We start from the raw sequence: 57,671 nt of genomic DNA on the forward strand, positions 1-57,671 counted from the left end.
TCAGCAGATGATGACTTTGGATCGAATGAGTCTTGGCGTCTGCATGCGATTACGCTATTGCCCCACTCCCAGGCAGTTGGCAAAACCCTGGGTGAACTTGATCTTGAAAATGAGGGTGTCAGTGTTCAGGCTGTCCGTCGTAAAACAGCAAGTGCTGATTATGTGCAGCTGCCACTGACTTCAGAGCTTACGCTCGAGGCAAATGATATTTTGGTGATCTCAGGCAACTCAGAAGCAACTGATTTAGCTGAGGCTAAATTACTCTAATTCTGGATTGATTTCTTTTTCTTACTGACGACGCTCTTACGAGTCAGTAATGGGGCTAAGTAATGACCAGTAAAGCTCGCTGCATTTTTAGCAACATCTTCTGGTGTTCCGGTGGCGATGATTTCTCCACCACCAGCGCCACCTTTAGGCCCTAAATCAATAATCCAGTCAGCAGTCTTGATTACATCTAAGTTGTGCTCAATGATGACAATCGTATTGCCCTGCTTCTTCAATGTTTGAATCACAGTAAGTAATAGCTGGATGTCATGGAAATGTAAGCCCGTAGTCGGCTCATCCAAGATGTACAAGGTTCTACCGGTATCCCGTTTGGATAGCTCAAGAGAAAGCTTTACGCGTTGTGCTTCACCGCCAGATAGAGTGGTGGCACTCTGCCCAAGCTTGACATAACCCAAGCCAACATCAAGGAGTGTTTTGAGTTTACGTTTAACAATAGGTACAGCCTCAAAGAATTCATGTGCTTGCTCGATTGTCATCGACAGAACTTCATGAATGTTCTTGCCCTTGTAACGAATGTCTAAAGTTTCGCGGTTATAACGCTTGCCATGACAAACATCGCAAGGCACATAAACATCAGGCAAGAAGTGCATTTCTACTTTCAGTACGCCATCACCTTCACAAGAGTCGCAGCGACCACCCTTCACGTTAAAAGAGAAGCGACCAGCTTCATAGCCGCGCTCACGTGATGCTGGAACGCCAGCAAATAGTTCACGAATTGGTGTAAACAGACCTGTGTAGGTAGCGGGGTTAGAGCGCGGGGTTCTACCAATCGGTGACTGATCTACGCTAATGACTTTGTCAAAATGCTCTAAGCCTTTCATTGAATCATGGGCTGCTGGTTCCGCAATCGAGCCATAGAGATGCTGAGCCACCGCATGATGCAAGGTGTCATTAATTAATGTAGATTTACCAGATCCTGAAACACCGGTTACGCAAGTGAGTAAGCCCACTGGAATTTTGGCGTGGACTGATTGCAAGTTATTACCACGGGCACCGAGAATTTCTAAGAATCGATCATTGACTGGAATACGCTTTTCGGGAACCGCAATGGCTTCGCGACCAGCAAGGTAGGCGCCAGTTAAAGAGTTTGGGTTTGCTTCAACTTCTGCAGGAGTTCCTTGGGCAACAATCTCTCCACCATGGATACCCGCACCAGGACCAATATCAATTACCCAGTCAGAGGCACGAATCATATCTTCATCATGCTCAACAACTAAGACACTATTACCCAGATCACGTAAGTGCTTGAGTGTGCCAATTAAGCGATCATTATCGCGTTGATGCAGACCAATGGATGGTTCATCAAGAACATACATGACTCCGGTTAGCCCAGAGCCAATCTGGCTTGCAAGACGAATACGCTGCGCTTCTCCACCAGACAGGGTATCTGCACTACGCTCGAGAGAAAGATAGTCAAGACCTACATCATTTAAGAAGCGTAGACGCGCGCTGATCTCCTTAACAATCTTATCGGCAATTTCTCGTTTAGCACCCTTGAGATCCAAAGCTTCGAAATACTCTTTTGCTTCTTTCAGTGGTAATGCACTGATCTCGTAGATAGCGCGCGATTGTTTTTTCTCGCCGACTTTGACAAAGCGTGCCTCTTTGCGCAAGCGACTGCCATTACATTCAGGACAAGTTTGTACATTTTGATAGCGTGATAATTCTTCACGCACTGTCATCGAGTCAGTTTCGCGATAGCGACGCTCAAAGTTGGCAATAATGCCTTCAAAGGCGTGTTCTCGAGTCGTGTTTTTACCGCGCTCGTTGATGTACTCAAAAGGAATGGTTACCTCTCCTGAGCCCAACAGGATCAAGTCTTGCTGTTTCTTAGAGAGCGTTTCAAATGGCTTCTCGACATCAAAGCCGCCATGCTTAGCTAGGGTCTGCAGTAACTTAAAGTAAAACTGATTGCGACGATCCCAGCCTTTAATCGCACCCGAGGCTAGTGATAAATCGGGATGGGCAACGATCCGCTTTGGATCAAAGAAGGATTGATGACCAAGGCCATCGCAAGAGGGGCAAGCACCCATGGGATTATTAAATGAGAACAGGCGCGGCTCTAGCTCTTGTAAAGAGTATGAGCAAACTGGGCAAGCAAACTTACTTGAGAAAATCATTTCTTTACCACTATCCATGTTGACAATCATGGCCTTGCCATCAGCTAGTCGCAGGACTGTCTCAAAAGATTCTGCAAGACGTTGTTGAATATCAGGACGCACTTTAATGCGATCAACTACAACTTCAATAGAGTGCTTATCGTTTTTCTTAAGCGTTGGTAGTTGATCTACTTCAAAGATCTCTGCTTTAGCGGCATTGGCTGTGCCACCCCCAGAGCGGACACGAAAGCGTACGAAGCCTTGTGCCTGCAGGTCTTGAAAGAGATCAACAAACTCACCTTTGCGCTCACTGACAACTGGCGCAAGAATCATTAACTTCGTATCTTCTGGCATTGATAGCACGGTATCTACCATCTGCGAAACGCTTTGTGCTTCTAATGGAAGATCATGATCAGGGCAATGTGGCGTACCTGCGCGTGCAAATAGCAGACGTAAGTAATCATGAATTTCAGTAACGGTGCCGACAGTTGAGCGCGGGTTATGACTAGTTGCTTTTTGTTCAATTGAGATTGCTGGTGAAAGACCCTCGATGGTATCGACATCTGGCTTTTCCATGAGCTGCAAAAACTGTCGCGCATAGGCAGAAAGTGATTCAACATAGCGCCGCTGACCTTCGGCGTAGAGGGTATCGAACGCTAATGAGCTTTTGCCAGAACCAGATAATCCAGTGAGGACGACTAATTTCTCTCTAGGAATATCTAAATTGATGTTTTTGAGGTTGTGGGTGCGGGCACCACGGATCTTAATTTCGTTATTCATGATTTTTTAGCGTAACTTGTTAATATAGCTCTTTCCGATGAATCCTTCTGAACTCCGCTCCGCTCTGGCCTTAGCAGGCATCTTTGGCCTTCGTATGCTGGGCCTTTTCTTGCTTTTGCCCGTCTTTAGTATTCATGCCAAAGACTTACCTGGAGGTGAGCAAGCCCTCTTGATAGGGCTAGCATTGGGAATTTTCAATATTGTTCAGGCCTGCTTCCATATTCCCTTGGGCAGGCTTTCTGACCGAATTGGTAGAAAAACGGTCGTTTTATGGGGGTTGTCCTTGTTTGTTGTGGGAGCCTTAATTTGTGCTGCCAAGGATGATTTGCTATGGATCTCCATTGGTAGGGGGGTGATGGGTGCCGGAGCCATTTCTGCGGCTGTTTCTGCGTGGGTTGCCGATCTGACTCGAGAGCAAGTACGCAGTCAAGCCATGGCCATAGTCGGCGCCAGCATTTCTCTTTCATTTGCTATTTCGCTGGTTGCTGCTGCTCCGCTTTATCGCACGATTACCTTAAGCGGCATGTTCGTGGTATTAGCAATCTTAGGTGTTGTAGCGATGGTAGTGGCCTATTTTGTATTACCAGATAACAAACCTGAAGTTCCTGCGCAACAAGATTCAATCAAAGTGGTGTTTTTGCGTCCAGAGCTTATGCGTCTAAATATAGGCGTATTTGTATTAAATGCTACCCAAGTCGCAATGTTCTTAGTAGTTCCACGTTTACTAGAACAAGCAGGATTTCCGCTTGCTTCACATTGGCAAATTTATCTCTCCGTCGTTTTGCTCTCTTTTGTGTTTATGGTTCCGCTATTAATTTATGGCGAGAAAAAACAGCGCATACGACTTATCCTATTAATTGCCATCATTCTTCTGATTATTGCTGAAACAATCTTCACGCAAGCTTCAACTGTGACGCTCATCACGGTGGCATTACTAATTTACTTTATAGGCTTTAACCTACTAGAGGCCCTACAACCCTCTTTGGTTACTCGCTATGCAAAAGAGTCCAAAGGAACTGCTTTAGGGGTTTACAACACCACGCAATCCATTGGCCTATTTTCTGGTGCATTGTTAGGTGGTTGGCTAATGGATAGCCATGGTGATTTATCGGTCTTTGCAGCCGGTACGGCGCTCTTAGTTTGCTGGCTTATAATTGCTTGGTCGATGGGTGAAATGCCAGTGAGAGCAACAGATTCAAAGGATGTAGCCACAAAGACAGCGCCGTAGCATCATCGATTTAATTAAAGAGAGCAGTTTATTTTTAGCAGCAATAACAGCAGTATTTTTCTTCGGGAGACAACATGGCTTCGGTAAATAAAGTCATCATCGTAGGTAACGTAGGTCGCGATCCAGAAACACGTTACATGCCAAGCGGCGACGCCGTTACAAATATTTCAGTAGCAACATCTGATCGCTATAAAGATAAGCAAACTGGTGAAATGAAAGAAACCACAGAATGGCATCGTGTTGCATTCTTTGGCAAGCTTGCAGAAATCGCTGGACAGTACCTTAAAAAAGGTTCCCAGGTTTACTGTGAAGGCCGTTTACGTACACGCAAATGGACTGATGCTAGTGGTCAAGAAAAATATTCCACTGAAATCGTTGCAGAAACAATGCAAATGCTTGGCGGCAAGCCAGTAAGCGGAAGTGGTGACGGTGGCGAAAGCTATGCTCGCTCAAAGCCGGCTGAGCAGTCTGCTCCAGCAGCATCTAATGCCGCATCACTGGGCGCAATGGATGACGATATTCCGTTTTAAATAGTAGTACCTTAATAGCAAAAACCCCTTCTAGGAATTCCTACAAGGGGTTTTTATTTGCCTAGGTATTTTATTGACGTGCATGCCGAATATTCTCAGGCCACGGTGAGTTGTGATCAGTTCTAAATGGATTGATATCGAGTCCGCCCCGTCTGGTGTAGCGCGCATAGACAGAGAGTTTTTCAGGTTTACATTGGCGCTTGATATCCATAAAGATAGTTTCTACACAATGCTCATGAAATTCGCCAAGCTGTCTAAAGCCAATGAGATAGCGTAATAAACCTTCTTCGAGAATTGGACGTCCTTGATACCGAATCTGCACACTAGCCCAGTCTGGCTGACCTGTAACGGGGCAGTTTGATTTCAGCAAATGAGAGACTAGGCACTGTTCAATTGGACCAAAGGATTCATTTACACCGAGCAAGCTTGGGTCTGCAGGCAGATTCGGATCTATTTCAATATCGAGACGATCCATCAGGATGCCACCCATTTCTTGCATCCCCTTTTTTGAAATGGATTCTGTTGGATTAATCCGAGCGGTGATCTTGCTGCCAGCAACGGCTGATAAATCAGTGATAAGTCTCTCTTTGACTGCGCTCTCATCTTTAAAGCGAACATTATTTAAGCTATTGAGATAGAGCTTGAAGGACTTGGACTCAATCATGTTGGGTGAGTCTGCAGGGATCTGAAATTCAGCTAGTGCAATTTGCGGCTTACCCTTTTGATTAAGCCAACTGAGCTCAAAGGCATTCCAAATATCAATACCTACGAATGGTAAGGCTTGACCTTCTTGAAAGCCGAGCTTTGCACGATTCTGGGACCTTGGAATGGGAAATAGCAAACTGGGATCATATTGATCTGGATATTGCGTAGATTGCCCAAGCGGAAGTATTGCCATGATGCTTATTTTGCTTTGGGTCTGTTTGATACACCAGATACAACATGACCAGTAGGTGCAACAGATGCTGCAGATTGGCAATGACCGGTTTGATCATCGAAGAAGAAGTCCGGTTCGAATTCTCGCAAGAACTCGCTCTTGGATAAGCCGCCTAAGAACATCGCTTCATCAACATCAATACCCCATGCCATCAAAGTGCGAATGGCGCGTTCATGCGCAGGCGCAGAGCGCGCAGTAACTAATGCAGTACGAATACGCATACCATTTTCACTAGTGGAGCGTTGCAGTCTATGCAGTGCCTCAAGCAAGGGTTTAAAGGGCCCAGGTGGTAATGGAATATCAACCTTCTTACTTTCATGATCCACAAAAGCCTCGAGGCCTTTTTTCTGAAAGACTTGCTCTGCTTCATCTGAAAAGAGTACGGCGTCTCCGTCAAATGCAATCCGAATTTCATTTGGATGGGATTCTGCTGTTTTGCTTGATTCTGGATAGACGCGTGCAGCTGGAAAGCCAGCATCAATCGTAGCTCGCACGTCATCTTCATTCGCTGACAAGAAAAGGTTGGCGTGTAATGAGCGTAGGTAATGATATGGAGGGCGACCTCTTGTAAAAACACCGCGCTCGAGATGTAAGCCATGATGTTCTGCAGAACGGAACACCCTTAGGCCGCTGACTGGATCGTTGCGCGAGAGGATTACTACTTCAACGCGTTGCTCACCTTCTTCATTAAAGGCTAAGAGTTTTTTAACTAAGGGAAATGCCACACCTTTTTGAGCTGCCTCACTAAGACGCTCAAGCTGTAATTTCATATAAGCACTGTCATCAGTCGATTCGAAGATGCGATTCTCTTCTTCAAAATCAAACAGGGCGCGCGAAGAAATCGCGACGACAAGTTTTCCGGTGAGTGTGTATGACATGGATGTATTACGTCTTACGTATTTAATTTTATTTCAGGAAAAGGTGATAAGCAGGATTATTACTTTCATCCCAATGCGGATAAGCTAATTTCTCTAAAAATACTTGGAATTTTTTTTGTTCATTCTTGGGAACTTGGATGCCCACCAGGATACGGCCGTAGTCCGCACCATGGTTACGGTAGTGGAACAAGCTGATATTCCAGTTAGGTGCCATGCTGGTTAAGAACTTCATCAACGCCCCTGGACGCTCTGGGAACTCAAAGCGGTAGAGTAATTCATCTTTAGCTAGTGCAGAGTGACCGCCCACCATATGGCGGAGGTGAGACTTTGCCAGTTCGTCATGCGTTAAGTCGATGGTTGCAAACTTGGCTTTGCGGAAGTGCTTTGCAATTGCCTCACTGTCACCTGCTTTTTGAGTACTCACACCAACAAAGATATGCGCTTCGCTTTGATCGCCAATGCGATAGTTAAATTCTGTCACGTTACGCTTGCCAAGTAATTGGCAGAAACGCTTGAAGGATCCGCGCTCTTCAGGAATGGTAACTGCAAATACAGCCTCACGGAACTCACCAACGTCTGCACGTTCTGCTACAAAGCGCAGGCGGCTAAAGTTCATATTTGCGCCACAGGCAACCGCCACTAAAGTTTTCTTTTGGATCCGTTTTTTCTCAACATATTTCTTCATACCCGCAATAGCTAAGGCGCCAGCAGGTTCAAGGATACTGCGGGTATCGGTAAAGACATCGTTAATTGCCGCACAGATTTCATCGGTATCAACGGTCACGATTTCGTCAACCACTTTTTGACAAATACGGAAAGTCTCTTTGCCAACTAATTTGACAGCAGTACCATCAGAGAAAAGGCCAACATCTTTCATCTCAATCCGTTTGCCTGCTTTAAGTGATTGATTCATGGCATCGGAATCGGAAGACTGAACGCCGATGACTTTCGTCTTTGGGCTCACCGCTTTGATATATTCACCAATACCAGCAATCAAGCCACCGCCACCAATTGCTACAAACACTGCATCGATAGGCTTTTCATACTGAGTAAAAATTTCATGAGCAATAGTTCCTTGACCAGCGATCACATCGGGATCATCAAATGGATGGACAAAAGTTAGACCCCTTTTTTTACCTAAAAGCTCTGAGTGCAAGAAGGCATCGCTATAGGACTCACCATGCAGAATGATTTCTACCCAAGAACCACCCCTGGCCTTTACTGCATCAATTTTGACGCTCGGTGTGGTCACAGGCATCACGATGACTGCCTTACATTTCATTTTGGCTGCTGACAGGGCTACCCCTTGGGCATGGTTTCCTGCAGAAGCTGCAATCACACCGCGCTTTAAGGCCTCTGGGGATAGATGGGCCATCTTGTTATAGGCACCTCGGAGTTTGAATGAGAAAACTGGCTGGTTATCCTCTCTTTTGAGGAGGACCTGATTACCCAAACGTTTAGTGAGTTCGGGGGCGAGCTGTAGCTCAGTTTCTCTGGCTACGTCATAGACGCGAGCCGATAAAATTTTCTTTAAATAGTTCGTTGCCATCCAATGAGCGTACCACGGATGGCCCCTAAGCCCTTAGATTTGCAAGGGTTTATCGCTTTAGGGAGCAACTTTCCCGGTTTCCTGCCACTATCAGGTTCGCTCTATTAAAATGCTTATTTATCAAATATGTCGCTATGAATGCCCCATTAGCTTTGAACCAGTTGTTGGACGCTGAGGCAGACTCTCCCCGTCTTCGTGAAATTCCCTACAACTACACCTCCTTTTCAGATCGAGAGATTGTTATTCGCTTGCTGGGCGAGGAGTCATGGCGTGTTCTCAATGACTTGCGTGGCGTCCGTCGTACTGGCCGCTCTGCGCGAATGTTATTTGAAATCTTGGGTGATATTTGGGTAGTACAACGCAATCCATTTTTGCAGGACGATTTATTAGATAGCCCTGATCGTCGTAAACAATTGATCGACGCTTTATGGCATCGCTTGGGCGAAGTCAAAAAACGGAACAGTGGCGATTCTGCTGATCAAGTAGAAGTTTTATTAAACGCCGCTGACCGCGCTATTGAAAGTTTTGAAAAAGGCTTTAAAGAAGTTGAGCAAATCCGCAAGCGCGCGAACAAGGAGTTAGGTCGTCATACCGCTAGTGACAATATTTGTTTTGATGGCGTATCTCGTGCAGCACACGTAACAGATGCAACTGACTGGCGTGTTGAATTCCCATTGGTTGTTCTGAAGCCTGATTACGAATCTGAGATTCCTGGTTTGGTTAAAGCTTGTGTTGAATTAGGTCTCACGATCATTCCTCGTGGAGGCGGTACTGGCTATACCGGTGGCGCTATTCCTCTGTATGCCATGTCTGCGGTGATTAATACTGAGAAGCTTGAGCAAATTGATGGCGTGAAGAGCAAACGCTTACCGGGCCTTGATCATGAAGTGCCTACAATTTTTACTGGTGCTGGAGTGGTAACCCGTCGTGTATCCGATGCTGCAGAGCATGCTGGACTGGTGTTTGCAGTTGATCCTACTTCTGCTGATGCAAGCTGTATTGGTGGCAATATCGCCATGAATGCTGGTGGCAAGAAAGCTGTTTTATGGGGTACCGCCCTCGATAATCTTGCAAGCTGGCGCATGGTTGATCCGCAAGGTAATTGGTTGGATGTGGAGCGTCTTGAGCACAACCTTGGCAAGATTCATGATGTTGCTACTGTCCGCTTTCAGCTGACATGGTCTGATGGAAATAGTGAGCCTGGCCAACGTATTTTAAAAACAGAATTATTAGAAGTTGAAGGCAAACGTTTCCGCAAAGAAGGTTTAGGTAAAGACGTCACGGATAAATTTTTATCTGGTTTGCCTGGCGTTCAAAAAGAAGGTTGTGACGGACTCATTACCAGCGCCACTTGGATATTGCATCGCATGCCCAAGTTTATGCGTACTGTTTGCCTCGAGTTTTTTGGTCAAGCACGCGAAGCTATTCCGAGTATTGTGGAGATCAAAGCCTATTTAGACGGCTTAAGCAAACAGGGCGGCCCGATTTTGGCCGGTCTTGAGCATTTGGACGACCGTTACTTAAAGGCAGTTGGTTACTCCACAAAATCCAAGCGCAATAGTTTGCCTAAGATGGTGTTGATTGGGGATATTGCTGGCGATAATGAAGAAGCAGTTGCAGCAGCCACTAGCGAAGTTGTCCGCATGGCAAACTTACGTGTTGGCGAAGGCTTTGTTGCAGTCAGTGCAGAGGCTCGTAAAAAGTTTTGGTTAGATCGTGCCCGCACAGCAGCTATTGCTCGGCATACCAATGCATTCAAAATTAATGAAGACGTGGTCATTCCCTTGCCGCGGATGGGCGAGTATACCGATGGCATTGAGCGCATCAATATTGAGCTATCTCTAAAAAATAAATTACAAGTACTCGATGGTCTAGAGTTATTTCTGAAAAAGAGTGCTCTGCCATTAGGTAAGAGCGATGAAGAGTATGAGATTCCAACTGCAGAAATCTTAGGAGATCGCGTTCAGCAGGCTCTAGAGCTCATTACTAAGGTACGAACTCGCTGGGCTGATTGGCTTACGCAGATGGATGCCTATTTCCCGCAACTACAAAATTACAGTTTGCGTGCCTCATGGAAAGAAGAAGTCCGCTCTGAATTGCGCATTATCTTTGGGGGTTTAGCATTCGAACCCATTCTTACTAAGCTTGAAGCGATTCATAAAAATATTTTGCGCAAACGGGTATTTATCGCTTTGCATATGCATGCTGGTGACGGTAATGTTCATACAAATATTCCAGTGAACTCTGATGACTATGAGATGTTGCAAGACGCCCATCACTCAGTCGATCGCATCATGAAGTTGGCCCGCTCTTTAGATGGTGTAATTTCTGGAGAGCACGGTATTGGTATTACCAAGCTTGAGTATTTAACTGAAGCGGAACTCAAAGATTTCCGCAGTTATAAGAATCGTGTAGACCCTGAGGGGCGCTTCAACAAAGGTAAGCTCATGCCGCATGCGGATCTGAGCATGGCCTATACGCCGAGCTTTGGCTTGATGGGGCACGAGTCCATCATCATGCAGCAAAGTGATATTGGAGCGATTGCCGATAGCGTGAAAGATTGCTTACGTTGCGGTAAGTGCAAACCAGTTTGTGCGACCCATGTACCTCGCGCTAATTTGCTATATAGCCCACGCGACAAAATTTTGGCTACCTCATTATTAATAGAAGCCTTCCTGTACGAAGAGCAAACCCGCCGCGGTGTTTCTATTCGCCATTGGGAAATGTTTGATGACGTGGCAGCACACTGTACTGTGTGCCATAAGTGCTTGACGCCTTGTCCAGTCAATATTGACTTTGGCGATGTGACAATGAATATGCGTAACCTCATGCGTAAGATGGGTCAGCAACGTTTTAACCCAGGCACAGCAGCATCAATGCTTTTCTTGAATGCAACCAGTCCAGAGACCATTAATTTGGTTCGTAAGGCCATGATTGGTTGGGGTTATAAGCTACAACGTCTGGGCAATGACGTTCTGCGTAAATTTGCTAAAAAGCAAACTGCTCATCCCCCTGCAACCGTTGGTAAGCCGACCATCACTGAGCAGGTAATTTTCTTTGTAAACAAAAAAATGCCCGGTAATTTACCTAAAAAAACTGCCCGTGCTTTGTTGGATATTGAAGATGCAAACTATGTGCCGATTATTCGCGATCCGAAAACAACTTCTGCTGATACCGAAGCGGTATTTTATTTCCCGGGCTGTGGATCTGAGCGCCTTTTCTCACAAGTGGGTTTAGCAACCCAAGCAATGCTGTGGAATGTTGGCGTGCAAACAGTGCTACCCCCAGGTTATTTATGCTGCGGTTATCCACAGCGGGGTAATGGTGATTTTGATAAAGCTGAGAAGATGATTACGGATAACCGCGTGTTATTTCACCGGGTTGCCAATACTCTGAATTACTTGGATATCAAGACCGTAGTAGTTTCTTGCGGAACTTGCTATGACCAGTTAGCTGGCTACCAGTTTGAACAGATTTTCCCAGGTTGCCGCATTATTGATATTCACGAGTACTTAGCAGAAAAAGGCGTTAAGCTCTCTGGAGTTACGGGTGTGAAGTATATGTATCACGACCCTTGTCATTCTCCAATGAAACTGCAGGATCCTTTGAAAACCGTAAATGAATTGATTCAATTGGAAGATGGTAAAGCGATTTTAAAGAATGATCGTTGCTGCGGCGAGTCTGGAACCTTAGCGGTTACTAGGCCAGATATCTCTACTCAAGTTCGCTTTCGTAAGCAAATTGAGATGGAAAAAGCTGCGAATGATTTACGCAAGGACAGCTTTAATGGTGATGTCAAAGTATTAACAAGTTGCCCATCTTGCTTGCAAGGTCTAACCCGTTTCGATGCAGATAGTGCTACTACTGCTGATTACATTGTGGTTGAGATGGCCCAAAAATTACTTGGTGAAAACTGGATGCAAGATTATGTTGCTAAAGCAAATCAGGGTGGCATTGAAAGGGTTCTCGTCTAATGATTCCTAACAATATCGTGGTACATCAGCAATCTAAGGTGCTTGAGCTCTCATATGAGAACGGTAATACCTATCGGCTGCCCTTTGAGCTTTTGAGAGTGCTCTCACCTTCCGCAGAAGTTCAAGGTCATGGTCCAGGGCAAGAGACTTTACAAACTGGAAAGCGTGATGTTTTGATTGCTAATCTTGAGCCTGTTGGCCATTACGCATTAAAGCCTAGCTTTTCTGACGGCCATGATTCAGGCTTATATTCTTGGGATTACTTGCAGTACCTGTGCGAGAACCAAGAGCAGTTGTGGAAAGAGCATTTAGATAGGTTGACAGCTGCAGGCCTTGATCGTGATGCACCGATGGTAGTTGCTGGCCATTCTTGTGGAAGTCACTAATGAGTAAAACTCATTTTGGTTATCAAAGTGTTGATGAGGCTGAAAAAGCTGGCAAGGTTGCCGAGATATTTCATTCAGTAGCAAGTAAATATGATGTGATGAATGACTTAATGTCATTTGGCTTGCATCGCATGTGGAAAAAAATCACTATTGCGCGTGCAAATGTTCGGCCAGGGCAAAAGGTTTTAGATATCGCTGGAGGCACTGGGGATCTTGCGGCAGCATTTGCTAAAGCAACAGATTGGGGTCACAATCCTGATGCGCAAGTTTGGTTAAGTGATATTAATGCCTCGATGTTGGGTGTTGGTCGCGATCGTTTATTGGATCGTGGTATGGCTTTACCTTGTGTGCAGTTTGATGCTGAAAAAATTCCGTTTCCGAATCAGCATTTTGATGTTGTCACTGTGGCATTTGGCTTACGCAATATGACTCATAAAGATGTAGCATTGGGCGAAATGTGTCGTGTGATTAAGCCAGGTGGCCGGGTATTGGTTTTGGAGTTTTCTAAACCCGATGCATTTTTACAGCCCATTTACGATACTTATTCATTCAAGGTCTTGCCTTGGTTGGGTGAGAAGATTGCACAAGATTCAGAAAGTTATCGTTATTTAGCGGAATCTATCCGTATGCACCCAGATGCCCAAACCCTCAAAGAAATGATGTTAGGAGTAGGTTTTGATGAAGTGGAAACCCATAGGATAACTGGGGGTATCGTTGCCTTACATATTGGTATTAAATACTGATAGTTGTATAGTTTTTAAGCTATTAAAAACTAATGCAGTTCGAAAGTTATAACAAGGGATAAATAAAAATGAATCAGCATTTTTTTAAAGCAGTTCTTTTAAGTCTCACATTAATGTTTGCATCTGTAGCTCATGTTGATGCTGCGCGTTTGGGTGGCGGTAAAAGTATTGGACGCGCGCCTAGTGCACCAATGCAAAAGCAAGCTGCTCCAGTGCAAAAGCCAGCACAACAAGCGCAACCTGCTGCGCCAGCTCCAGCCCCTCAAGCCCCTGCGCCTAGTCGTTTTGGCGGCATGGGTGGCCTCTTAGGTGGCTTAGCTGCCGGTTTGGGTATTGGCTATCTTTTATCCCATTTTGGCATGGGTGAAGCAGCATCCTCCATGATTACTGGACTCTTAATTGCTGTGTTGGCAGGCTTTGCCATCATGTTTGTGATTCGTAGATTGCTGCCAGCGATGTCTGGTGCAGGTGCTAATGCTCCAAAAGGTCTGCAGAGAACTAATATCGAGCAAGCTCCTAGACAAGAACCTGCCTTTACTCCCGCAGCAAATGCCTTCGGTGGTATGAGTACTGAGTCTGAAGTGTTTCAATCGACATTGCCCCCCGGTTTTGATGAGCGCTCTTTCCTTGAGAATGCAAAGCAGTACTTTGCTACTTTGCAAAAAGCCTGGGATCAAGGCGATCTTGTTGCTTTGCGTGAATTTACGACGCCTGACATGTTTGCCACAATTCAGCAGGATTTAGCAGGCAGGACCGATACCACCAATCAAACAGATGTCGTCACTATCAATGCCAAGCTTATTGGCATTGAGACTATAGATGCGCATTATTTCTGTAGCATTCAGTTTAGCGGCATGATTCGGGAACAAGTAGGCGCTCCAGCAAGCGACTTCTCCGAAATCTGGAATTTAAGTAAGCCGGTAGAGGGCCCTGGAGGCTGGGTACTAGCAGGTATCTCGCAGTTGGTTTAAGCTTTAGGTACTTTCCATTGGAAAACCCGCACTAGTGCGGGTTTTTTACACTCATGAATACGCATTTATCTTCTACCCATACGATAGCCGCCGGCGCCACTTGCCGCGGGATCAACCATGTATTGGGTAGTGAGCCATGGGCATCTACAGCACTAGCTAAGCATGCTGGCAAAACTATTTTGCTTGAACTGCCCTTGGGCAATCTTTGCTTTGAGATTTCTTCTGCTGGTTTATTAAATGTTTTAAAAGAAGCGCAGAACCCCTCTTTGACTTTAGAGGTATCAAGCAAAGCATTAGGCGAATTAGCGGCGAGCTCAGGTAGTTTGCGTGAGCAAGCCTTTAAAGCGGTGAAGCTCACTGGCGATGCAGACTTAGCTCAATTAATAGGCCGCTTAGCAGGACAGCTGCGCTGGGAATATGAAGAAGATTTGGCCCGTTTAGTTGGTGATGCACCTGCAAATTTTGCTGTGAGACAAGGTAAGAAATTTATTTCTGCCTCTCGTTCTGCAGCATCTGATTTGCTGGACAATGTCGTGGAGTATGTCAGTGAAGAAAGAAAAGTCCTTTTGAACAAGCGAGACTTTATAGCGCATAAATCCGAATTAAATGACTTGCGCGAATCTGTGGATCGAATCGAAAAGCGCATTCAACTCTTAGAGCAAAAGGTTAGATAAATCGTGCGTCGAATTGCTCGTCTCTGTTTTATTTTCTTCACTGCTTGGCGTTATGGCTTGTTACCGCTCTTACGCGATATTCTGAAGCCAGGAGTTGGTAGGGGCATTCTCACTGTTATCTGCTGGAGCTCGCCTGGCCTCAACTTACCTAGGGGCGAGCGTATTCGTTTGACACTAGAGGCGCTCGGCCCCATCTTTGTGAAATTTGGACAAGTACTTTCAACACGACGAGATTTATTGCCAGAAGATATTGCAGATGAGCTGGCAAAGCTACAAGATCAAGTTCCTCCATTTTCGAATGAAGAGTCACGTCGCTTAATTGAGAAAGCACTTGACCAGCCGATCGAAGAAGTATTTATGAGTTTTGATGCCACACCTGTAGCGAGCGCCTCTGTCGCACAAGTCCATTTTGGAGTTTTGCGCGCTACTGAAAAACATCCTGAATGGGATGGTCAAGCAGCTGCTATTAAAGTATTGCGCCCCGGCATTCTGCCAGTGATTGAAGGCGACATCGCCTTGATGTATGACTTAGCAAAGATTATTGAAAAAAGCTCTGAAGACGGACGTCGTTTAAAGCCACGTGAGAACGTTGCTGAGTTCGATACTTATCTACACGATGAATTGGATTTAATGCGTGAAGCTGCTAATGCAAGTCAGTTACGTAGAAATTTTGTTGATTCACAGCAATTAATGATTCCTGAGATGTATTGGGATCTATGCCATACCAACGTAATTGTGATGGAGAGAATGTATGGTATTTCCATTGGGCGAATTGCAGAGCTAGGCGCTGCTGGTGTAGATCTTAAAAAGTTAGCTGCTGATGGTGTGGAGATATTTTTTACTCAAGTGTTTGAGCATGGATTTTTTCACGCAGATATGCACCCTGGAAACATCATGATCAGCCTTGAGCCAGAAACATTTGGCCGCTTTATTTCTTTAGACTTTGGTATTGTTGGCGCACTGAGCGAATCTGATAAAAATTATTTAGCACTTAATTTCTTAGCATTCTTTAATCGTGATTACCGACGCGTTGCAGAATTGCATGTTGAATCTGGCTGGGTACCTGCTGATACGCGGGTTGAAGAATTAGAGGGCGCTGTACGTTCAGTTTGCGAACCCTATTTTGATCGTCCGCTCAAAGAAATTTCTCTTGGACTAGTTTTGTTGCGTTTATTCCAAACATCGCGCCGCTTTAAAGTGGAAATTCAGCCACAGTTAACACTCTTACAAAAAACACTCTTGAATGTCGAAGGTCTGGCACGCCAACTAGACCCCGATCTTGATCTATGGAAAACTGCCAAGCCTATTTTGGAAAAATGGATCAGTAAACAATTGGGTTGGCGCGGCTTAATTGAGGGCTTAAAAGCAGAAGCGCCTTCTTGGGCTAAGATTTTGCCAACTTTGCCCCGTTTGATTGCTGATGCCTTGGTGCAAGGACGCAATCAGACAAAAGACCAAAATGGCGAGCTAGAGGCCCTAAAAGCACTTTTGCTTGAAGAAAGGCGTACTCACCGACTAGTGGCGGGAGGCCTTCTCTTTACGGCTGGCTTTTTAGCTGGAATTTTGATTATCAGCCTAGGCATTTACTAGTCTAAAGCTGCTTACTCTCTAAACCGCTAAAATAGCCGGCTAGGCAGAACACATGAAAAAATACTTTATCGCAGGCATCCTTGTTTGGGTACCACTGGCAGTCACCGTTTGGGTGATTGGGTGGGGCTTGGGTTTGCTCGACGGCGTTTTTGGCTCAGTGATGCATGCCATCATTGTGGTTCTTCCAAGCGATACCGCATTAGATCTCCAGCATTTCCGTGACCTTCCGGGTGTTGGAATATTGATTGTGATTGCAGTCATTATGTTCACTGGATTACTGGCGATTAGTTTTGCTGGTCAATGGTGGTTAAAGATTTGGGATAAGTTTGTCAATCGCATTCCGATTGTGCGTTCGATCTACTCGAGTGTTCAGCAGGTTTCATCTACTCTATTTTCTGGAAGTGGTCAGGCCTTTAGCAAAGCCTTATTGATTCGTTATCCACATGCTGATTCTTGGGTAATTGCATTTCAAACAGGCATTCCCGCAAGAGAGGTAACAGCTAAACTCGGCGAGGACTATGTAAATGTATTCTTGCCAACCACTCCAAATCCTACCTCTGGTTTTTTCATGATTGTGCCGCGTGCACAAACGATTGAACTGGAGATGAGCGTAGAGGAAGCGTTGAAACACATTGTTTCCATGGGCTCTGTACCCCCTAATAGTTCTAGTGGATTGACTGCACCTCAGTCACCACGCCACCTTTGATTTATAGGAAATTGTTATGTCGATGCGAAGCCATACCTGTGGACAGGTAACCGATTCACTGATTGGTAAAGAAGTTACCCTTGCTGGATGGGTTAATCGCCGTCGTGACCACGGGGGTGTGATCTTTATTGACCTACGTGACCGCGAAGGTTTTGTCCAGATAGTCTGCGATCCGGATCGTCCGGAGATGTTTGCTTTGGCTGAGCAAGTACGCAGTGAGTTCTGTATTCAGATTAAAGGGCTCGTGCGTGCACGTCCTGCTGGAACTGAAAATAATGATCTAGTTAGTGGAAAAGTGGAAATCCTTTGTCATAGCCTGGTGATTTTGAATGCATCTGTGACTCCACCGTTTCAGATTGATGATGAGAATTTATCCGAGACAACTCGTCTTACGCATCGAGTGTTAGATTTACGTCGCCCGCAGATGCAAAAGAACTTACGTTTGCGTTACAACGTTGCAATGGAGTGCCGTCGTTATTTAGATGAAGCTGGCTTTATTGATATCGAAACTCCGATGCTCACCAAGAGTACACCAGAGGGGGCCCGCGATTACTTGGTTCCTTCACGTGTGCATGATGGTCAATTCTTTGCATTGCCACAATCTCCACAATTATTTAAGCAGTTATTGATGGTGGCTGGTTTTGATCGTTATTACCAAATTACCAAATGCTTCCGTGATGAAGATTTGCGCGCAGATCGCCAACCTGAATTTACTCAGATTGACTGTGAAACTGCTTTCTTAAGCGAGCTAGAGATTCGCGAGCTCTTTGAAAACATGATTCGTCATATTTTCAAGAAGACGATGAATGTTGAATTGCCTAATCCATTCCCAACCATGCCTTATTCAGAAGGTATGGCGCGTTTTGGATCTGATAAGCCAGATTTGCGTGTGAACTTCGAGTTCACTGAATTGACTGATTTAATGAAAGATGTTGACTTCAAGGTCTTCTCTGGCGCTGCCAATCAAGAAGGTGGCCGCGTAGTAGGCTTATGTGTCCCTGGTGGGGCTGGAATTAGTCGTAGCGAGATTGATGACTACACCCAGTTTGTCAGCATCTATGGCGCTAAAGGTTTGGCATGGATTAAGGTGAACTCTGTGGCTGAAGGCCGCAATGGCTTGCAATCTCCAATTGTCAAGAATTTGCATGACGCAGCCATCGAAGGTATCTTAAAACGCACTGGCGCTAAAGATGGCGACATTATTTTCTTTGGAGCCGATAAAGAAAAAGTGGCGAATGATGCAATCGGTAATTTACGCCTGCGCATTGGCCATTCTGCTTGGGGTAAAGAGCATGGTCTCTTTACTGAAGGGTGGAAGCCACTGTGGGTAGTTGATTTCCCAATGTTTGATTACGACGAAGGTGAAGCGCGTTGGGTTGCTTGCCATCATCCGTTTACAAGCCCGAAAGACGAGCACATGAAGTATCTGGAGTCTGATCCAGGTAAGTGCTTGGCAAAAGCTTATGACATGGTGCTCAACGGTAGTGAAATTGGTGGTGGTTCAGTCCGCATTCACCAAGAGGCAGTGCAAAGTCAGGTATTTCGTGCTTTGAAGATTGGCCCTGAAGAAGCCCAATCCAAGTTTGGCTTCTTATTGGATGCTCTTCAATATGGTGCACCTCCACACGGTGGCATTGCATTCGGCTTAGATCGCATTGTGACTATGATGACTGGTGCTGAATCAATTCGTGATGTGATTGCCTTCCCTAAAACGCAACGTGCACAGTGCTTATTGACTCAAGCTCCTAGCCCAGTAGATGAGCGTCAACTTCGTGAATTGCACATTCGCTTACGCCAAGCTACTCCAGTTGCTTAAATCAGCAAAGCAGCATCTAATCTATCTTGAAAATCCCTATTTCGGTTTTAGTTGTTATTTATAAATCGAATGGGGAGGTTTTATTAATAGAGCGTGCGGATAGAGAAAATTTCTGGCAATCTGTCACCGGTAGTCTTGATGCTCTAGATGAAGATCTTGCATTAGCGGCTACACGTGAGGTATTTGAAGAAACAGGTATTGCCGTTGATCGGTTGTCTGCTGGCGCATTGCACAATCTGCATCATCAGATTGAGTACGAAATTTACCCAGATTGGCGCTTTCGTTATGCGCCTGGTGTTACTAGAAATACTGAACATTGGTTTGCGTTAGAAGTTCCGGACAACACATCTATCAAACTGTCCCCAAGAGAGCATGTGGCATATGAATGGTTGCCCTTCGCAGAGGCGGCCGAGAAATGCTTCTCTCGCAGCAATGGTGAAGCCATTCTGAAGTTGTTCTCAAAGACTAAGGAATAAGATAGAGCAATGAGACCATCATCTGGGCAGCATCATTCACGAGTAGATTCCAAGCCTTCACAGGGAAGCGATTGGAAGGTCATTCGTGATTTAATTCCCTATCTACTGGAATATAAATTTAGAGTAACGATTGCCCTAGCTTGCTTGGTTGCTGCTAAGGTTACCAATCTAGGCATCCCTATTTTACTAAAGCGTTTAATTGATAATTTAAACGTCAGGGCAGATTCTCCACAAGCCTTGCTCGTGGTTCCAGTGGGGCTCATTTTGGCTTATGGGCTTCTACGAATGTCTGCTTCCTTATTTGCCGAGTTGCGCGAGTTTCTATTTGCTCGTGTGACCCAAAACGCTGTCCGTAAAGTGGCTCTCCAAGTCTTTGAGCATTTGCATTCTTTAGCGCTGAGCTTTCACTTGGCTCGCCAAACCGGAGGTGTCAGTCGCGATATTGAACGCGGCACCCGTGGGATTCAGTCTCTGATTGCTTACTCTTTATATAGCATCCTGCCAACACTTGTTGAGTTCATTTTGGTGTTGGGTTATTTAGCCTACTCATACGATATTTGGTTTGCTGCAATTACCTTATGCGCTTTGGTTTTCTATATTGTTTTTACTGTAGTGGTAACAGAGTGGCGCACTCATTTTCGTAAGACCATGAATGACATGGATTCCAAGGCAAATCAGAAAGCAATTGACTCTTTATTAAACTTTGAGACTGTGAAGTATTTTGGTAACGAAGCTTTTGAAGCAAGTCGTTATGACAAAAATTTAGTGCACTATCAGGCCGCCGCTGTTAAGTCACAAAAATCTTTAGCAATTCTTAATTTTGGTCAGCAAACAATCATTGCAGTTGGCTTAGTCTTAATTTTGTGGCGCGCTACGCTCGGTGTAGTAGACGGCACCATGACTCTTGGCGACCTCGTACTCGTTAATACCCTAATGATTCAGCTGTATATTCCACTCAATTTCCTGGGTGTGATTTACCGCGAGATCAAACAATCCCTAACGGATATGGAGCGCATGTTTTCTTTACTGAACACCGATAAAGAGATTGCAGACTCACCAAATGCTAAGCCGCTACATATTGAAAATTATGGTCATGGGCCTGATGTCCGTTTTGAGAACGTATCATTTCACTATGACGCTAAACGAGAAATCCTCCATGATGTGAGCTTTAAGATTCCAGCGGGAACAATCACTGCCGTGGTTGGACAAAGTGGGGCAGGTAAGAGTACTTTAGCTAGATTATTGTTTCGTTTTTATGATGTGCAGTCTGGAAAGATCTTGATTGATGGACAAAATATTCAAGATGTGACACAGGCCTCTCTGCGTAAAGCGATTGGTATCGTTCCGCAAGATACGGTCTTATTTAATGACACGATTGGCTATAACATTGCTTATGGCGATCCTTCAGCATCCATTGAAGAGGTGCAAGAGGCAGCTAGAGCAGCTCAAATTGATGCCTTTATCAAGCGCTTACCAGATGGCTACGATACCCAGGTAGGTGAGAGGGGTTTGAAGCTTTCTGGTGGCGAGAAACAACGTGTTGCGATTGCGCGAACTTTGTTGAAAAAGCCAGCAATGCTCATTTTTGATGAGGCTACCTCCGCCCTGGATTCCAAAACCGAAAGGGCTTTTCAAGAAGAATTACTGAGTTTGGCTAAAAATCGTACTACGCTCATCATTGCCCATCGGCTATCAACCATTACTCATGCCGATCAAATTTTAGTGATGGAACATGGGCAAATTGTGGAGCGGGGCACCCATCTGGAGCTGCTGGCGGCCCAAGGTAAATATGCCGAGATGTGGCAAATGCAAGAACGTGCTGCTCTTGATTAGAATAGCTTGATGACTCAACAAAATACTCAGCTAACTTCTACGGAAGATATTTTAAAAAATGCCTTTGCCGCAGCTGTTGCTGTGGCCGATCCTCAAGTCATCGTTCCACAATATTTAGCCAAGATATTTCCTGCTGGGCAAGAGCCTAAAGGGAGATGCTTGATAGTGGGCGCTGGTAAGGCTAGTGCTTCCATGGCTAGCGCACTAGAGATATATGCAAAAGCTCACTGGCCCCAAGTAAAACTAGAGGGCGTAGTGTTGACTCGTTACGGGCATGCATCGCCCACTAGTCATATTCAAATTATTGAAGCTGGTCATCCGGTGCCAGATCAAGCCGGCATGAATGGTGCCAAGGCAATATATGCATTAACCCAGCAATTGAAGCCAGGCGATGTATTGATTGCCCTCGTTTCTGGTGGCGGTTCAAGCCTGCTGACATTGCCTCAAGAGGGCATCTCCATTGATGACATACGTCAAACTACTGAAGCACTCTTGCGAAGTGGCGCTCCGATTGAAGAAATGAATATTGTTCGTAAACATTTATCTGCAATTTTGGGTGGTAACTTAGCAAGAGTTGCCATTGCTCATGGGGCACGCGTAGAGGCATTACTTATCTCCGATGTGACTGGTGACTCACCAGCAGATATCGCGAGTGGGCCGTGTGCAGCCGATTATTCAACATATCAAGATGCTTTAGCTATCTTTGAAAAATATCATTTGGGTAAAGATGAGATTCCCGCATCTGTCCTCAGTCATTTAAAGCAAGGCCTTGCAGGAGAAAAGCCAGAGACCTTAAAAGATGCTGATTTAGTCAGTGCTCAAGTAGCCAATCATGTCATTGCAACGGCCTATAAAAGCTTGGAGGCTGCTGCAGATTATGTGCGTAGCCAAGGTTATGAGCCCATTATTCTGGGCGATACGATTACTGGTGAAGCGCAGACTGTCGGCATTAGTCAAGCGCAATTAGCTAAAGAGCATTTATCTAAGAAAGCTGATAAATCGCTTGCGCTGATTTCTGGTGGCGAATGTACCGTTACTATTCCTACTGGTATTAAAGGTCGCGGGGGTCGTTGCAGTGAATACCTACTCTCGCTCTTTGCTGCCTCGAAAGATTTACCTCATTTAGCAGCTTTAGCTGCAGATACTGATGGTATAGATGGTAGTGAAAAAAATGCTGGCGCATGGTTTACGGGCGATATTCGTAAGGGCAGTCTAGCTAAAGGAATTGCTCCTGAGCCATTCTTGGCTGCCCATGATTGCTATGGCTTCTTTGCAGAATTAGGCGCTTTGGTAGAAACTGGCCCTACACTTACGAATGTGAATGATTTCCGCATCATTTTGCTTAATAAATAATTATGTCTAATAGCCCTTTACACATTGAACTGATCCAGCCTGATGACTGGCATTTACATATTCGTGATGGTGAGGTGATGAAAGATGTATTAGCGGATACTGCTCAACAATTTGCACGTGCGATCATCATGCCTAACTTAAAACCGCCAGTTACTACTGCCGACTTAGCTAAAGCCTATCGCACACGTATTGAATCGAACTTAAAGTCTTTAGGTATTAGTAGTTTTACGCCGCTGATGACTTTATATCTCACTGACAATACGTCTGCCGATGAAGTACATAAAGCTAAAGCGGAAGGTATTGTTGCGTTTAAGTTATATCCCGCTGGTGCCACTACCAATAGCGATGCGGGCGTTAGTGATATTAAGCGCTGCTATAAAGTTTTAGAGGCAATGCAGTCAGTAGGCATGCCACTCTTGGTCCACGGAGAGGTCACTACTGCCCAGATTGATATCTTTGATCGTGAAGCAGTATTCATTGATACCGTACTTGAGCCATTGCGTAAAGATTTTCCAGGGCTTAAGATTGTGTTCGAACACATCACTACTAAACAAGCAGCACACTACGTTCGTGATGCTGCAACTCCTAGTAATACTTTGGCGGCCACGATTACCCCCCAGCATTTACTGATGAATCGTAATGCGATTTTTTCTGGCGGTATTCGTCCACATCATTACTGCTTGCCAGTGTTAAAGCGTGAAGAGCATCGTGTTGCTCTCTTAGAGGCGGCTACCAGCGGGAATCCTCGTTTCTTCTTAGGTACGGATAGTGCGCCCCATGCTAAGGGAGATAAAGAGACAGCCTGTGGTTGCGCTGGTTGCTACAGTGCATTCAATGCTTTAGGTTTATATGCTGAAGCATTTGAGAGCGTTGGTAAGTTAGATAAATTGGAAGGATTCGCCAGTTTCTTTGGCCCCGATTTTTATTCTTTGCCGCGTAATACTAAAAAAATTACCCTCGCCAAACAGGCACAAAAGATCCCGGCTGAATTACCGCTGGGTAATGACACGATTGTTCCGCTGCGTGCTGGTGAAACAATCGCCTGGTCACTGATTTAAATACACACCTACCTTTTTACAAGCCAATTTGCCCTGACTGCGTTAGACTGCAGGCGCAGAGTCAATTGGGCAATCGCCGCCTCTTTATTGAGGGGGAGGAAAGTCCGGACTCCATAGGGAAGGGTGATGGCTAACGGCCATCCACGGCGACGTGAGGAATAGGGCCACAGAGACGAGCGTATTTAGTTACGGTGAAACGCGGCAACCTCCACCTGGAGCAATCCCAAGTAAGCAGGCGATGAGGCGTCCCGCTGAGTCTGCGGGTAGGGAGCTTGAGCCGTCAGGTAACTGCCGGCCTAGAGGAATGATTGCCCCTAGATTGAAAAGTCTAGGCGACAGAATCCGGCTTATCGATTGACTCTGCACTTATTCCGAAATGACTTCGATGCTGTAAGTCAGTTCAGCTGTTTTGGCGAGCATGGTAGTGGCTGAACAGTATTTTTCATGTGAAAGTTTGACCGCACGATCTACCTTGGTTTGATCAAGGTCTTTGCCTTTGACCGTGAAATGTAAATTGATCTTAGTAAAGACTTTAGGGTCTTCTGTAGCCCGCTCAGCCTGCAGGGTGACATCACATCCGCTAATGGCTTGACGAGCCTTCTGTAGGATTAAAACCACATCAAATGCAGAGCAGCCCCCTGCACCGGCTAAAAGCAGCTCCATTGGTCTAGGAGCTAGGTTTCTACCCCCAGCCTCAGGAGCGCCGTCCATATTGACGAGGTGGCCGCTGCCTGTTTCGGCTGAAAAGGCCATTCCACTATTGCCCAACCAAGATACTCGGCATTCCATATTAGTGATCCCTAACTTACTAAATTAATCAATATTATCAATAGTTTACCAATATTCACCTATCTTAGCGAGAGACTAGTATTAGTCCGAAAACTTGATTTTGGTCAATTTTCTTGCATCGCACCATAGTTCTCGATACAATAACCATATTGGTAGTCAGTCTTGTATAAGACTGCGACTTACCTCCCAGTGTCTCCTCCACCCAAACAAAGGTGGATTCCAGCCCAGGACTCGTTCCTGGGCTTTTTTTAGGATACAATTCAAGGCTTTACTGAATTACCGAACTAGTCAGCGGTAATTGTTTTACCAGTTCAATTGCAGAATCTGCGAGCTTGCAAACATAAGCAGGGCCAAGGTGGACGTAGTTTGGTTGGAGTAATTTTTTGTTGACTATAACAATTTGAGAAATCATGAAAACTTTTTCTGCAAAATCCCATGAGGTAGTGCATGAATGGTTCGTGATTGACGCTACGGACAAAGTCCTCGGTCGTGTCGCCAGTGAAGTGGCACACCGTCTACGCGGCAAGCACAAGCCTGAATACACACCACACGTTGATACCGGCGACTTTATTGTTGTCATCAATTCTTCTAAGCTGCGTGTCACAGGCACCAAAGGCTTGAATAAGATCTATTACCGTCACAGCGGATACCCAGGTGGTATTAGCTCGACCAACTTCGACAAGATGCAAGATCGTTTTCCAGGTCGTGCTTTGGAGAAGGCTGTGAAGGGTATGTTGCCAAAAGGCCCACTAGGCTATGCCATGATTAAGAAATTAAAAGTCTATGGCGACGCCAATCATCCGCATGCGGCTCAACAGCCAAAAGCGTTAGAGATTTAAGGAAACCAAATGGCTATTAATTACGGAAATTGGAATTACGGTACGGGTCGTCGCAAGAGTTCTGTTGCGCGCGTGTTTATTAAATCTGGCAAGGGCGAAATTATCGTTAACGGTAAGCCTATCGATACGTATTTTGCTCGTGAAACATCGCGCATGATCGCTCGTCAGCCTTTGGCTCTCACAGCCCACTTAACGACCTTTGACATCAAAGTAAACGTTTCTGGTGGCGGTGAAACTGGGCAAGCTGGTGCGGTGCGCCATGGTGTTACTCGTGCCTTGATTGACTATGACAATACCTTGAAACCAACCCTGTCTAAAGCAGGTTTGGTGACTCGTGATGCTCGTGAAGTTGAGCGTAAGAAGGTTGGTCTGCACGGCGCGCGTCGTCGTAAGCAGTTCAGCAAGCGCTAATTTCTTTCGGTCAGTGAAGTTTTTCGAAAGGGTCGCGCAAGCGGCCCTTTTTGTTTCTACAATTGAGGTATTGTGAAGTTTGTTTCAGAACTTCGCTTAGTTGGCATCTTGGAGAAAGACATGATTAAGGTTGGCATCGTTGGTGGCACAGGATATACCGGGGTGGAATTGTTGCGTTTGTTAGCGCAGCACCCTGAGGTAAAGATTGTTGCTATTACATCTCGGACTGAAGCTGGTACGCCAGTTGCTGAGATGTTCCCATCTTTGCGCGGTTATGTTGATCTTAAATTTACGACCCCAGATGAAGCCAAACTTAATGAATGTGATGCAGTGTTCTTTGCAACCCCACATGGTGTTGCTATGGCACAAGCAAAAGAATTGCTTGCTAATAATGTCAAGATTTTGGATTTAGCTGCTGACTTCAGATTGAAGGATGTGAAAGAGTTCGCCAAGTGGTATGGCATGGAACATAGCTGCCCAGAGATTCTGGCAGAAGCGGTGTATGGTTTGCCAGAAATTAACCGTGAAGCTATTAAGAAAGCTCGTGTAGTAGGTTTAGCAGGTTGCTATCCAACCTCTATACAGCTTGGCCTTGCGCCATTACTCTCCCCCAAATCCATTGGTGGTAAGCAGTTAATTGATAGCACTCATATTATTTCTGACTCTAAGTCTGGTACTTCGGGTGCTGGACGTAAGGCTGAGATTAGCACCTTACTAGCTGAAGCAAGCGATAACTTTAAAGCTTATGGCGTTAAAGGCCATCGTCACCTTCCGGAGATTGTGCAGGGCTTAAAAGCCATTGCTGATCACGATCAAATTGGGCTGACATTTGTGCCGCACCTCACGCCAATGGTGAGGGGGATTCATTCGACCTTGTATGTACGTTTGACCGAAGCTGGCAAAGAGGTTGATTATCAAAAGCTGTATGAAAGCTTCTACAAAGATGAACCATTTGTGGATATCATGCCCTCGGGCAGTCATCCAGAGACTCGTTCTGTGCGGGGTAGCAATGGCATTCGAATTGCTATTCATCGTCCTGGCGGCGGCGATACCCTGGTCATTTTGGTGGTGGAAGACAATTTGGTGAAGGGTGCCTCTGGGCAAGGTGTTCAGTGTATGAACCTGATGTTTGGCCTGCCTGAGACGACTGGCCTCACCCAGATTGCGGTTTCCCCGTAACTAAGGGGTACTTTTGTCCATTAATACCCCTTCAGCAAACTAAGCATTAAAAGCCTAGAATATAAGTATTGCCTTTTGAATTAGGAGTAAATCATGACCCAATTAGCCACGCAACCCACACAAGATTTAGCTGAGCCACCAACCCCATTGGTGTTTACGGATAGTGCTGCTGCAAAAGTAGCTGACCTGATTGCTGAAGAAGGCAACCCAGAATTGAAACTGCGTGTATTCGTTCAAGGCGGTGGGTGCTCTGGTTTTCAGTACGGTTTCACATTTGATGATGCTGTAAATGAAGATGACACACTCTTTGAAAAGAATGGCGTTACTTTGTTAGTAGATTCAATGAGCTTCCAATATTTAGTTGGTGCTGAGATTGACTACAAAGAAGACATCAACGGTTCACAGTTTGTAATTAAGAATCCAAATGCAACGACTACTTGTGGTTGCGGATCTTCTTTCTCCGCTTAAATAAATAGAGAATTTAAGCAGCGCCCTTAAGCAGGGTAGTAAGCGCCTAAAATTCTAGGACCCTTCGCTCCCGTAACGGCTGGCAAATTTGCTGGCCGTTTCTCTTTATGAGCCCAAGCAAGCCATGCAAAGGCCAGACCTTCAACGAGTTGTGGGTCAATACCAGCAGCATCACTTGTAATAATTTCCAAAGGCTGTTGAAAGAGGTGCTGCGCTTTAACTTTAAGTAGGTTCATCAATGCATTATTTCTGGCGCCACCGCCACAGACAATGAGCTTCTGGGTTTGCGGGGCATGACTAACTAAAGCCTCTAATGCTGAATGCGCAGTTAAGTGCAGCAGCGTTGCTTGGACATCTTCGGCTTGATGATGATCTTTACCCATTTTTTCTTGCAACCAATTGAGATGAAAGTCATCTCTGCCTGTACTTTTCGGTGGTATTTTTATGAAAAAGGAATCTGACAACATCACCTTTAGAAGCGCTTCATTCACTTTGCCTTGTAGTGCCCAATTGCCACTTTCATCAAAGGTATTGCCTTGATGCTTTGCAATCCAAGCATCCATCAATATATTGCCAGGGCCACAATCAAAACCTGTAACTGCACCACTTGTGGGTAATAGCGTGAGGTTAGCAATGCCGCCAATATTGAGAATCGCTAAATTTTCAGAGGAAGTAAATTGTTGCGCATGAAAAGCGGGTACTAAAGGAGCCCCATGTCCGCCAGCCGCTAGATCGCGACTTCTAAAATCAGCAACGACATCGATACCTGTCTTTTCTGCCAAGAGGGCAGGATTAAGTGTTTGGTGGGAATAGGCCATATCACCAAGGTGTGGTTGATGACGAATAGTCTGACCATGGGCACCGATAGCAGTAATGTCAGATGGTTTTAAATTCTCTTTTTTGAGTAATTGGCTCACTACCTCAGCATAGGCTAGAGCTAAGGCAATTCCAGCCTGCCTTTCTCGGTGAAGCTCATTTGCCCCAGGGGTTTGTAAGTCAAATAGCGTTTGACGTAGTTCTGGCGAGAAAGGGGCACTCACAGCCGCTTGGGCACTCGTTTCGCCATTGGGTCCGATCTTGGCCAAAACAGCATCAATCCCATCTAGGCTGGTGCCAGACATGAGGCCAATATAGAGGGAGTGCGGTTTGTTCATCTGGTTCTCAGGAATGCGACAATTATGCTTAACAATTGAAATACTCAATAACTGTATCAGTAACCGAATCGGTATGACGGCCAAACCAGAACAAAAATATCCATTGACCCCTGAAGTCTTTGCAGCGCTTGAAGTCACTAAACGCGGTTGTGATGAGCTATTGGTTGAGGCGGATTGGGTTCAAAAATTAGCCCGCAGCCAAGCTACCAAGACTCCTTTGCGTATTAAATTGGGTTTAGACCCTACTGCACCCGATATTCATCTGGGACATACCGTTGTTCTGAACAAATTGCGGCAGTTGCAAGATTTAGGGCATACCGTAATTTTCTTGATTGGTGACTTCACCAGCATGATTGGTGATCCATCTGGTCGCAATGCTACACGTCCGCCATTGACCGCAGAAGAGATCGCTGTGAATGCAGAGACCTACTATCGTCAAGCAAGTATGGTGCTAGATCCTGCTAAAACAGAAGTGCGCTACAACAGTGAGTGGTGTGATCCATTGGGTGCACGAGGGATGATTCAACTTGCTGCGAAACATACTGTTGCCAGAATGCTCGAGCGTGATGACTTTACGAAGCGCTATCGTAATGGTGTACCAATCTCCATTCATGAATTTTTATACCCCCTTATGCAGGGTTATGACTCTGTAGCTTTGAAGAGTGACTTAGAGCTTGGTGGCACGGATCAAAAATTCAATCTTTTAGTTGGACGTGAACTCCAGCGTGAATATGGCCAAGAGCCTCAATGTATTTTGACTATGCCTTTGTTGGTTGGTTTAGATGGTGTTGAGAAAATGAGTAAGTCCAAGGGAAATTACATTGGCATTAGCGAGCCTGCTGGCGAGATGTTTGGAAAGCTCCTAAGCATCTCTGATGACTTGATGTGGGATTACTTTACTTTATTGTCATTCCGCCCAATGTCCGAAATTGATTTGATGAAACAAGAAGTTGCTGCTGGGCGCAATCCAAAAGACTGCAAAGTGCTTCTCGCACAAGAAATCGTGGCACGCTTTCATTCGCAAGCTGCTGCTGAAAAAGCCTTAGAAGACTTTAATCATCGGGCCAAGGGTGGCGTACCCGATGAGATTCCAGAGGTCAATCTTTCTGGCGCCCCGATGGTGATCGCCAACCTCCTAAAGGCTGCAGGACTAGCCCCATCTACATCAGAAGCCAACCGCAACATCGAGCAAAACGGTGTGAAGATTAATGGTGAAACTATTGCTGATAAACAGGCAAAGATTGAGGCTGGAACGTATGTTGTGCAAGTAGGCAAGCGCAAGTTTGCGAAAGTAATACTTACTTAAAGCACAGCTGATATGAGCGATAAAAAAAGTATTGAAATAGAGGCCGAAAATTTAGAGCGACTTTCAGTAAAGTTGATTCAAGATAAAAACTGGGAAGCTTTAGAAAAAATGCTTGCCCCGGGTTGCCAGTTTGTCAGTTCCCAAGGCTCATGTGATAAAGAAAGCGCCATGCGCCTCATGAAAGAAATGCACCTTGGACCAGTTCAGTTTAAGGATTTCAAGGTAACGCAGGCCGATGACAATCTGATAGTAAGTTTTTGGATTGCGGCTTTAGAGTATCGCGATGGCAAAGAGTTATCACCAGAGTTTTCCCCGCGCCTGAGTGTTTGGAAAAAACTCGATACCCAGTGGAAATGTATTGCCTACGCTGATCTGATTGCTAGCTAATTTATAAGTCTAAGTTGTTATTGCCGCTTGGTGGCGTCAAACCAAAATGCTCATAGGCTTGACGGGTTGCTATGCGGCCTCTTGAGGTTCTTTGTAAGTAACCCTGTTGAATGAGGTAAGGCTCTATGACATCCTCAATGGTGTCTCGTTCTTCGCCAATGGCAGCAGCCAAGTTATCAATTCCAACCGGGCCACCACCAAATTTGTGCAAGATGGCTTCAAGCAATTTTCTATCCATCACATCAAAGCCACTTGGATCCACATCTAACATCTTCAATGCGGCATCAGCCATGGCTTTGGTAATCGTGCCAGTGCCTTTCACTTCTGCATAGTCACGTACACGACGTAATAAGCGGTTTGCAATCCGCGGGGTGCCACGTGCACGCTTTGCAATTTCTACTGAGCCTTCAGGATCAATATCTGCTTTTAATAGACTTGCCGAGCGATTGATAATTTTGGTGAGCTCTTCAGTGGTGTAGAACTCCAGTCTTGCCACAATACCAAAGCGGTCACGCAATGGATTAGTCAGCATGCCAGCACGCGTTGTTGCGCCAATTAGAGTAAATGGTTTGAGGTCAATCTTGACACTGCGGGCTGCAGGCCCTTCACCAATCATGATGTCAAGACTGTAGTCCTCTAAGGCAGGATAGAGAATTTCTTCTACAACTGGAGAAAGGCGATGGATCTCATCAATGAAGAGCACATCATTAGTCTCTAAATTAGTCAGTAATGCAGCGAGGTCACCGGGCCTATCAAGAACAGGACCGCTAGTTTGACGTAAGTTCACACCAAGCTCTCGCGCAATAATGTGCGCCAGCGTAGTCTTTCCAAGTCCAGGAGGCCCAAAAAGCAGAACATGATCTAGCGCTTCTTGGCGAGCTCTGGTGGCGCTGATGAATATCTCTAGTTGTGCCCTTGCCTTCGTTTGACCAACATACTCATCGAGCTGTTTAGGGCGAAGTGCTCTTTCAAAGATGGCTTCAGAATTACCTGCTCCACCACTCACAATACGGTCATTACCTTCCGGTAAATCTTCAGGAATAGCGCTTAGGTCGTCGGTATGAATTGCCATACTGCAAGTGTAGTGGTGTTTATCTACTTAGGGCTTAGATAGATACTTCAAGCCCATTCGTATGCCATCAGAGACCGAGGTGTCTGGAGGGATTTGTTTGAGTGCCAAGAGTGCCTCTTTTTCTGAATAGCCTAGAGCCAAGAGTGCTTGTAATACCTCACTACTGGCTTCAATAGCTTGAGGCTTGCCCCCGGCAGTAATACCAAGATCCGGGGCTAACTTCCCTTTAAGCTCTAGACAGAGACGCTCAGCAGTTTTCTTACCAATGCCAGGAACTTGGGTCAGGCGACTCGCTTCCTGCAGGGCAATCGCTTGAGCTAGTTCGTTCACACTCATGCCGGATAGAACGGCTAACGCTGTTCGAGAGCCAACACCACTGATCTTAATCAGTTGCCTAAATGCTTCGCGCTCAGTCTCAGTAGCGAAGCCAAAAAGCTGTTGCGCATCCTCGCGCACTTGGAAGTGGGTGAGGAGAGTAATTTTTTCACCTGCTTGGGGTAGTTGGTATAAGGTACTCATTGGAACATCCACCTCATATCCAATGCCTTGGCAATCAACCAAGAGCCTTGGAGGGTGAACTGAAACGAGGATTCCTTGAATGCGACCAATCATATAAAGATCTTAACCTGTGATGTGTATTTTTACTTGCTACGTTTCTTGGGAGCCAATGCTGCAGTGATAGCTTTCGGAACTTGTACATGATGAGCGGCGCAGATAGCGACACCTAAAGCATCTGAGGCATCTGGCCCTGGGGCGCGATTCAGTTTTAGTAAGCGTTTAACCATTTCTTGCACTTGGGGCTTGGCAGCGCGGCCCGTACCCACAATGGCTTGCTTCACCCTTAAAGCACTATATTCGGCAACCGGTAGTTTTGCAGATACTAGTGCAGCAATCACCGCACCCCTAGCTTGACCGAGCATTAAGGTTGAGCGTGGATTGACATTCAAGAACACTTCTTCAATCGCAGCAGACTCTGGTTTGTAGGTATCTAGTACTTCCTTTACGCCGGCATAGAGGGCGCCCAAGCGCTCTGGTAAACCTTTAGCTGGATCTCCACTCTCAATTGTCCCAGAGGCGACGTAAGTGAGTTTTTGGCCATCAACATCAATGACACCAAAGCCAGTAGTACGTAAACCTGGGTCGATTCCAATCCAGCGCATGGGAGCTTAATATTTCCTAATCTTTTTTCTGTTGCTTAGTGACGGAAGTGACGCGTGCCAGTAAAGACCATTGCAATACCATGTTCATTAGCTGCTGCGATGATTTCTTCATCACGCATGCTGCCGCCGGGTTGAATTGCACAGCTTGCACCACCATTGACGACAACATCTAAGCCATCACGAAATGGGAAGAAGGCATCACTTGCAACTGCTGAGCCCTTCAGGCTTAAGCCAGCATTTTCAGCTTTAATGCTAGCCATACGGGCAGAGTCGACTCGACTCATTTGGCCAGCACCAATACCTAAGGTCATACCATTAGCACAATATACGATCGCATTGGATTTCACAAACTTGGCAACACGCCAAGCGAACATCATATCGTTCATTTCGCCAGGAGTAGGCTGTCTTTGACTCACAACACGAATCTCGTTTTGGAGAACATTCTTCGCATCGGGTGACTGCACAAGCAAGCCACCACCAACACGTTTGAAATCAAAAGCATTAAACGCGGTACCTAATGGGATCTCCAAAAGGCGCACATTTTGTTTTGTCGCAAAAATGGCTTTTGCTTCGTCACTAAAGCTAGGAGCAATTAATACTTCCACGAATTGTTTGGAGATCTCTTGGGCAGCAACGCCATCGCACGGTACATTGAAGGCAATGATGCCGCCAAAGGCTGAACTTGGATCGGTTTTGAAAGCCTTCTGGTACGCTTCCAGCGGATTGGCGCCAACAGCTACACCACAAGGGTTAGCATGCTTGATGATGACGCAGGCTGCAGCTCCACCAGTATTGCCAGTAAAACTCTTAACGCATTCCCAAGCAGAGTCAGCATCAGCAATGTTGTTATAGGAGAGCTCTTTACCTTGCAGTTGTTTGTAATTAGCGAGTGCACCATCTACTGGGCAGATGTCTTTGTAGAATGCTGCAGATTGATGTGGATTCTCACCATAACGCATCTCTTGGACTTTTTCAAAGGCAAGGTGCAGAGTCTCTGGATAAACAGAGCGGGTTTTGTGATCCAAGTCATTACCTAATGCAGAGAGATAGTTGGCGATTGCACCATCGTATTGCGCAGTATGTGCAAAAACTTTTTTAGCTAAAGCTAAGTTGGTTTTGTATGAAACAGTATTTTTATTGGCTTTCATTTCCGCCAATACTGGCCCGTAATCATCAGGAGAGATTAACACGGTTACATCTTGATGATTTTTGGCAGCAGCACGCAACATGGCTGGGCCACCGATGTCAATGTTCTCCACCGCATCTTCAAATGAACATTTTTCCTTGGCAACCGTTTCATTAAAAGGGTAAAGATTGATTACCAACATATCGATCGTATCGATGCCATGCTCTTTAAGCGCTGCCATATGTTCAGGGAAGTCTCTGCGCGCCAATAATCCACCATGAACCATCGGGTGAAGTGTCTTCACTCGTCCATCTAACATCTCAGGAAACTTAGTCAAAGAAGAAACTTCTACTACAGGCAGATTATTTTCAGCCAAAAGTTTTGCGGTGCCGCCGGTAGAAATTAACTGAATGCCTTGCTCATGAAGGGCTTTAGCAAACGACACAATGCCATTTTTATCGGAGACGGAGAGTAGGGCTGTACGGATCATAGTTTTACTTATTTAAGTAGTTTGTGTTCTACGAGTTTTTTGTGCAAGGTATTGCGATTAATGCCGAGATATTGAGCCGCCAAAGATTGATTCTGCTTGGCATGTTGCATGACCAGCTCCAGCATGGGTTTCTCAACCACAGCCAATACCATTTGGTAGATATCTGTCGGAGGTGTGCCTTTGAGGTCATTTAGGTAACCTTGCAATTGTGTTTCAATGCATTCAGTAATAGGGTGCTTATTAGTCATAAATGTTCAAATTTAAAAAACAAAATAATTAAGATGCAACTAAGCTGCTTCTAAGAAAAGTAAACGGTCTGAATGAGATTTCATCTCATCAAAATAATCATTGACCATTTGTAATTGAGTTTTGCAATCATCGGCAGTATTCATGCGTTGACGAAATGCATGCGAATCACGTAAACCCTTGCAATACCAGCCAATATGTTTGCGGGCTGTACGTAGGCCAATGTATTCACCATAAAACTCGAAGTGGTCAAGAAGGTGAGCATTCATGATGGCCTGAATCTCATTGATTTCAGGGGTGGGTAACTTACCACCAGTTTCCAGGTAGTGATTAATTTCTCGGAATATCCATGGGCGTCCTTGAGCAGCGCGACCAATCATGATGGCATCAGCACTAGTAATTTTTAGTATGGCTTTTGCTTTTTCTGGGCTGTTGATATCACCATTGGCAACTACTGGTATACGCACACTATTTTTTACGGCAGTAATCGTTTCATATTCAGCTTCGCCGTGATATAGATCAGCTTTAGTGCGGCCATGAACGGTAAGCATGGAGATGCCAGAGTTTTCTGCAAGATGTGCAATTTCGATTGCATTCTTATGTTCTCGATCCCAACCCGTCCGAATTTTCAATGTCACTGGAACAGCATCAGGACCAACCCCTACAGCCTGTACTACCGCCTCGAGAATGCGTTGGACGAGAGGTTCATCGCGTAACAGAGCTGATCCTGCAGCGACGTTACACACTTTTTTCGCTGGGCAGCCCATATTGATATCAATAATTTGCGCACCGTGGTCTACATTCATTTTTGCCGCTGCAGCCATCGTGACAGGATCTGCACCTGCAATTTGCACAGCGATCGGTTTAAATTCACCAACATGGTTGGCGCGACGTTGAGTCTTTTCGCTATTCCAAAGCAAGGCATTGGAGGCCACCATTTCTGAGACGGCATAGCCAGCACCTAATTTCTTGCAAAGTTGCCTAAATGGACGGTCAGTAACTCCAGCCATAGGAGCCACAAATAGTCTATTTGCAAGGAGGTGAGGACCGATCTTCATTTGTTTTGCTTGGTGTAGTCAGAGTCTTGCGGGAAGCATGACACTTTAGCACAAAGAGATCTAAATATGCCTATTTTTTAGGCAGATTATTTACTTCAACCCAAATTACTTGGGCATCAATTGAGGGACTTATTAGAGACCCTTAGCGCCTGCCAAACATCATCTGGCGTGCCAAGGCTGTCTTTATCGGTGGAAACCACTGTAGCGCTGATAAAGCCAATCCACGGGCTACAACAATGGGAGTTAGATTGGAGGTAAATACTCTTGCCATGAAGTCTGTTAGACCAATAGTAGTCGTGCGATCTACTTTACGACTTTGAGCATAACCTTCCAATGCACTTTGAATATTTGCTGTAGTTTGGTTTTCTGGCGCTCCTGAAAATACCCCAACCAATTTTTCAGCAAGTAAGAAAGCATCACGCAATCCTAGGTTCAGTCCTTGCCCCGCCACTGGGTGCAAAGTTTGCGCAGCATTACCAATCCATACTTCATTATCTTTAGTAATTTCTTTTCGATAGTTAAGGCCTAGCTCATATAAGCGACGATCTTGAATTTTCAAAAAGCGCCCGATACGTGAGCCAAACTCACTTTGCAATGATTTTAGAAAATCAGCATCACTTAATTGGAGACGATATTGCGAAGACTCAGGTGATCCACACCACACCATGTTCAAAATATGAGGACCGTAATGACTTGGTAAAACTGCCAATGGCCCTTCAGACGTAAAGCGTTCCCAAGCCTGGTGGGGGGCTGCGTTCTCTACTTCAATTAAACCTACTAAGGCTGATTGTCCATAGTCGCGACCAGATTCAACCCAATCCTGTTTTGTGAATAGACCGCCCTCGGCATGCACGATACATTGAGAATGGCTGCTGATTGGCGCCCCTTCTTTATTGACGTGCTGCCAAACAAAATGAGGACTCTTAGCCTGGATTACTCTTAGCGCTTTGCGTAATGTGACATGAATATCGCGATAGCGAATGATGTGCCCCAAGGCATCTTGCTTGAGCTCTTCCCGTGTCATTAATGCACGACCAAAACGACCGGCTTGTGAAACATGCACACGATGAATATCAGCACAATCTTTTGGCCACGCGTTAATAGTGTCTAGTAAGAGTTTGCTGCCATGAGACAGGGCGATACCCCGACTATCAGCTGCAGCTAGATCAGCATCATCGACAGGATTGCGATCAATCAGTAATAGTTTTGCATCTGGAAACTTTTGGAGAGTCCAGGCAGCGCAAGCAAGGCCAACTGGCCCGCCCCCATGAATCAAGATGTCACAACTAAGTTCACTCATGATTGGAATTTAGGCATTCTTCATAGTTGCTTCGATTTCATCGGCTTTCACTGGCACGCCACGAGAGATTAATTCGCAGCCAGATTCATTAATGACTGCATCATCCTCAATTCGAATGCCAATATTCCAGAAGGCCTCATCAACATCAGCAGCAGGCCTTACATAAAGGCCTGGCTCAACCGTAATAACCATGCCGCTTTTCAAGATTCGCCAAGGCTTTTCTTCTTTCAGGAGGCTTTCACTGTCTTCACGATAAGAGCCAACGTCATGGACATCCATGCCTAACCAGTGTGAAGTGCGGTGCATATAAAAGCGACGATAAGCACCAGTTTCGATGGCATTCTCTAACGAACCCAGCTCAGAAAGTTTGAGTAGTTTTTCATCAAGTAATCCTTGGGTAAGCACTTTGAGCGCCGCATCGTGAGGCTGTATAAAAGTATTACCTGGCTTGGTCATTGCAATTGCTGCCTCTTGGGCAGCCAGAGTGATGTCGTAGAGCGCGCGCTGAGGACCTGTAAATTTTCCATTGACTGGAAAAGTACGTGTGATATCGGATGCATATCCATCTAGCTCGCAACCTGCATCAATTAAGCACAGTTCACCACTGCGTAATTCTGTTGAACCGGCGCGGTAGTGCAAGATGCAAGAGTTGGCACCACCTGCAACAATGCTGTTATAGGCAACACTTTGCGCGCCACTATTGCGGAACTCATGTAGTAATTCTGCTTCAAGTTGATATTCTCGAATACCAGGTTTGCACATATGCATCGCCCGAATATGGGCGCGCGCAGAGATGGCTGCAGCACGACGCATCGTATCAATTTCATTCGTGTCCTTAAAGAGACGCATCTCATGAATGAGTGTTTCAACATCATGGAGTTCTGATGGTGGGTTAATACCAGAACGTGCCTGAACTCGGACTTGCTTCATCCAATGACGTAAGCGACGATCTGCTTCTGCACTCTCAGCCAAGCGGATATAAATAGCATCTTGATCAGCTAGTAGCTCGCCTAGTTTGCGATCAAGTTCATGATTACTGTATGCGTATTCAATACCAAGCGCTGTTGGTGCTGCCTCAGGCCCAAGACGAATACCATCCCAAATTTCACGTTCAGGATCTTTTGGTCTGCAAAATAAATGGGATTGAAGTTCATAGTTTTTGCCGCCGCTTTTTATTTCCATTACCAAGGTTGCACCCGGCTCTTCAAAGCCAGTTAAGTAAAAGAAATCACTGTCATGGCGATAGGGAAATTCGCTATCACGATTACGGGCTAGCTCAGGCGCAGTAGATATGACTGCAATACCGCCACCAGATTTGGCGTAGATTTTTTTTGCTAGTGTATTTCTGCGTTCTTGATAGATCTTGTTATTCATAAGCTGCATTGAGCTCTTGTAAGCGTTGTGGAGTCCCTACATCGTGCCATGGACCGGTATATTTTTCACCAGACACTTTATTTTGCGTCATAGCTTCCTTTAGCAGGGGTGCCAGTTTGGCAGAGACGCCTATTTCTAGCCCTCTAAAGAGATCCTTGTGATAGATGCCGATCCCCGAAAAAGTGAGTTTTTCTGCGCCCATTGATGATTCATCGCTAACTATGAAGTCTTTAAGATAGAAGTCTCCATTGAGGTGTTGGACTGGGTTTGGGACCATTAAAAGGTGGGCCAATGGTCTACCAGGGTCATTTTGCAGTTTCGAAACAACTTCTAAAAGTATTTTGATAGGTAGGTTTGGGGTAAAAACATCGCCATTAATTGCTAAAAAATAATCTTCGGGGCAAAGTAAGGGGAGAGCTTTACAGATACCCCCAGCAGTTTCTAGGGCAGTAGCCTCAGGCGAGTATTGAATATCTAAACCAAATTGATGGCCATCTCCTAGACTCTGTTCAATTTTTTCTCCAAGCCATGCATGGTTAATGACAACCTTTTGGATGCCTGACTTGGCAATACCCTCAAGATGCCATGCTAATAATGATTTATTTTGAATAGTTAATAGGGGCTTAGGTAAGCTATCAGTGAGTGGACGCATCCTCTCACCTCTACCGGCTGCAAGTAGGAAACAAGGAATAGGATTGATCTTGTTCATCATTCTTTGCTTTGGCGGGTTGACTCCAAAATGCGTGCCAATGGTTTCAGTTCAATATAGCGATTAGCGGTAGCAATAGCATATTCCAATACTAAGGGGATATCTTTGAGGTAGCCATCTTTACCGTCACGATGAAATAGCCTTGAAAAAATACCTAGAACTTTTAGATGGCGCTGTAAGCCCATCCACTCAAAATCACGATAGAACTGACCAAAATCATCTGGCATTGGTAGCTTAGCTTTACGACCCTCTTCCCAGAATTTAACAACCCAATCAATCACGCGGTCTTCAGGCCATGCGATATAGGCATCGCGCCATAAAGAGGCAGCATCGTAAGTAATTGGGCCATAAACAGCATCTTGAAAATCGATCACGCCCGGATTATTTTTTTCAGTCACCATTAAGTTGCGCGAATGGTAATCCCGATGAACATAGACCTTTGCTTGCGCTAGATTGTTTTCAATAATGAATTTAAAAGATTGATTGAGCTGGGATTGCTGCAGGTCACTTAGTTGAATATTCAGATGTTTCTTCAAATACCATTCGGGGAACAGATCTAATTCTCTTTGCAATAGGGTTTGATCATAGTTTGGTAATACATTCGGTTTACTAGCTAATTGCATTTGCACTAAGGCACGGGTCGCATCTTGATATAGATGATCTGCGCTTTCACTATTGAGTTCCGCAAGATAGGTTTTAGTACCTAAATCATTTAATAAAAGAAAGCCATCTGTAATATTTTGTTCGAGTATTTTTGGAACATTTAATCCGGCAGCAGATAGTAATAAATCAACCCGAATAAACGCATCTAAAGGTTCGTACTGAGGGGGTGCATCCATCACAACAAGAGTCCCAAAATTAGGCTTTTGGGACGCAATACGGAAATAGCGTCTAAAGCTCGCATCTGCTGAGGCTGAAGCCAAAGTGTCTAGATCTAATTGCCAGCTAGGCTCTAGGGCTTGTAGCCAGCTACGAAGGTTGTTTAAGCGAGAGTCAGTCATGGTCGATTCGTATAATAAGGCTGGTCTGGATCCATGAGTCATTATCGCCGTCGCGCCGGCCTTTGCGCCCCTCTTTTTTTAGCTATAACCCCGCGCGTAATTATGGGGGTGATATTGCTTCAGCTCGCACTCCCGATTCGGGCGCAGGCCCCAGCTCCATTGCCCGCAGTCTCGCAGTCGAATCCCAATACTGTTTTATTGCCAGACCGTGGAAATGTCACCATTTTAAGGTTGGATGATCAGCTTCGCGTAGGAAAGCCAATTGAAGATGGTAAAGCGTTGACCTTTACATCCAGCGACTCAATTGATGGTGTGGTCGACCGTGATATGCACTTGAAAGGACGCGCTCAAATTCGCCGCAATGGAGCAGTCCTTAAAGCTGACGAAATCACTTACAACCCAGATACCGATGTGGCAGATTTACTTGGGAATGCTGAGCTCTCAAAAGGGAATGTGACCTTCAGGGGTCCCAAGGGGCAATTTAAAGTAGATGCGCGTGAAGGCGCCATGGAAACGCCAACTTTTGAGATTCGTGACACCCGTGGAAGTGGGTCTGCAAAAAAACTAACAGTTGAGGGTCCAGACGTATTTGTTTTCGACAAGGCAACCTACACCACCTGTACCCCAGAAAACATGGATTGGTATTTCACTGTGGGTAGCTTGGAAATTGATAACGAGCAAAAAGAGATGATTGGTACCCATGGAGTGATGCGATTCTTTGATGTGCCGATTGCCTATGTCCCTTATTTCACCGCGCCTACAGGTGGGCAACGCCGAACAGGTATTTTGGCACCAGTTGTGGGATACAACTCAAATAACGGCCTGGATATTACGCAGCCCTACTACGTCAATATTGCACCGAATCGTGACCTGTTATTAATGCCGCGTTATATGAATCATCGTGGAACGATGTTAGGTGCGCAGTATCGTTTTTTGGACACAAAATATTCTGGAACTTTGGCCGGCGATTATTTGCCCTACGATAAACAGACTGGCACTGATCGATGGAGATATGACTGGCAGCAACGACAAATATTTGGTGGTGGGGTTGGGCCTGGCGGGGTGCCGCTACCTGGCTCATGGTCGGGTTATGCGAACGTCGCTAGGGTTTCAGATAATCTGTATCCAACACAGTTTTCACAAAGTATTGCTGGGGCAATAACCAATCAGTTTCGACAGGAAGTTGGAACAAGCAAGTCGCTTACAGGAAGTTTAAGTAACTGGAATGTCACTGCAAGAGCTCTGACATTTCAAACGCTACAGCCAGATCCTACCGTTACCGTGCAGGCGCCATATAACGTTTTACCAAACGTTACTGCTACCTACAATAATCGCTTAACTCCAGCTGCTTCAGACGCTAGTGGAAAGTATGTAACCATACCAACTGGTCCAGCAACTTCATTTTCTACAGACTTCACGCGTTTTGCATACAACATTCAAGGGAACTTGGCCGCTACTGCTCCTGGTGTTTACAGTCAGGCGGATAGAACGGTAGTTAAAGGGGCAATGTCTCTCCCACAGGTTACCCCTGGTTATTACTTAACCCCTAAGGTAAGTTTTCAATCCAATAACTACAACGCTACTCCATTTAATAATGTTGGAGCAGCACCAGTACAAGGTTTCACCATTCCAACATTTAGCTTAGATTCTGGGATGGCATTTGAACGAGAAGCAGCTGAGCTAAAAGGCTTCTTTGGGCGTGACATGTTGCTCACAATGGAGCCAAGAGCTTTTTATGTATATACCCCTTATCAAAGTCAAGCACAGACACCCACTTTCGATACGGCTGATGCTGGCTTTGGTGTATCACAGATATTTGCTGAAAATACATTTATTGGAAATGATCGGATTGCCGACAGAAATGCAGCAACTTTGGGTATGACAAGCAGAATGATCGAGGCAAATACTGGTGCTGAACGAGCCAATGTCACGCTGGCACAACAACAACAATTCACCGGACAAAAGGTTGGCTTAAACGGTAATATCGTTAATCCCACAACTTATTCTGATACTTTGGGTTCAGGCTCTGTTCGCTTACTTGGAAACTTTAGCGCTGACATGTTTGGGCAGTACAACACCCAGCTCAATCGTTTTGTACAAACTACAGTAGGCGGAAGTTGGCGCCCAACTCCTGGCAGAAGTCTGAATTTTGGCTGGCGCAATGTCTGGTCGCCACCTGTTCAAGCATCAGTTCAAAATAATCAGGCTTTTGTTCCATCTGCAACCACAACCGATCAGTACAATATTTCTGGCCAATGGCCTTTGACTCGCGAGATCTCGGTATTGGGTCGCTACGGTTACGATGCATTAACTACCAAAACATTAAATACTTTGGTTGGCTTAGAATGGACAAGAGATTGCTGGACGTTCCGCAGCGTATATTCACAAATGCTGAATACCTCCCAAATAACTACGACTCAAATACTCTTCCAAATAGAATTTAGGGGCTTTGCTAGTGCTGGGAGTAGTCCAGTTGATATCATGAGATTAAATGTACCCGGATATATGCCTACTTCAAAGCCAATTCCCCCTTCAATATATGAGAACTATCAATGATGTTTTATAGGAGTCGTTTGAAGCCGATTTTGATCGCTACCTTTATTTTGGGTGCTATTCCCTTTGCCGGTGTTGTCTGCTCTCAAGATTTGCCAAAAGCTAGCAATCCAACAGATAGCAAGATTCGAAATATCGATGGCGTTGCAGCAGTAGTCAATACGGGCTATATCACGCGCAAAGAAATTGATGACCGAATTTTAAGTCTGCAGAAGCAGGGTGCTAAATTACCAGACGCTGCTAATTTACGACAACTAGTTTTAGACCGTTTAATTATTGAAAAAATTCAATTACAAAATGCTGAGCAAGAAGGCATGGTAATCACCAATAAAGAGTTAGATAAAATTATTGCTGATATTGCTGCTAAAAATAAATTAAGTTATGCTGAATTAAAAGAAAAAATCATCGCTACAGGCACAACATTTGAACGTTATAAAGAGACATTGCGCGATGAAGTTGTTGTGAGTCGGTATCGAGAATACTCAGTAGATTCAAAGATGAAGATTTCAGATGCAGAAGTAGATAATTTTATTGGTGATCGTATGCGCGCTATTGCTGTTGGTAGTACACCACGCTCTGCACCTCCAGAAAAAGGAGCGCCTGAAGAAATTGATATCGCGCAGATTTTCATTCCAGTGGAGGCTGGAGCTGGAGCTGGTGCTCAGGCTGAAGGAAAAAAACAGGCTGAGATTTTATTGGCTAGTGCAAGAGGTGATGTGGATTTTTTGCAGCTTGGGGCCGCTACTGTAAAGGAAAATCCTAAAATCAAGTTTCAACAATTAGGTTATCGTACGCCTGATCGTTTGCCACAATTATTTTATGAGGCCATTCGGAATACTGGTGGTGGACAAGTTGCAAATGCTGTTGTAAAGAGCCCCGCTGGATATCATGTCCTCAAGGTTTTAGATCGTCGCGCAATCAGCGCAGCCCCTGTCCAGCAACAGGCTGCACCACAAGAGCCCGTATCTACTACACCCCAAAATATTGCTATTACACAAACTATGGCTCGCCATATTTTATTGAAAAATAGAGTGGGTTTAACTGATCAAGATGCTGAGAGGCGCTTGCAAGGATATCGCGACCAAGTGCGGGCTAAGACTTCTGATTTTGGTGAATTAGCTAAAAAATATTCGGAGGATGGGTCGGCACAAAATGGCGGGAATTTGGGTTGGATGGGTCCTGGAGACTTAGTGCCTGAGTTTGAGCAGGCAATGAATCGACTTCAGATTGGCGAGGTAAGCAATCCAGTTAAATCAGAGTTTGGTTGGCACTTGATACAGGTCTTAGAGCGTCGTGAAGCGCAGTTGACAGTAGAAAAGCAGCGGGAGTTTGCCCGCGCAGCAATTCGTGAAAGAAAAATGGATCAGGCCTATCAGGATTGGTTGCGTCAATTACGCGATACAGCAACTGTCAAAATCTTGAACGTAGATGATGCAGCTAGTGCCGCACCCCGTTAAGCTGATCATCAGCACCGGTGAACCAGCCGGAGTAGGACCTGAAGTCTGTCTGGCTGCAGCAAAGGATTTTTTAGGTGAGCAACCCAATGCGCAGATCACTTTGTTGGGTAATGAAGACTTATTCAAGCATTCTTCAGAAAATAATCTCAGCACATTTGATCGACTAAAGATTGAGTCAATGCCATTAGCTTCGCCTGTAGATCCAGGAGTGTTAAATCCCGCTAATGCTCAATATGTCCTCAATCTTCTTGATCGAGCTAGCGATGCCTGCATTCAAGGAGAATGCGATGCAATGGTTACGGCACCTATTCAAAAGAGTTTGATTAATAGTGCAGGCATTCCTTTTACTGGCCATACAGAGTATTTAGCGCAGCGCTCAAATACCCCACATGTTGTTATGATGCTCTGCGCTCCATTGCCAGCCGGGTTTCTAGGGATTAAATCCCGCAGAAATTTAAGAGTTGCCCTAGTAAGTACTCATCTTCCCCTAAATGAAGTATCCGCGTCTTTAAGTTATGAGCTCTTACTGGAAACGATTCAGATAGTGAACCAAGATTTGCGCACAAAATTTGGCATAGCCAAGCCAGTAATTCGGGTCGCCGGCTTAAATCCGCATGCTGGCGAGTCTGGTTATTTAGGGCGCGAGGAGATTGACATGATTGCACCTGCAATTGAGGCCGCTAAACAGCAAGGAATACAGGTTTCTGGGCCTTATCCTGGGGACACTATGTTTGATGTTGCAGCACTTGAGCATGTTGATGCATTTATAGCGATGTATCACGATCAGGGCTTGGCTCCATTTAAATTTGTAACCTTTGGTGGTGGCGTGAACGTGACTTTAGGCCTGCCAATTATCCGGACCTCTGTGGATCATGGAACCGCTCTGGATATTGCTGGAAAAGGAATTGCCGATTCTGGAAGCATGCTAGAAGCGCTACGTTTAGCCTATGAACTCGCCTTAAATAAAAGAAAATTAAGTTAAGTAATGCATCGTGCACGTAAACGTTTTGGGCAAAATTTTTTGCAAGATGACGGGATTATTTATTCCATCGTAGCCTTAATTAACCCTGGCCCAGATATGCACGTGATTGAGATTGGTCCTGGACTTGGTGCTTTAACTAGGCCTCTACTCAGAAATCTCGATCAACTTGATCTTCTTGAGATTGACCGCGACCTAGTCGCTTATTGGAATCAGCAAAATCTCGATGGCTTAACAGTCATTGAAGGTGACGCCTTACAGTTTAATTTTCTAGAGTGGGCTAATAATCGTTCTGGCAAAAAAGGATTTTGTAAGGTGGTGGGTAATTTGCCTTACAACATTTCTTCACCATTACTGTTTCATCTTGTTTCAGCTGCTACACAGATTGATGAGCAAATATTTATGCTGCAAGCTGAGGTTGTTGAGCGGATGGTAGCAAAGGCAGGAAGCTCTGATTTCAGCAGGCTGTCTGTGATGCTCCAGGCTCGTTACGATATGGAGCTTGTCCTAGAGGTTCCTCCCGAAGCCTTTGAACCTCAGCCGAAAGTGAACTCATCAGTAGTACGTATGATTCCACGCAAAGATTTCAATTTAAATGATGCTCAGTGGAGCGCTCTAGAGCAGGTTGTTGCGGCAGCCTTCTCGCAGAGAAGAAAAATGCTACGTACTAATTTACAAGTATTTGCAGAGAGATTGAGCTTGACTGAGATTGAATTAAAAGCCAGAGCTCAGGATATTGCAGTGGAGCGCTATCTTGAGTGGGCTAAAGTGTTAGCCTCTTAAGCATTCTTATTTATAAGCGCTGGGATCAATTATCCGCATTTCGGATTCGATCCAGCCTTCAACCTCTTGTTGTAATTCTTCACCGGATTTGCCTTCTGAAGCAATTGCTGGGCCAATAGAAAAGATTACTGTGCCAGGTTGTTTTAAAAAGCTGTTCTTAGGCCAGAAATTACCTGCGTTATGTGCAATCGGAATGACTAATGCACCGGTAGCACTTGCAAGGCGTGCGCCACCTTTGCGATAAGGTTTAGTTGAGCCTCTCGGTGTCCTAGTGCCCTCGGGGAATAGCATGATCCACTTGCCTTCGCCTAAGCGTTTGCGACCCTGGCTGGCAACTGAAAGCGCTGCTGTTTGCTTATTAGCTCGATTAATGTGAATCATCTTGAGTAAAGCTAAAGCCCAGCCAAAAAATGGAATCCAAAGTAACTCGCGTTTAAAAACAAAGCAAAGTTGTTTTGGAAGAAGCGCAATATATGCAATCGTTTCATAAGCAGACTGATGTTTGCTAAGAATAATCACCGGTTGATCAAGTACAGTATGCATATGCTCCATCCCGCGAATTTCATAGCGGATATTGCACAGATGCCACAAGAGCCAAATAACTACCTTGTTCCAAAGCCCAATGAAGCTGTAACGGTTTTCTGGGCTCAGGAAAGGAAATGCCAGCATACACAGCACTGACCAAATCGGCGTAAAGATCAGAAGAAATACAGCAAAGAGAGTGGAGCGCACATAAATCATATTTTCTCTAGGCCTTGTTTTCTAGAAGGGCATTTGCAAATGCCATGAGATCAGCGTGAATTTGCGTACCCTCAGGCAAGTTACCCTGATCTAAAGTCTTTTGACCTTTGCCAGTGAGTACTAAGTGGGGTGAAGCGCCTAGGGCAATGCCAGCCTGTAGATCACGTAAGGAATCACCAACAATCGGTACGCCTAAAAGGGGCTGAGCCTTATCAGATTTTTTATAGCGTAAGGCAATCTCTTTTATGAGGCCGGGTGCAGGCTTGCGGCAATCACAGCCGTGAGAATCTACATGGGGGCAAAAAAAGATGCTGTCAATACGACCGCCTAATGGCTGCAGGAGTTTATCCATTTTGCTGTGCATAGCATGCAGGTCATTAATCGCAAAATAACCCCTGGATAGACCAGATTGATTAGTAGCAATTGCGATTTGATAGCCTGCTTGATTCAGTAAGGCTATTGCCTCTAAGCTTCTTGGTAGCGGCACCCATTCATCAACAGATTTCACATAGTCATCACGGTCTTCGTTGATCACGCCATCGCGATCAAGAATGATGAGTTTAGAAGAGCTAATGCTCATGCCAATTTGCCGAGATCGGCAACAAGATTCATTTTCTGGTGAAGTTGTTGCAGGAGAGCTAGGCGGTTATCGCGTAACTCAGGATTGGGATCCATCACCATGACATCAGCAAAGAACTGGTCAATTGGTGTACTCAAGGCAACCAATGTTTTGAGGAGTTCAACAAATTGACGTTTTTCATAAGCGGTATTGAGGGTAGGAGTAATGCTCTCTAAAGCTTTATAAAGAGCGGCTTCTGCAGGAATTTGTAATAATTTACTAGAGCATTTCGCTGGAATAGCAGTCGTTGTTTTTTTGAGTATGTTGCTAATTCGTTTATTTGCGGCAGCAAGTTGAGTAGCTTCAGCCAGAGCATTAAATTCACGTAAAGCAGTTAAACGTAGGATCAAGTCATTAATTTGTGCTGGCTCTTGGCTGAGTACGGCATCGATTTCAGCGCTGGTAAATGGCTTTCCGGCAACTGATTGATCACGCAGGTAAGTGCGCAAGCGATCGATGATGAATTCATAAATAGCAGCAGGATTTGCTTTTTCTTGAATATCTTTTTGTGAGAACTGCGCGTGAGCTAATTCAATTAAGTCAGGCAAGCTTAAGGAAAAATTCTTTTCCAGGAGTAGGCGACAAATTCCTAGTGCATGACGACGTAATGCATAGGGATCCTTATCGCCGGTTGGTGCAAGGCCAACCCCCCATATACCTACTAAGGTTTCTAGCTTATCGGCAATGGCTAGAATCGTACCAGTCTGTGTTTGTGGCAACGTGTCCCCTGCAAAGCGGGGCATATAGTGTTCACTGCATGCGCTAGCTACTTCAGGATTTTCACCATCGTGCGTTGCATAGTAGCGGCCCATGATGCCTTGCAACTCAGGGAATTCACCGACCATATCAGTTAGCAAATCAGTCTTGGCAATTTCTGCAGCACGGCTTGCCAGTTTTTCATCAGCATTGAGCTTTTTTGCAATACCAATAGCAAGACTTTGAACACGCTTGGCCCGCTCTAGTTGGCTGCCTAATTGATTGTGATAAACCACTTTTCCAAGATCAGCAACACGAGAGGCTAAAGAACGTTTTTGATCTTGTTGGAAGAAAAAACGTGCATCCGCAAGGCGTGGACGTACAACACGTTCATTACCAGAGATGATGGCGTCTGGCTTAATAGTTTCAATGTTGGAAACGATTAAAAAGCGATTACGTAACTTGCCTTGCTGATCAGTCAATGCAAAGTATTTCTGATTAGTTTGCATTGTCAAAATTAAGCATTCTTGGGGTACTTCTAAGAATTCTTGATCAAAATGACATTCATAGATGGCTGGCCATTCAACGAGAGCAGTCACTTCATCTAATAAGCTATCTGGCATTAAGACTAAATCCTTGCCAGCAGCCTTTAGTAGGGCAGATTCAATTTGATCTCTACGCTGATTAAAACTAGGTACTACTTTGGCTTTGGTTTTAAGATCATTTTCATATTGGTCTGCAGTAGCGATAATGACATTACCTGGCGCTAGGAAGCGATGCCCCTCAGTTTGGTTGCCTGCATGAATTCCTAAGCTGCTGATATTTAAAGCTTGATGACCATGCAAGGCAATAATCCGATGGGCTGGGCGTGCAAATTGAACATCTTCTAATTGCCCATCTTTTTGTAGCACTTGATAGTGCATCATTTTAGCGATTGGCAATTTACTAAGTGTTTGTTCAAGTGCTGCTTGTGCAGTTTCTTCTAATGCAGCACCCTTGGCAATCACATTCAGGTACAGCGTTTCATTTTTACCTTCGCCTGATTTTTCAAGAGTGGCGATGTCGGTATCAGCATAACCAAGCGCGCCTAATTTTTTCAGTAATGGCGGCGTAGCTTTACCAGCGGCATCAAAGGCGATGCTAGTTGGTAATAATTTTTCACGAACAGGATAGTCAGGCGCAAGATTGAGAACGTTACTTATTTGAACTGCAAGGCGACGTGGCGTAGCAAAGCTGGTGACTACTGATGATTCGCTAGCTAGGCTAGCAGCTTTTAGAGCGTCAAAGATGCCTGCACTAAAAGCATCGCCTAAGCGACGTAGTGATTTCGGTGGCAATTCTTCAGTCAATACCTCAATTAATAAAGTGGCTGACTGTATCGGTGTATTGCTTTTGCTCATAAATAAATTGTTTGGATCTCAATACCTAAGCTTTAGCTTGACGTTGACACATTGGGAAGCCCAGCTTCTCACGAGACTCATAATAAGCTTGAGCTACTGAGCGAGAAAGGTTCCTAATGCGGCCAATGTAGGCTGCGCGTTCGGTTACTGAAATGGCGCCGCGTGCATCAAGTAAATTAAAGGTATGGGCTGCCTTGAGAACCATCTCATAAGCGGGTAAAGCAAGTGGCACTTCCATCAAGCGTATTGCTTCACTCTCGTAATTTATAAAGTTTGCAAACAGAAATTCAGTATTTGAGTGCTCAAAGTTGTAGCAAGATTGCTCTACTTCATTTTGGTGATACACGTCACCATAAGAAATACCATCTGTCCAAACAAGGTCATAAACATTGGAGCAATTTTGGATGTACATTGCCAAACGTTCAATGCCGTAAGTAATTTCACCAAGAACAGGCTTGCAATCTAAACCGCCCACTTGCTGAAAATAGGTGAACTGAGTCACTTCCATGCCATTTAACCAAACCTCCCAACCTAACCCCCAAGCTCCAAGCGTAGGGTTCTCCCAGTCATCCTCTACAAAGCGCACATCGTTTTCTTTGAGATCAAGGCCTAGTGCTGCTAGTGATCCAAGATAGAGTTCAAGAATATTTTCTGGAGCTGGCTTTAGAACCACTTGATACTGGTAGTAGTGTTGCAGGCGATTTGGATTTTCACCGTAGCGACCATCTTTAGGACGACGAGATGGTTGCACGTAAGCTGCCTTCCAAGGCTCTGGACCAATAGCACGTAAGAAGGTCGCGGTATGAGACGTACCTGCACCGACCTCAAGATCGATGGGCTGCAGTAGGGCACAACCTTGTTGGCCCCAATAATCCTGAAGTTTGAGAATGATTTGCTGAAAAGTAAGCATGATTAACCTGGCTAAGCCGTTGATTTTACATGGCTAACAGGGGGTAGAGTCAAGAATGACTAAAAATGTCGATGCCGAATCAGACCCCAGATCAGCAGAAGGCAGGAAATGCTCAAAATTGGGAAATTGCCCCAAATGACATAGGGAGTTTTGCCTGTATAAGGTTGCACCTGAGCGCTTAAGCTTGCTTGGGTAAATTCGGGCAGAGCCGCAAGTATCTTTCCGTCGGCGCCTAAGACTGCCGTAATACCAGTGTTGGTAGCGCGCAAGGCTGGTAAACCTGTTTCAAGAGAACGTAATTGGGATAGACGCAATTGTTGAGTTGGTGCTTGTGATTGCCCAAACCAGGCAAGGTTGGTCATATTAATCAGCAGGTTAACTGGCGCCTCACTATTCTGAATGCGAGAAGCTAACTCTCCACCAAATACATCCTCGTAGCATATCGTTATGGCAGCATAAATTGCAGGCTGATCCTTACGCGCAATATTAAAAGGCGCTTGTTTGAGGCTTCCTCTAGCAAAGTCACTCATAGGTACATAAAGGGCTTGAACAAACCATTGAAAGCCTGATGGAATAAATTCACCAAATGGCACTAAGTGAGATTTGTCGTATTGGTATGGAGGAACATACGGAGATAAGCCCGTAGCCCGGTTTGTATATTGCAAGCCTTTATCGGTAGCAACTTCACCAACTAAACCTAGGAGGAGATTACTTGAGCTGGTATTTGAAAAGTCTTGCAGGTATGTGATTAATCCAGCTGGAAGATTATTTTGAGGCCATGGAAATGCAGTTTCAGGAATGATGACAAGATCAGCAGCTTCTCTCTTGATTTCACTTACGTAAAAATCGATTTGCCTATTGCTTGCTAGTGGATTGAATTTAATACTTTGCTCAAAATTTCCTTGTATCAGCCGAATGCTAATCGGCTCGCCAAAAGGTTTTGTAAAAGAAGTCAATCCTGCTAACTGAGAAATCGTAATGAGAGCTGCAATGCTAACAATGCTAAATTTGAAGTGCTGCTTGAGTTGGAAAATTTCCCAAGAAGTCCAGATCACCAAAAAAGTACAAGCAGGTCCACCCAGGAATGGCGCTATAGATGCAAATGGCCCGTTAACTTGTGTTTCAGCCAAACCCATCCATGGAAATCCTGTGAATAATTCTCCACGCAGATATTCGCCAAGGACCCAACTCGAGGCTAAAAGTAGGCCTGACCAGCAAGAAGTTTTAAAGAGTCGAATTGATAAGCACGCGATAGCGAAATAGAAAGCAACATAAGTAGAAAGCAAAAAAACTGCGATGCTGGCGAGTGAGGCATTCATGCCACCTACGTTATGTAAGCTGATATAGAGCCACCAAATGCCCACAACAAAATAACCAATTCCAAATGCCAGGCTCGAGAAAAGATACTGTTTGAGAGACGAATCTTTTAGCAGTCTTAGACGCCACCAAACGACACTCAGTAGGGGAATCTGAACCCAGCCACCAAAAGGAAGTTCAGCGGATAGAGCGAGTAAGGCGCCTAGAAACAATAGTGTGATTGGCGCTAAGGAATTAACACTTCGATAGGTCTTACCAGAATGCAGATCAACCAAGATATTTCTCAGTCAAGGGCTTTGGCTATTTGGCGTGCCAGCAGAATGTGAATTTGCCTTGGATCGGCACGCTGTACTTCAAACTCAATACCATCGATTGTGATGAGTTCGCCAATTTTTGGAACACGACCTAGGTGCTGGACGACAAGACCAGCCACAGTTTCAATATCTTCTACTGCAAATTTAGTGCCGAGCGCTTCATTTAATTGTTCGAGTTCGGTTATACCTTTTACTCTGATATCGCCGTTATCAAGAGAAATGATATTGTCAGCCTCTTCATCGATATCGTGCTCATCCTCAATATCGCCAACAATTTGTTCAAGCACATCTTCGATAGTAATGATCCCTGCGATGCCGCTATATTCATCAACTACCACGGCTAAATGATTGCGATTATCTTTAAAATCACGTAAGAGAACGCTTAAGCGTTTTGATTCAGGAATGAAAACTGCTGGACGAAGCCAGTCACGCACTTGAAAATCTTTTTCTGTTACGTGGCGGAGTAAATCTTTGGCTAATAAGATGCCTATTACGTTATCGCGACTACCCTCAAATACTGGAAAGCGAGAGTGCGCTGCTTGAATGACGGTTTTGATCAACTCAGCAAGAGGCAAGTTGATATCGATCCAATCGATTTGGGCGCGTGGTACCAAGATATCTCGTGCACAAAGTTGACCAACTTGAAATACACCTTCAATCATCGAAAGTGCATCAGCATCAATTAAACCTTCAGCCTGCGCCTCACGCAGCGTGGCAATTAATTCTTGACGGCGCTCACTAGGCTTAGTTGGTAGCGGTGTTAAAAAATCAGTCAAGCGATTTAAAAGGGATTTATTGGGGTCAGGCATGTTCTAAGAATAGCGTAGAAATAAGTTAAATCGATGAATACATATCAGATCGTGAATTACTGGTCTAGATAGGGGTTTGCAAAGCCTAGTCGATGCAAAATTTTGAGCTCCAGCGCTTCCATTTTCCCGGCATCTTTTTTTGTCTCATGATCATAAGCCTGGGCATGGAGGCAGCCGTGCACAATGAGGTGAGCTAAATGTGCTTTTAAAGACTTATTTTGCTCTTTTGCTTCTTTTTGAATAATGGGTAGACAAAAAATAATATCTGCAGCTAAAGTAGTTTTTGAAAGCTCGTATGGGAAAGTTAAGACATTAGTAGCGTAATCTTTTTTTCGAAAAGAAAAATTTAGCTTCTTTCCCTCCGCCGTATTCACAAAACGCAGTGTTAATAAACCACCATAGCTTGTAGCAGCCTTCGCCCATTTTTTGATTAAGGTGATTGAGGCCGCCTTAGCTACAGAAGCCTCAATAGCTGGACTTGCATATTGAATATCAATGGTGAGTTTAGTGAGCATGGGCTTCGACTAATTCGCCTCTTAAGGTGTAATTGAGTACTTCGGTTATACGAATATCAACCATTTGCCCGATAAGTGATTCAATTTCTTGATCGGGTACTGTGAAATGTACAACGCGATTGTTTTCAGCGCGACCTTGCAGGTTGACACCATCTTTTGCTAAGCCTTCAATCAAGACTCTCTCAGTATTGCCCAACATTTTTTGGCTAATCCGATTGGCCTGCTCTTCAACAAGACTTAAGAGCGTTTGCAAGCGCTTGAGTTTGGTTTCATATGGAGTGTCATCACTGAGGTTGGCTGCAGGTGTGCCTGGGCGAGGACTGAAGATAAAGCAGAAACTATTATCAAACTCGAGATCGCGAACCATCTTCAATAGTTTTTCAAAGTCGGCTTCAGTTTCACCCGGAAAGCCCACAATAAAATCGCTCGATAAGGTTAAATCAGGTCGTACAACTCGCATCTTTCGAATGATGCTTTTGTATTCCAGTACGGTATAGCCTCGTTTCATGGCGGACAGTATGGAATCAGATCCATGCTGAACGGGTAGATGTAAATGGCTTACTAACTTAGGAACTTTGGCATACACATCAATCAGGCGTTGGGTGAATTCTTTAGGGTGACTTGTGGTGAAACGAATACGTTCGACCCCAGGAATGTCTGCAATGTATTCAATCAGTAAAGCAAAGTCGGCAATTTCTTCAGTGCCTCCCATTTTTCCAAGATAGGCATTGACGTTCTGACCAAGCAAGACAATCTCCTTAACTCCTTTGCTAGCGAGTCCTGCAACCTCGGTAAGCACATCATCAAATGGCCTTGATACTTCTTCACCTCGTGTATAGGGAACTACACAATAGCTACAGTATTTAGAGCAGCCTTCCATAATTGATACATAAGCAGACCCGCGTGTTTGGCGGGATGCGGGAAGATGATCAAACTTTTCAATTTCAGGAAAAGAGATATCTATCTGAGGGATGCCAGTCTTACGACGTTGTGCAAGCAGATCTGATAGGCGATGCAATGTTTGCGGGCCAAAGACAACATCAACATAGGGCGCTCGACTCACAATCTGCTGGCCCTCTTGGCTAGCTACGCAACCACCGACACCGATTAATAAATTAGGTTTAGTTTTCTTGAGTTCGCGCAAGCGCCCTAAATCAGAGTAGACCTTATCTTCTGCTTTTTCTCGAATAGAACACGTATTCAGAAGAACAACATCTGCATCTTCTGGCGTATCAGTCATGACCATGCCTTCATTGGCATGTAGGAGGTCAGCCATCTTGCCCGAGTCGTACTCGTTCATTTGACAGCCAAAGGTTTTGATATAGAGCTTTTTCATATGCCGTTCTCAGGTTTATAACTGGGGGCGAAGCTCAGATTTTACTGTTTATAGGAGTCGATAAGCCAGAATTGCCACTATTGTGGGTGGAAGTGCCGCTATTAGTAGGTATAGGGCCGAGACGGTTCCATTTGGAAAGTGGTGCCGCAAGATAGCGATCCCCGCTGGGTTGGGGGCATTGGCGATGACGGTTAATCCGCCACCAGCAACCGCGCCGCCCACTAAGGCTAGCTTGAAGTCCAAGGAAGTACCTGTAACCAAGGATCCCAAATACGTCAGCGCTGCATTATCTGTAATTGCTGTTAGTGCCAGGCTGCCATAAAAGACCGCAGTTGGACTCATCATTTGAAGAATGGGTTGTAACCACCATCCTTGAAGTGAGCCTAAGACTACCAACCCACCTAAGAAAAATCCCACTAACAAAGCTTCTTTTAGGATAAGCGGGCTTTGATGTTTGGGGTAAGCAGTAGTGTAGCCAATAAAGAACAACAATATCCACGTAAAGATAACGGGGTCATGAGCAAATACCACCACACCGATTAAAAATAGTAAATGCATCAAGATCACTGCGAGTGGAATTTTGACTTTTTTCGTAGTGCTACTCGGCTCGATGAGCTGACGATGAAATAGTAATGTTGCCCCAAGCGCATTAATAAAAATTGCAATACAAGATTCAATACCGAAGTTAGCAAACATGAATGCTGAGCTCCACTCCCAAGTTGAGGCCACCATCAGTACTGGTGGTGCAGCGAAGTTGGTTAAGGTTCCGCCAATGGAGACGTTGACAAAGAGCACACCCAGCGTTCCAAACATTAAGTTCTTTGAACATTGGTGTCGATATACCAGGTCACGTAATAGAAACGCAGCCAATGTCATGGCAGCAGGCTCGGTTATGAGTGAGCCTAATAATGGCGTAATTGCTAGTGCTAAGAAATATAGGGTCGGAGCACTTCTAATGCGCAAAACAAATTGCAGGCCTTTTGCAAGGAGGTGCAAAATTTCAGTAGAGACAAACAGAATGGGTTTACTGCCTGCCACAATCATGATGGCAAATACGAATAAAGGCTCTGTAAAGTTACGCTTTTCTAAAAAAGCTTTTGCGGTATCTAAATCATTCATAAAACACATGAAAATGATCAAAACTGCAGCCCAAAGGCCAAAAACAATTTCAACTTCACCTAGAAGGTGCCAAAGGCCTGCATGGGCCTTAGAATTTTTAGCCAGCGACTCAAAATAACCAGTGCAAAAAGTATGTAAAACTGCAATAGCAAAAATAATGCTGGCACCAAGTTCTGTGGGGGTAAAGTTCATTGCAGAATGGTAGCAGGTGATTCACTACTTTAAGAAATTATCACTTTAGGAGATTTTAGTGAAATTAAAAATTGGCTATGAAGAGCTTATTGCTTGCGCAATGGCCCAAATTGAAACCATTCCCCTAGAAAAAGCACAAGACTTACTAGGAGATCCCGATACCGTTTTTGTCGATATTCGTGATATTCGAGAACTAGAGCGCGAAGGCATGATTCCAAATGCGATCCATGCTCCTAGAGGAATGTTGGAATTTTGGGTCGATCCAGATAGCCCTTATTACAAGCCAATTTTTGGTGAAGGCAAACGTTTAGTTCTTTATTGCGCTTCTGCTTGGCGTTCTGCCTTAGCCACTGAGACGCTACAAAGAATGGGAGTCCCAAAAGTGGCGCATCTAGAGGGTGGGTTTAGTGCCTGGAAAAAAGCTCACTTACCCACTGTCGCTAAAGTGAGCAAACCCCATTCAGCATAACTCGGAGTTTAGATCAATAATCAGAATGGTTTAATTCATTTGAGGTCACCATGAGAAAAGTAGAGTCGCAGTTTGGCGAAGGCCCGCTCCAGCAAAAGTTGAGCGTAGGTGATTTGCATTTTTTATCTGATGCAGAGGTGAGTAAGGGCGGTGGCGGAACTGGGCCAAGTCCACATGAATATTTAGGCGCCGCCTTAGCGGCCTGCACAAGCATGACCTTAAAAATGTATGCCAGCCGTAAAGCAATGAGTTTAGAGAACGCTATTGTGACTGTTGATATTGAGCGGGCAGATGATGTTGAGATATTTACACGCGAGATTCAGTTAATTGGCAATCTCAATGCAGAAGAAAAAGAGCGCTTGCTGGAGATTGCAAATAAGTGCCCTATTCATAAAGCTTTGGCGGGGCAGATTCAAATAAAAACCCAGCTTATCAATTAATACAAGCTGGGTTTTTATTGCGATGAAGCCAGTTTTAGTTAGGCGCTTTAGCCGGCTGATTATTTTTACCAGCGTTATAGCCAGACTTATATTCTGACGCTTGCTCTTTCTTGTAAGCATCGTATACATAACCAGAAGCCGCACCAACAGCCGCGCCACCAACCGCACCCCAAAGAGGGTTGCCGTGGAAAATGGCTGTACCGACCGCGCCAGCAGCTGCGCCAATACCTGCACCTGAAAGCGTGCGTTGTTCTGTATTGCTCATATTTGAGCAGCCAGCAATAGCTAGAGTTGCTACGGTAATTGCAATAATTTTTTTCATATCAACTGATCCTTTGAATATATTTTAGATTTGATAAGTTCCGTGAATTATTTGCCGGCACATGGAAAGCGTGTAGCCATGAATCCTAAGAACACGCCGGCAGCTGGCTTATCAGCTACTTGTTGATTTGATTGTGCAAACTTTACAAAATCACCGATCACTTCATCGCGTGGTGGGGCAGGTTGCTTAACGCAAATAAAAGGTTTGGCGCTTTTGGGGTGGCGGGTAGCTAAATAGGTTTCATAAATCGCAGTAGTAAAGCCGATACAAAAACTACGGGATTCTGGGCTTGCAGGGAGCTTGCAATCGTTCACTAATTCTTGAGTGCTAAGGACTTTGATCTTTTCTTGTGCCTGGGCTAGGCTAGAAAATGCTGCCAGAGCAGCCAAAACAACGAGAACTTTCTTCATGAGTTACCCCTTAGGTATATGAAAATTCATCATAAACCATATATTGGGCTAGTTAGTGCACTAAATAAGTGCATTCCGCACTTATTTGGGATTATTTTTTCCCCATAATGATGCAAAAAACAAGAGGGGGAATTTGATGGAAATTTTGAAAACAGGTAGCGATACTTTATTTATCTTGCTCGGTGCCATCATGGTTCTGGCGATGCATGCCGGTTTTGCATTCCTAGAATTGGGAACGGTTCGTAAAAAGAACCAAGTGAATGCATTGGTCAAAATCTTGGTCGACTTTGCAGTTTCAACGATTGCGTATTTCTTTATTGGCTATAGCATCGCTTATGGCGTGAGTTTTTTCTCT

Annotated in this window: 55 protein-coding genes and 1 other RNA gene (2 of these 56 cut by a window edge); 29 read left to right on the plus strand and 27 right to left on the minus strand. The window is 45.0% G+C overall.

Going from position 1 to position 57,671, the window contains the following annotated elements; genetic code table 11:
- Positions 1-267 carry the 3' end of a monovalent cation:proton antiporter family protein gene (locus ICN29_RS07495; protein ID WP_216131270.1) on the plus strand. 1,716 nt of this gene lie to the left of the window's left edge, so the window shows 267 of its 1,983 coding nt (coding positions 1,717-1,983); its start codon lies beyond the left edge, outside the window; it ends in the stop codon at positions 265-267.
- Here ICN29_RS07495 and uvrA read toward each other — a convergent pair.
- Positions 264-3,164: an excinuclease ABC subunit UvrA gene (gene uvrA / locus ICN29_RS07500; protein ID WP_216131273.1), complete on the minus strand. Its 2,901-nt coding sequence runs from the start codon at positions 3,162-3,164 to the stop codon at positions 264-266. The genes ICN29_RS07495 and uvrA overlap by 4 nt on opposite strands.
- A gap of 37 nt (positions 3,165-3,201) precedes the next feature.
- Here uvrA and ICN29_RS07505 point away from each other — a divergent pair, with 37 nt between their 5' ends.
- Positions 3,202-4,392 (plus strand): MFS transporter, encoded by a 1,191-nt coding sequence (locus tag ICN29_RS07505; protein ID WP_216131276.1) that lies wholly within the window; start codon positions 3,202-3,204, stop codon positions 4,390-4,392.
- Positions 4,393-4,466: 74 nt separating this feature from the next.
- Positions 4,467-4,922 carry a single-stranded DNA-binding protein gene (ssb, locus tag ICN29_RS07510; protein ID WP_216131279.1) on the plus strand — a complete coding sequence of 152 codons (456 nt, stop codon included), beginning with the start codon at positions 4,467-4,469 and terminating at the stop codon, positions 4,920-4,922.
- A gap of 70 nt (positions 4,923-4,992) precedes the next feature.
- Here the strand turns inward: ssb and queF are convergent, their stop codons facing one another.
- The 3 genes from queF to ilvA are packed head-to-tail and all read right to left on the minus strand — an operon-like array spanning position 4,993 to position 8,286.
- Complete coding sequence (queF, locus tag ICN29_RS07515) at positions 4,993-5,820, minus strand: NADPH-dependent 7-cyano-7-deazaguanine reductase QueF (protein ID WP_216131282.1); 828 nt, start codon at positions 5,818-5,820, stop codon at positions 4,993-4,995.
- A 5-nt stretch (positions 5,821-5,825) separates the two neighbouring features.
- Positions 5,826-6,737, minus strand: coding sequence for a 5'-nucleotidase (locus ICN29_RS07520; protein ID WP_216131285.1), 912 nt, complete (start codon positions 6,735-6,737; stop codon positions 5,826-5,828).
- A gap of 28 nt (positions 6,738-6,765) precedes the next feature.
- Positions 6,766-8,286 (minus strand): threonine ammonia-lyase, biosynthetic, encoded by a 1,521-nt coding sequence (gene ilvA / locus ICN29_RS07525; protein WP_216131287.1) that lies wholly within the window; start codon positions 8,284-8,286, stop codon positions 6,766-6,768.
- A 134-nt stretch (positions 8,287-8,420) separates the two neighbouring features.
- Here ilvA and ICN29_RS07530 point away from each other — a divergent pair, with 134 nt between their 5' ends.
- The 13 genes from ICN29_RS07530 (at position 8,421) to rnpB (ending at position 24,232) form a co-directional block, all read left to right on the plus strand.
- Positions 8,421-12,260 (plus strand): DUF3683 domain-containing protein, encoded by a 3,840-nt coding sequence (locus ICN29_RS07530; protein ID WP_216131290.1) that lies wholly within the window; start codon positions 8,421-8,423, stop codon positions 12,258-12,260.
- A complete protein-coding gene (locus tag ICN29_RS07535) occupies positions 12,260-12,646 on the plus strand; it encodes a gamma-butyrobetaine hydroxylase family protein (RefSeq protein WP_216131293.1) in 387 nt (128 codons plus the stop codon). The genes ICN29_RS07530 and ICN29_RS07535 overlap by 1 nt, the downstream gene beginning before the upstream one ends.
- Complete coding sequence (gene ubiE, locus ICN29_RS07540; protein ID WP_216131297.1) at positions 12,646-13,389, plus strand: bifunctional demethylmenaquinone methyltransferase/2-methoxy-6-polyprenyl-1,4-benzoquinol methylase UbiE; 744 nt, start codon at positions 12,646-12,648, stop codon at positions 13,387-13,389. The genes ICN29_RS07535 and ubiE overlap by 1 nt, the downstream gene beginning before the upstream one ends.
- 68 nt (positions 13,390-13,457) lie before the next feature.
- Positions 13,458-14,360, plus strand: a complete 903-nt coding sequence (locus tag ICN29_RS07545; protein WP_216131299.1) for a Tim44 domain-containing protein — start codon at positions 13,458-13,460, stop codon at positions 14,358-14,360.
- Between the two features lie 53 nt (positions 14,361-14,413).
- On the plus strand, positions 14,414-15,034 hold the full coding sequence (locus ICN29_RS07550) for a ubiquinone biosynthesis accessory factor UbiJ (protein ID WP_216131302.1): 621 nt from the start codon (positions 14,414-14,416) through the stop codon (positions 15,032-15,034).
- A 3-nt stretch (positions 15,035-15,037) separates the two neighbouring features.
- Positions 15,038-16,624 (plus strand): ubiquinone biosynthesis regulatory protein kinase UbiB, encoded by a 1,587-nt coding sequence (gene ubiB / locus ICN29_RS07555; RefSeq protein ID WP_369411647.1) that lies wholly within the window; start codon positions 15,038-15,040, stop codon positions 16,622-16,624.
- Between the two features lie 52 nt (positions 16,625-16,676).
- Positions 16,677-17,330 (plus strand): DUF502 domain-containing protein, encoded by a 654-nt coding sequence (locus ICN29_RS07560; RefSeq protein WP_216131305.1) that lies wholly within the window; start codon positions 16,677-16,679, stop codon positions 17,328-17,330.
- 16 nt (positions 17,331-17,346) lie between these two features.
- Entirely contained in the window at positions 17,347-19,146 is a 1,800-nt protein-coding gene (gene aspS / locus ICN29_RS07565; protein ID WP_216131308.1) for an aspartate--tRNA ligase, read from the plus strand.
- Positions 19,147-19,172: 26 nt separating this feature from the next.
- Entirely contained in the window at positions 19,173-19,622 is a 450-nt protein-coding gene (nudB, locus tag ICN29_RS07570; RefSeq protein WP_216131311.1) for a dihydroneopterin triphosphate diphosphatase, read from the plus strand.
- Positions 19,623-19,631: 9 nt separating this feature from the next.
- A complete protein-coding gene (locus tag ICN29_RS07575; protein ID WP_216131314.1) occupies positions 19,632-21,455 on the plus strand; it encodes an ABCB family ABC transporter ATP-binding protein/permease in 1,824 nt (607 codons plus the stop codon).
- A gap of 9 nt (positions 21,456-21,464) precedes the next feature.
- On the plus strand, positions 21,465-22,808 hold the full coding sequence (locus ICN29_RS07580; RefSeq protein WP_216131317.1) for a glycerate kinase type-2 family protein: 1,344 nt from the start codon (positions 21,465-21,467) through the stop codon (positions 22,806-22,808).
- Between the two features lie 2 nt (positions 22,809-22,810).
- Positions 22,811-23,866 carry a dihydroorotase gene (gene pyrC, locus ICN29_RS07585; RefSeq protein ID WP_216131319.1) on the plus strand — a complete coding sequence of 352 codons (1,056 nt, stop codon included), beginning with the start codon at positions 22,811-22,813 and terminating at the stop codon, positions 23,864-23,866.
- A 57-nt stretch (positions 23,867-23,923) separates the two neighbouring features.
- An RNA gene (rnpB, locus tag ICN29_RS07590) (RNase P RNA component class A) lies at positions 23,924-24,232 on the plus strand.
- Here rnpB and ICN29_RS07595 read toward each other — a convergent pair.
- The gene (locus ICN29_RS07595; RefSeq protein ID WP_216131322.1) at positions 24,233-24,655 is read right to left on the minus strand and encodes an OsmC family protein; all 423 of its coding nucleotides are present in this window, start codon (positions 24,653-24,655) and stop codon (positions 24,233-24,235) included. It lies immediately after the preceding RNA gene.
- Between the two features lie 410 nt (positions 24,656-25,065).
- Between ICN29_RS07595 and rplM the strand changes: the two genes are divergently transcribed.
- The 4 genes from rplM (at position 25,066) to erpA (ending at position 27,552) form a co-directional block, all read left to right on the plus strand.
- Entirely contained in the window at positions 25,066-25,494 is a 429-nt protein-coding gene (rplM, locus tag ICN29_RS07600) for a 50S ribosomal protein L13 (protein ID WP_071466176.1), read from the plus strand.
- Between the two features lie 9 nt (positions 25,495-25,503).
- A complete protein-coding gene (rpsI, locus tag ICN29_RS07605) occupies positions 25,504-25,905 on the plus strand; it encodes a 30S ribosomal protein S9 (RefSeq protein ID WP_216131324.1) in 402 nt (133 codons plus the stop codon).
- Between the two features lie 120 nt (positions 25,906-26,025).
- A complete protein-coding gene (gene argC, locus ICN29_RS07610) occupies positions 26,026-27,084 on the plus strand; it encodes an N-acetyl-gamma-glutamyl-phosphate reductase (RefSeq protein ID WP_216132148.1) in 1,059 nt (352 codons plus the stop codon).
- Between the two features lie 93 nt (positions 27,085-27,177).
- The gene (gene erpA / locus ICN29_RS07615) at positions 27,178-27,552 is read left to right on the plus strand and encodes an iron-sulfur cluster insertion protein ErpA (RefSeq protein ID WP_216131327.1); all 375 of its coding nucleotides are present in this window, start codon (positions 27,178-27,180) and stop codon (positions 27,550-27,552) included.
- Positions 27,553-27,578: 26 nt separating this feature from the next.
- Here the strand turns inward: erpA and ICN29_RS07620 are convergent, their stop codons facing one another.
- Complete coding sequence (locus tag ICN29_RS07620) at positions 27,579-28,706, minus strand: anhydro-N-acetylmuramic acid kinase (RefSeq protein ID WP_216131330.1); 1,128 nt, start codon at positions 28,704-28,706, stop codon at positions 27,579-27,581.
- A gap of 73 nt (positions 28,707-28,779) precedes the next feature.
- Here ICN29_RS07620 and tyrS point away from each other — a divergent pair, with 73 nt between their 5' ends.
- A complete protein-coding gene (gene tyrS, locus ICN29_RS07625; protein ID WP_216131333.1) occupies positions 28,780-30,012 on the plus strand; it encodes a tyrosine--tRNA ligase in 1,233 nt (410 codons plus the stop codon).
- A 12-nt stretch (positions 30,013-30,024) separates the two neighbouring features.
- Complete coding sequence (locus ICN29_RS07630; protein ID WP_216131336.1) at positions 30,025-30,399, plus strand: nuclear transport factor 2 family protein; 375 nt, start codon at positions 30,025-30,027, stop codon at positions 30,397-30,399.
- Position 30,400: 1 nt separating this feature from the next.
- Here ICN29_RS07630 and ruvB read toward each other — a convergent pair whose 3' ends face one another.
- The 10 genes from ruvB to ICN29_RS07680 form a co-directional block, all read right to left on the minus strand.
- Positions 30,401-31,471, minus strand: a complete 1,071-nt coding sequence (gene ruvB, locus ICN29_RS07635; RefSeq protein WP_216131338.1) for a Holliday junction branch migration DNA helicase RuvB — start codon at positions 31,469-31,471, stop codon at positions 30,401-30,403.
- A 27-nt stretch (positions 31,472-31,498) separates the two neighbouring features.
- Positions 31,499-32,083 (minus strand): Holliday junction branch migration protein RuvA, encoded by a 585-nt coding sequence (gene ruvA, locus ICN29_RS07640; protein WP_216131341.1) that lies wholly within the window; start codon positions 32,081-32,083, stop codon positions 31,499-31,501.
- Positions 32,084-32,112: 29 nt separating this feature from the next.
- Positions 32,113-32,631, minus strand: coding sequence for a crossover junction endodeoxyribonuclease RuvC (gene ruvC, locus ICN29_RS07645; RefSeq protein ID WP_216131344.1), 519 nt, complete (start codon positions 32,629-32,631; stop codon positions 32,113-32,115).
- Between the two features lie 35 nt (positions 32,632-32,666).
- Positions 32,667-34,247, minus strand: coding sequence for a bifunctional phosphoribosylaminoimidazolecarboxamide formyltransferase/IMP cyclohydrolase (gene purH / locus ICN29_RS07650; RefSeq protein ID WP_216131347.1), 1,581 nt, complete (start codon positions 34,245-34,247; stop codon positions 32,667-32,669).
- A gap of 8 nt (positions 34,248-34,255) precedes the next feature.
- On the minus strand, positions 34,256-34,495 hold the full coding sequence (locus ICN29_RS07655) for a helix-turn-helix domain-containing protein (protein WP_216131350.1): 240 nt from the start codon (positions 34,493-34,495) through the stop codon (positions 34,256-34,258).
- A 39-nt stretch (positions 34,496-34,534) separates the two neighbouring features.
- Positions 34,535-35,551, minus strand: a complete 1,017-nt coding sequence (gene dusB, locus ICN29_RS07660; protein ID WP_216131353.1) for a tRNA dihydrouridine synthase DusB — start codon at positions 35,549-35,551, stop codon at positions 34,535-34,537.
- A 142-nt stretch (positions 35,552-35,693) separates the two neighbouring features.
- Complete coding sequence (locus ICN29_RS07665; RefSeq protein ID WP_216131355.1) at positions 35,694-36,851, minus strand: FAD-dependent monooxygenase; 1,158 nt, start codon at positions 36,849-36,851, stop codon at positions 35,694-35,696.
- Between the two features lie 9 nt (positions 36,852-36,860).
- A complete protein-coding gene (pepP, locus tag ICN29_RS07670; protein WP_216131358.1) occupies positions 36,861-38,234 on the minus strand; it encodes a Xaa-Pro aminopeptidase in 1,374 nt (457 codons plus the stop codon).
- Positions 38,218-38,934: an N-acetylmuramate alpha-1-phosphate uridylyltransferase MurU gene (gene murU / locus ICN29_RS07675; RefSeq protein WP_216132151.1), complete on the minus strand. Its 717-nt coding sequence runs from the start codon at positions 38,932-38,934 to the stop codon at positions 38,218-38,220. The genes pepP and murU overlap by 17 nt, the downstream gene beginning before the upstream one ends.
- The gene (locus ICN29_RS07680; RefSeq protein ID WP_216131361.1) at positions 38,934-39,935 is read right to left on the minus strand and encodes an aminoglycoside phosphotransferase family protein; all 1,002 of its coding nucleotides are present in this window, start codon (positions 39,933-39,935) and stop codon (positions 38,934-38,936) included. Before ICN29_RS07680 ends, murU begins: the two co-directional genes overlap by 1 nt.
- 108 nt (positions 39,936-40,043) lie before the next feature.
- On the opposite strand from ICN29_RS07680, the gene ICN29_RS07685 reads away from it, so the two are divergent.
- Genes ICN29_RS07685 through rsmA form a run of 4 tightly spaced genes read left to right on the plus strand, consistent with a single transcriptional unit; the run spans position 40,044 to position 45,707 of the window.
- On the plus strand, positions 40,044-42,491 hold the full coding sequence (locus ICN29_RS07685) for an LPS-assembly protein LptD (RefSeq protein WP_369411657.1): 2,448 nt from the start codon (positions 40,044-40,046) through the stop codon (positions 42,489-42,491).
- Positions 42,488-43,945, plus strand: a complete 1,458-nt coding sequence (locus ICN29_RS07690) for a peptidylprolyl isomerase (RefSeq protein ID WP_255538103.1) — start codon at positions 42,488-42,490, stop codon at positions 43,943-43,945. The genes ICN29_RS07685 and ICN29_RS07690 overlap by 4 nt, the downstream gene beginning before the upstream one ends.
- A complete protein-coding gene (gene pdxA, locus ICN29_RS07695) occupies positions 43,920-44,927 on the plus strand; it encodes a 4-hydroxythreonine-4-phosphate dehydrogenase PdxA (protein ID WP_216132157.1) in 1,008 nt (335 codons plus the stop codon). The genes ICN29_RS07690 and pdxA overlap by 26 nt, the downstream gene beginning before the upstream one ends.
- A gap of 3 nt (positions 44,928-44,930) precedes the next feature.
- Positions 44,931-45,707 (plus strand): 16S rRNA (adenine(1518)-N(6)/adenine(1519)-N(6))-dimethyltransferase RsmA, encoded by a 777-nt coding sequence (rsmA, locus tag ICN29_RS07700; RefSeq protein ID WP_216131367.1) that lies wholly within the window; start codon positions 44,931-44,933, stop codon positions 45,705-45,707.
- A gap of 6 nt (positions 45,708-45,713) precedes the next feature.
- Here the strand turns inward: rsmA and ICN29_RS07705 are convergent, their stop codons facing one another.
- The 9 genes from ICN29_RS07705 to ICN29_RS07745 are packed head-to-tail and all read right to left on the minus strand — an operon-like array spanning position 45,714 to position 55,675.
- Complete coding sequence (locus tag ICN29_RS07705) at positions 45,714-46,448, minus strand: lysophospholipid acyltransferase family protein (protein WP_216131370.1); 735 nt, start codon at positions 46,446-46,448, stop codon at positions 45,714-45,716.
- A 7-nt stretch (positions 46,449-46,455) separates the two neighbouring features.
- Positions 46,456-47,028 (minus strand): D-glycero-beta-D-manno-heptose 1,7-bisphosphate 7-phosphatase, encoded by a 573-nt coding sequence (gene gmhB, locus ICN29_RS07710; RefSeq protein WP_216131373.1) that lies wholly within the window; start codon positions 47,026-47,028, stop codon positions 46,456-46,458.
- A complete protein-coding gene (gene glyS / locus ICN29_RS07715; RefSeq protein ID WP_216131376.1) occupies positions 47,025-49,163 on the minus strand; it encodes a glycine--tRNA ligase subunit beta in 2,139 nt (712 codons plus the stop codon). Before glyS ends, gmhB begins: the two co-directional genes overlap by 4 nt.
- A gap of 25 nt (positions 49,164-49,188) precedes the next feature.
- On the minus strand, positions 49,189-50,073 hold the full coding sequence (gene glyQ / locus ICN29_RS07720; RefSeq protein ID WP_216131378.1) for a glycine--tRNA ligase subunit alpha: 885 nt from the start codon (positions 50,071-50,073) through the stop codon (positions 49,189-49,191).
- A 59-nt stretch (positions 50,074-50,132) separates the two neighbouring features.
- On the minus strand, positions 50,133-51,665 hold the full coding sequence (lnt, locus tag ICN29_RS07725) for an apolipoprotein N-acyltransferase (RefSeq protein ID WP_255538104.1): 1,533 nt from the start codon (positions 51,663-51,665) through the stop codon (positions 50,133-50,135).
- Between the two features lie 8 nt (positions 51,666-51,673).
- Entirely contained in the window at positions 51,674-52,513 is an 840-nt protein-coding gene (locus tag ICN29_RS07730; RefSeq protein ID WP_216131381.1) for a CorC family transporter, read from the minus strand.
- A 56-nt stretch (positions 52,514-52,569) separates the two neighbouring features.
- Positions 52,570-53,028, minus strand: a complete 459-nt coding sequence (gene ybeY / locus ICN29_RS07735) for an rRNA maturation RNase YbeY (RefSeq protein ID WP_216131384.1) — start codon at positions 53,026-53,028, stop codon at positions 52,570-52,572.
- Positions 53,018-54,364 carry a tRNA (N6-isopentenyl adenosine(37)-C2)-methylthiotransferase MiaB gene (gene miaB / locus ICN29_RS07740; protein WP_216131387.1) on the minus strand — a complete coding sequence of 449 codons (1,347 nt, stop codon included), beginning with the start codon at positions 54,362-54,364 and terminating at the stop codon, positions 53,018-53,020. Before miaB ends, ybeY begins: the two co-directional genes overlap by 11 nt.
- Positions 54,365-54,412: 48 nt before the next feature.
- Positions 54,413-55,675 carry a putative Na+/H+ antiporter gene (locus ICN29_RS07745; protein WP_216131390.1) on the minus strand — a complete coding sequence of 421 codons (1,263 nt, stop codon included), beginning with the start codon at positions 55,673-55,675 and terminating at the stop codon, positions 54,413-54,415.
- Positions 55,676-55,733: 58 nt separating this feature from the next.
- Between ICN29_RS07745 and ICN29_RS07750 the strand changes: the two genes are divergently transcribed.
- Together ICN29_RS07750 and ICN29_RS07755 are read left to right on the plus strand one after the other, a co-directional pair.
- Positions 55,734-56,144 (plus strand): rhodanese-like domain-containing protein, encoded by a 411-nt coding sequence (locus tag ICN29_RS07750; protein ID WP_216131393.1) that lies wholly within the window; start codon positions 55,734-55,736, stop codon positions 56,142-56,144.
- 50 nt (positions 56,145-56,194) lie between these two features.
- On the plus strand, positions 56,195-56,584 hold the full coding sequence (locus tag ICN29_RS07755) for an OsmC family protein (RefSeq protein ID WP_216131395.1): 390 nt from the start codon (positions 56,195-56,197) through the stop codon (positions 56,582-56,584).
- 34 nt (positions 56,585-56,618) lie between these two features.
- Here the strand turns inward: ICN29_RS07755 and ICN29_RS07760 are convergent, their stop codons facing one another.
- The gene (locus ICN29_RS07760) at positions 56,619-56,906 is read right to left on the minus strand and encodes a membrane lipoprotein lipid attachment site-containing protein (RefSeq protein ID WP_216131398.1); all 288 of its coding nucleotides are present in this window, start codon (positions 56,904-56,906) and stop codon (positions 56,619-56,621) included.
- Positions 56,907-56,953: 47 nt separating this feature from the next.
- Positions 56,954-57,316, minus strand: a complete 363-nt coding sequence (locus ICN29_RS07765) for a Rap1a/Tai family immunity protein (protein WP_216131401.1) — start codon at positions 57,314-57,316, stop codon at positions 56,954-56,956.
- A 136-nt stretch (positions 57,317-57,452) separates the two neighbouring features.
- On the opposite strand from ICN29_RS07765, the gene ICN29_RS07770 reads away from it, so the two are divergent.
- Positions 57,453-57,671, plus strand: partial view of an ammonium transporter gene (locus tag ICN29_RS07770; protein WP_216131404.1) — the beginning only. The gene runs 984 nt beyond the window's last position; the window shows 219 of its 1,203 coding nt (coding positions 1-219); the start codon lies at positions 57,453-57,455; the stop codon falls past the right edge of the window.

Source organism: Polynucleobacter nymphae (genome assembly GCF_018882155.1).
Lineage (GTDB): Bacteria > Pseudomonadota > Gammaproteobacteria > Burkholderiales > Burkholderiaceae > Polynucleobacter > Polynucleobacter nymphae.

Excerpts from the sequence above, each read along its gene's own strand:
- uvrA (WP_216131273.1), bottom strand. The coding sequence starts at position 3,164 with ATGAATAACGAAATTAAGATCCGTGGTGCCCGCACCCACAACCTCAAA.
- ICN29_RS07505 (WP_216131276.1), top strand. The coding sequence starts at position 3,202 with ATGAATCCTTCTGAACTCCGCTCCGCTCTGGCCTTAGCAGGCATCTTT.
- ssb (WP_216131279.1), top strand. The coding sequence starts at position 4,467 with ATGGCTTCGGTAAATAAAGTCATCATCGTAGGTAACGTAGGTCGCGAT.
- queF (WP_216131282.1), bottom strand. The coding sequence starts at position 5,820 with ATGGCAATACTTCCGCTTGGGCAATCTACGCAATATCCAGATCAATAT.
- ICN29_RS07520 (WP_216131285.1), bottom strand. The coding sequence starts at position 6,737 with ATGTCATACACACTCACCGGAAAACTTGTCGTCGCGATTTCTTCGCGC.
- ilvA (WP_216131287.1), bottom strand. The coding sequence starts at position 8,286 with ATGGCAACGAACTATTTAAAGAAAATTTTATCGGCTCGCGTCTATGAC.
- ICN29_RS07530 (WP_216131290.1), top strand. The coding sequence starts at position 8,421 with ATGAATGCCCCATTAGCTTTGAACCAGTTGTTGGACGCTGAGGCAGAC.
- ICN29_RS07535 (WP_216131293.1), top strand. The coding sequence starts at position 12,260 with ATGATTCCTAACAATATCGTGGTACATCAGCAATCTAAGGTGCTTGAG.
- ubiE (WP_216131297.1), top strand. The coding sequence starts at position 12,646 with ATGAGTAAAACTCATTTTGGTTATCAAAGTGTTGATGAGGCTGAAAAA.
- ICN29_RS07545 (WP_216131299.1), top strand. The coding sequence starts at position 13,458 with ATGAATCAGCATTTTTTTAAAGCAGTTCTTTTAAGTCTCACATTAATG.
- ICN29_RS07550 (WP_216131302.1), top strand. The coding sequence starts at position 14,414 with ATGAATACGCATTTATCTTCTACCCATACGATAGCCGCCGGCGCCACT.
- ICN29_RS07560 (WP_216131305.1), top strand. The coding sequence starts at position 16,677 with ATGAAAAAATACTTTATCGCAGGCATCCTTGTTTGGGTACCACTGGCA.
- aspS (WP_216131308.1), top strand. The coding sequence starts at position 17,347 with ATGTCGATGCGAAGCCATACCTGTGGACAGGTAACCGATTCACTGATT.
- ICN29_RS07575 (WP_216131314.1), top strand. The coding sequence starts at position 19,632 with ATGAGACCATCATCTGGGCAGCATCATTCACGAGTAGATTCCAAGCCT.
- ICN29_RS07580 (WP_216131317.1), top strand. The coding sequence starts at position 21,465 with ATGACTCAACAAAATACTCAGCTAACTTCTACGGAAGATATTTTAAAA.
- pyrC (WP_216131319.1), top strand. The coding sequence starts at position 22,811 with ATGTCTAATAGCCCTTTACACATTGAACTGATCCAGCCTGATGACTGG.
- ICN29_RS07595 (WP_216131322.1), bottom strand. The coding sequence starts at position 24,655 with ATGGAATGCCGAGTATCTTGGTTGGGCAATAGTGGAATGGCCTTTTCA.
- rplM (WP_071466176.1), top strand. The coding sequence starts at position 25,066 with ATGAAAACTTTTTCTGCAAAATCCCATGAGGTAGTGCATGAATGGTTC.
- rpsI (WP_216131324.1), top strand. The coding sequence starts at position 25,504 with ATGGCTATTAATTACGGAAATTGGAATTACGGTACGGGTCGTCGCAAG.
- argC (WP_216132148.1), top strand. The coding sequence starts at position 26,026 with ATGATTAAGGTTGGCATCGTTGGTGGCACAGGATATACCGGGGTGGAA.
- erpA (WP_216131327.1), top strand. The coding sequence starts at position 27,178 with ATGACCCAATTAGCCACGCAACCCACACAAGATTTAGCTGAGCCACCA.
- ICN29_RS07620 (WP_216131330.1), bottom strand. The coding sequence starts at position 28,706 with ATGAACAAACCGCACTCCCTCTATATTGGCCTCATGTCTGGCACCAGC.
- tyrS (WP_216131333.1), top strand. The coding sequence starts at position 28,780 with ATGACGGCCAAACCAGAACAAAAATATCCATTGACCCCTGAAGTCTTT.
- ICN29_RS07630 (WP_216131336.1), top strand. The coding sequence starts at position 30,025 with ATGAGCGATAAAAAAAGTATTGAAATAGAGGCCGAAAATTTAGAGCGA.
- ruvB (WP_216131338.1), bottom strand. The coding sequence starts at position 31,471 with ATGGCAATTCATACCGACGACCTAAGCGCTATTCCTGAAGATTTACCG.
- ruvA (WP_216131341.1), bottom strand. The coding sequence starts at position 32,083 with ATGATTGGTCGCATTCAAGGAATCCTCGTTTCAGTTCACCCTCCAAGG.
- ruvC (WP_216131344.1), bottom strand. The coding sequence starts at position 32,631 with ATGCGCTGGATTGGAATCGACCCAGGTTTACGTACTACTGGCTTTGGT.
- purH (WP_216131347.1), bottom strand. The coding sequence starts at position 34,247 with ATGATCCGTACAGCCCTACTCTCCGTCTCCGATAAAAATGGCATTGTG.
- ICN29_RS07655 (WP_216131350.1), bottom strand. The coding sequence starts at position 34,495 with ATGACTAATAAGCACCCTATTACTGAATGCATTGAAACACAATTGCAA.
- dusB (WP_216131353.1), bottom strand. The coding sequence starts at position 35,551 with ATGAAGATCGGTCCTCACCTCCTTGCAAATAGACTATTTGTGGCTCCT.
- ICN29_RS07665 (WP_216131355.1), bottom strand. The coding sequence starts at position 36,851 with ATGAGTGAACTTAGTTGTGACATCTTGATTCATGGGGGCGGGCCAGTT.
- pepP (WP_216131358.1), bottom strand. The coding sequence starts at position 38,234 with ATGCAGCTTATGAATAACAAGATCTATCAAGAACGCAGAAATACACTA.
- murU (WP_216132151.1), bottom strand. The coding sequence starts at position 38,934 with ATGAACAAGATCAATCCTATTCCTTGTTTCCTACTTGCAGCCGGTAGA.
- ICN29_RS07680 (WP_216131361.1), bottom strand. The coding sequence starts at position 39,935 with ATGACTGACTCTCGCTTAAACAACCTTCGTAGCTGGCTACAAGCCCTA.
- ICN29_RS07690 (WP_255538103.1), top strand. The coding sequence starts at position 42,488 with ATGATGTTTTATAGGAGTCGTTTGAAGCCGATTTTGATCGCTACCTTT.
- pdxA (WP_216132157.1), top strand. The coding sequence starts at position 43,920 with ATGCAGCTAGTGCCGCACCCCGTTAAGCTGATCATCAGCACCGGTGAA.
- rsmA (WP_216131367.1), top strand. The coding sequence starts at position 44,931 with ATGCATCGTGCACGTAAACGTTTTGGGCAAAATTTTTTGCAAGATGAC.
- ICN29_RS07705 (WP_216131370.1), bottom strand. The coding sequence starts at position 46,448 with ATGATTTATGTGCGCTCCACTCTCTTTGCTGTATTTCTTCTGATCTTT.
- gmhB (WP_216131373.1), bottom strand. The coding sequence starts at position 47,028 with ATGAGCATTAGCTCTTCTAAACTCATCATTCTTGATCGCGATGGCGTG.
- glyS (WP_216131376.1), bottom strand. The coding sequence starts at position 49,163 with ATGAGCAAAAGCAATACACCGATACAGTCAGCCACTTTATTAATTGAG.
- glyQ (WP_216131378.1), bottom strand. The coding sequence starts at position 50,073 with ATGCTTACTTTTCAGCAAATCATTCTCAAACTTCAGGATTATTGGGGC.
- ICN29_RS07730 (WP_216131381.1), bottom strand. The coding sequence starts at position 52,513 with ATGCCTGACCCCAATAAATCCCTTTTAAATCGCTTGACTGATTTTTTA.
- ybeY (WP_216131384.1), bottom strand. The coding sequence starts at position 53,028 with ATGCTCACTAAACTCACCATTGATATTCAATATGCAAGTCCAGCTATT.
- miaB (WP_216131387.1), bottom strand. The coding sequence starts at position 54,364 with ATGAAAAAGCTCTATATCAAAACCTTTGGCTGTCAAATGAACGAGTAC.
- ICN29_RS07745 (WP_216131390.1), bottom strand. The coding sequence starts at position 55,675 with ATGAACTTTACCCCCACAGAACTTGGTGCCAGCATTATTTTTGCTATT.
- ICN29_RS07755 (WP_216131395.1), top strand. The coding sequence starts at position 56,195 with ATGAGAAAAGTAGAGTCGCAGTTTGGCGAAGGCCCGCTCCAGCAAAAG.
- ICN29_RS07760 (WP_216131398.1), bottom strand. The coding sequence starts at position 56,906 with ATGAAAAAAATTATTGCAATTACCGTAGCAACTCTAGCTATTGCTGGC.
- ICN29_RS07765 (WP_216131401.1), bottom strand. The coding sequence starts at position 57,316 with ATGAAGAAAGTTCTCGTTGTTTTGGCTGCTCTGGCAGCATTTTCTAGC.